General features: G+C 34.5%; 55 protein-coding genes and 5 pseudogenes (1 of these 60 running past the window's edge). 47 read left to right on the forward strand and 13 right to left on the reverse strand.

The window, feature by feature from the left end:
- Positions 1-194: the 3' portion of a hypothetical protein gene (locus ABH961_RS15495; RefSeq protein ID WP_098078074.1), read on the forward strand. Its footprint begins 88 nt before the window's first position; only the last 194 of its 282 coding nucleotides appear in the window; its start codon lies off the left edge, out of view; it ends in the stop codon at positions 192-194.
- 29 nt (positions 195-223) lie between these two features.
- On the opposite strand, the gene ABH961_RS15500 is transcribed toward ABH961_RS15495, so the two are convergent.
- Positions 224-514: a DUF3784 domain-containing protein gene (locus ABH961_RS15500; RefSeq protein WP_048543795.1), complete on the reverse strand. Its 291-nt coding sequence runs from the start codon at positions 512-514 to the stop codon at positions 224-226.
- Positions 515-625: 111 nt separating this feature from the next.
- Here ABH961_RS15500 and ABH961_RS15505 point away from each other — a divergent pair, with 111 nt between their 5' ends.
- From ABH961_RS15505 to ABH961_RS15545, 9 genes and pseudogenes are all read left to right on the forward strand, one after another.
- A complete protein-coding gene (locus ABH961_RS15505; RefSeq protein ID WP_098642908.1) occupies positions 626-907 on the forward strand; it encodes a MazG nucleotide pyrophosphohydrolase domain-containing protein in 282 nt (93 codons plus the stop codon).
- Between the two features lie 4 nt (positions 908-911).
- Positions 912-1,103 (forward strand): annotated as a pseudogene (locus ABH961_RS15510) (GH25 family lysozyme); the annotation flags it as partial.
- A gap of 137 nt (positions 1,104-1,240) precedes the next feature.
- Positions 1,241-2,014, forward strand: a complete 774-nt coding sequence (gene bla2, locus ABH961_RS15515) for a BcII family subclass B1 metallo-beta-lactamase (RefSeq protein ID WP_404519609.1) — start codon at positions 1,241-1,243, stop codon at positions 2,012-2,014.
- Between the two features lie 743 nt (positions 2,015-2,757).
- Entirely contained in the window at positions 2,758-4,044 is a 1,287-nt protein-coding gene (gene hcp / locus ABH961_RS15520) for a hydroxylamine reductase (RefSeq protein ID WP_098848102.1), read from the forward strand.
- A 271-nt stretch (positions 4,045-4,315) separates the two neighbouring features.
- Positions 4,316-4,747 (forward strand): bleomycin resistance protein, encoded by a 432-nt coding sequence (locus ABH961_RS15525; RefSeq protein ID WP_098078080.1) that lies wholly within the window; start codon positions 4,316-4,318, stop codon positions 4,745-4,747.
- A gap of 501 nt (positions 4,748-5,248) precedes the next feature.
- Positions 5,249-5,569, forward strand: coding sequence for a PadR family transcriptional regulator (locus tag ABH961_RS15530; protein WP_048543787.1), 321 nt, complete (start codon positions 5,249-5,251; stop codon positions 5,567-5,569).
- A 75-nt stretch (positions 5,570-5,644) separates the two neighbouring features.
- Positions 5,645-5,986 (forward strand): DUF1048 domain-containing protein, encoded by a 342-nt coding sequence (locus ABH961_RS15535; RefSeq protein WP_000891990.1) that lies wholly within the window; start codon positions 5,645-5,647, stop codon positions 5,984-5,986.
- Between the two features lie 155 nt (positions 5,987-6,141).
- Complete coding sequence (locus ABH961_RS15540) at positions 6,142-6,903, forward strand: ABC transporter ATP-binding protein (protein ID WP_046954684.1); 762 nt, start codon at positions 6,142-6,144, stop codon at positions 6,901-6,903.
- On the forward strand, positions 6,904-7,653 hold the full coding sequence (locus tag ABH961_RS15545) for an ABC transporter permease (RefSeq protein ID WP_098078082.1): 750 nt from the start codon (positions 6,904-6,906) through the stop codon (positions 7,651-7,653). It abuts the gene before it with no gap.
- A 150-nt stretch (positions 7,654-7,803) separates the two neighbouring features.
- Here ABH961_RS15545 and ABH961_RS15550 read toward each other — a convergent pair whose 3' ends face one another.
- Positions 7,804-8,763: a helix-turn-helix transcriptional regulator gene (locus tag ABH961_RS15550; protein WP_404519612.1), complete on the reverse strand. Its 960-nt coding sequence runs from the start codon at positions 8,761-8,763 to the stop codon at positions 7,804-7,806.
- A gap of 110 nt (positions 8,764-8,873) precedes the next feature.
- Here ABH961_RS15550 and ABH961_RS15555 point away from each other — a divergent pair, with 110 nt between their 5' ends.
- The 3 genes from ABH961_RS15555 to ABH961_RS15565 all read left to right on the forward strand — a co-directional run bounded on the left by ABH961_RS15555 (position 8,874) and on the right by ABH961_RS15565 (position 10,542).
- The gene (locus ABH961_RS15555) at positions 8,874-9,353 is read left to right on the forward strand and encodes a GyrI-like domain-containing protein (RefSeq protein ID WP_098124466.1); all 480 of its coding nucleotides are present in this window, start codon (positions 8,874-8,876) and stop codon (positions 9,351-9,353) included.
- Positions 9,354-9,499: 146 nt separating this feature from the next.
- Complete coding sequence (locus ABH961_RS15560; RefSeq protein WP_098078091.1) at positions 9,500-9,757, forward strand: DUF3963 domain-containing protein; 258 nt, start codon at positions 9,500-9,502, stop codon at positions 9,755-9,757.
- 152 nt (positions 9,758-9,909) lie between these two features.
- Positions 9,910-10,542 carry a LysE family translocator gene (locus ABH961_RS15565; RefSeq protein WP_098642176.1) on the forward strand — a complete coding sequence of 211 codons (633 nt, stop codon included), beginning with the start codon at positions 9,910-9,912 and terminating at the stop codon, positions 10,540-10,542.
- 243 nt (positions 10,543-10,785) lie between these two features.
- On the opposite strand, the gene ABH961_RS15570 is transcribed toward ABH961_RS15565, so the two are convergent.
- The gene (locus ABH961_RS15570) at positions 10,786-11,376 is read right to left on the reverse strand and encodes a TetR/AcrR family transcriptional regulator (protein WP_048543775.1); all 591 of its coding nucleotides are present in this window, start codon (positions 11,374-11,376) and stop codon (positions 10,786-10,788) included.
- A gap of 629 nt (positions 11,377-12,005) precedes the next feature.
- Between ABH961_RS15570 and ABH961_RS15575 the strand changes: the two genes are divergently transcribed.
- Positions 12,006-12,659, forward strand: coding sequence for a CPBP family intramembrane glutamic endopeptidase (locus ABH961_RS15575; protein ID WP_048543773.1), 654 nt, complete (start codon positions 12,006-12,008; stop codon positions 12,657-12,659).
- A 408-nt stretch (positions 12,660-13,067) separates the two neighbouring features.
- On the opposite strand, the gene ABH961_RS15580 is transcribed toward ABH961_RS15575, so the two are convergent.
- Positions 13,068-14,498 (reverse strand): IS4 family transposase, encoded by a 1,431-nt coding sequence (locus ABH961_RS15580; protein ID WP_098078097.1) that lies wholly within the window; start codon positions 14,496-14,498, stop codon positions 13,068-13,070.
- 128 nt (positions 14,499-14,626) lie between these two features.
- Entirely contained in the window at positions 14,627-15,799 is a 1,173-nt protein-coding gene (locus ABH961_RS15585) for an MDR family MFS transporter (protein WP_000384374.1), read from the reverse strand.
- A gap of 84 nt (positions 15,800-15,883) precedes the next feature.
- Here ABH961_RS15585 and ABH961_RS15590 point away from each other — a divergent pair, with 84 nt between their 5' ends.
- The 4 genes and pseudogenes from ABH961_RS15590 to ABH961_RS15605 form a co-directional block, all read left to right on the forward strand.
- Entirely contained in the window at positions 15,884-16,696 is an 813-nt protein-coding gene (locus tag ABH961_RS15590; protein WP_048543754.1) for a MerR family transcriptional regulator, read from the forward strand.
- 562 nt (positions 16,697-17,258) lie between these two features.
- Positions 17,259-17,789 carry an RNA polymerase sigma factor SigX gene (locus ABH961_RS15595; RefSeq protein ID WP_048543752.1) on the forward strand — a complete coding sequence of 177 codons (531 nt, stop codon included), beginning with the start codon at positions 17,259-17,261 and terminating at the stop codon, positions 17,787-17,789.
- Positions 17,790-17,792: 3 nt separating this feature from the next.
- Positions 17,793-18,770 (forward strand): DUF4179 domain-containing protein, encoded by a 978-nt coding sequence (locus tag ABH961_RS15600; protein WP_048543750.1) that lies wholly within the window; start codon positions 17,793-17,795, stop codon positions 18,768-18,770.
- 507 nt (positions 18,771-19,277) lie between these two features.
- Positions 19,278-19,493: pseudogene (locus ABH961_RS15605) on the forward strand (DDE-type integrase/transposase/recombinase); the annotation flags it as partial.
- A gap of 128 nt (positions 19,494-19,621) precedes the next feature.
- On the opposite strand, the gene ABH961_RS15610 reads toward ABH961_RS15605, so the two are convergent.
- The gene (locus tag ABH961_RS15610; protein ID WP_404519615.1) at positions 19,622-21,631 is read right to left on the reverse strand and encodes a serine hydrolase domain-containing protein; all 2,010 of its coding nucleotides are present in this window, start codon (positions 21,629-21,631) and stop codon (positions 19,622-19,624) included.
- Between the two features lie 264 nt (positions 21,632-21,895).
- Here ABH961_RS15610 and ABH961_RS15615 point away from each other — a divergent pair.
- Positions 21,896-22,213: pseudogene (locus tag ABH961_RS15615) on the forward strand (response regulator transcription factor); the annotation flags it as partial.
- Positions 22,214-22,439: 226 nt separating this feature from the next.
- Here ABH961_RS15615 and ABH961_RS15620 read toward each other — a convergent pair.
- The gene (locus ABH961_RS15620; protein ID WP_048543742.1) at positions 22,440-23,696 is read right to left on the reverse strand and encodes an ATP-binding protein; all 1,257 of its coding nucleotides are present in this window, start codon (positions 23,694-23,696) and stop codon (positions 22,440-22,442) included.
- 1,029 nt (positions 23,697-24,725) lie between these two features.
- On the opposite strand from ABH961_RS15620, the gene ABH961_RS15625 reads away from it, so the two are divergent.
- The gene (locus tag ABH961_RS15625) at positions 24,726-28,010 is read left to right on the forward strand and encodes a VaFE repeat-containing surface-anchored protein (protein ID WP_107134940.1); all 3,285 of its coding nucleotides are present in this window, start codon (positions 24,726-24,728) and stop codon (positions 28,008-28,010) included.
- A gap of 511 nt (positions 28,011-28,521) precedes the next feature.
- On the opposite strand, the gene ABH961_RS15630 is transcribed toward ABH961_RS15625, so the two are convergent.
- Positions 28,522-28,776, reverse strand: coding sequence for a SunI/YnzG family protein (locus tag ABH961_RS15630; protein ID WP_002035246.1), 255 nt, complete (start codon positions 28,774-28,776; stop codon positions 28,522-28,524).
- A 244-nt stretch (positions 28,777-29,020) separates the two neighbouring features.
- On the opposite strand from ABH961_RS15630, the gene ABH961_RS15635 reads away from it, so the two are divergent.
- Positions 29,021-29,764 (forward strand): M15 family metallopeptidase, encoded by a 744-nt coding sequence (locus ABH961_RS15635; protein ID WP_048544249.1) that lies wholly within the window; start codon positions 29,021-29,023, stop codon positions 29,762-29,764.
- 1,371 nt (positions 29,765-31,135) lie between these two features.
- Positions 31,136-31,412: pseudogene (locus tag ABH961_RS15640) on the forward strand (hypothetical protein).
- A 68-nt stretch (positions 31,413-31,480) separates the two neighbouring features.
- Here the strand turns inward: ABH961_RS15640 and ABH961_RS15645 are convergent.
- Positions 31,481-31,687: a hypothetical protein gene (locus ABH961_RS15645; protein WP_088110356.1), complete on the reverse strand. Its 207-nt coding sequence runs from the start codon at positions 31,685-31,687 to the stop codon at positions 31,481-31,483.
- A gap of 510 nt (positions 31,688-32,197) precedes the next feature.
- On the opposite strand from ABH961_RS15645, the gene sigI reads away from it, so the two are divergent.
- The 3 genes from sigI (at position 32,198) to ABH961_RS15660 (ending at position 34,701) form a co-directional block, all read left to right on the forward strand.
- A complete protein-coding gene (sigI, locus tag ABH961_RS15650; protein WP_048543735.1) occupies positions 32,198-32,920 on the forward strand; it encodes an RNA polymerase sigma factor SigI in 723 nt (240 codons plus the stop codon).
- A complete protein-coding gene (locus ABH961_RS15655) occupies positions 32,913-34,262 on the forward strand; it encodes an anti-sigma-I factor RsgI family protein (RefSeq protein ID WP_404519617.1) in 1,350 nt (449 codons plus the stop codon). Before sigI ends, ABH961_RS15655 begins: the two co-directional genes overlap by 8 nt.
- A 175-nt stretch (positions 34,263-34,437) precedes the next feature.
- Positions 34,438-34,701, forward strand: a complete 264-nt coding sequence (locus tag ABH961_RS15660; RefSeq protein WP_048546570.1) for an ArsR/SmtB family transcription factor — start codon at positions 34,438-34,440, stop codon at positions 34,699-34,701.
- A 247-nt stretch (positions 34,702-34,948) separates the two neighbouring features.
- On the opposite strand, the gene ABH961_RS15665 is transcribed toward ABH961_RS15660, so the two are convergent.
- On the reverse strand, positions 34,949-35,272 hold the full coding sequence (locus ABH961_RS15665) for a winged helix-turn-helix transcriptional regulator (protein WP_001072996.1): 324 nt from the start codon (positions 35,270-35,272) through the stop codon (positions 34,949-34,951).
- A gap of 124 nt (positions 35,273-35,396) precedes the next feature.
- On the opposite strand from ABH961_RS15665, the gene ABH961_RS15670 reads away from it, so the two are divergent.
- The 5 genes from ABH961_RS15670 (at position 35,397) to ABH961_RS15690 (ending at position 39,985) form a co-directional block, all read left to right on the forward strand.
- Positions 35,397-35,930, forward strand: coding sequence for an NAD(P)H-dependent oxidoreductase (locus tag ABH961_RS15670; protein WP_098078114.1), 534 nt, complete (start codon positions 35,397-35,399; stop codon positions 35,928-35,930).
- A gap of 133 nt (positions 35,931-36,063) precedes the next feature.
- The gene (locus ABH961_RS15675; protein WP_048546566.1) at positions 36,064-37,563 is read left to right on the forward strand and encodes a class I adenylate-forming enzyme family protein; all 1,500 of its coding nucleotides are present in this window, start codon (positions 36,064-36,066) and stop codon (positions 37,561-37,563) included.
- 145 nt (positions 37,564-37,708) lie between these two features.
- Entirely contained in the window at positions 37,709-38,272 is a 564-nt protein-coding gene (locus ABH961_RS15680) for a GNAT family N-acetyltransferase (RefSeq protein ID WP_048546564.1), read from the forward strand.
- The gene (locus ABH961_RS15685; RefSeq protein WP_404519619.1) at positions 38,269-38,973 is read left to right on the forward strand and encodes an SDR family NAD(P)-dependent oxidoreductase; all 705 of its coding nucleotides are present in this window, start codon (positions 38,269-38,271) and stop codon (positions 38,971-38,973) included. The genes ABH961_RS15680 and ABH961_RS15685 overlap by 4 nt, the downstream gene beginning before the upstream one ends.
- Before the next feature lie 112 nt (positions 38,974-39,085).
- Positions 39,086-39,985, forward strand: a complete 900-nt coding sequence (locus ABH961_RS15690; RefSeq protein ID WP_098078119.1) for a PhzF family phenazine biosynthesis isomerase — start codon at positions 39,086-39,088, stop codon at positions 39,983-39,985.
- A gap of 82 nt (positions 39,986-40,067) precedes the next feature.
- On the opposite strand, the gene ABH961_RS15695 is transcribed toward ABH961_RS15690, so the two are convergent.
- The gene (locus ABH961_RS15695) at positions 40,068-40,277 is read right to left on the reverse strand and encodes a hypothetical protein (RefSeq protein WP_044443258.1); all 210 of its coding nucleotides are present in this window, start codon (positions 40,275-40,277) and stop codon (positions 40,068-40,070) included.
- 176 nt (positions 40,278-40,453) lie between these two features.
- Here ABH961_RS15695 and ABH961_RS15700 point away from each other — a divergent pair, with 176 nt between their 5' ends.
- The 16 genes and pseudogenes from ABH961_RS15700 (at position 40,454) to ABH961_RS15775 (ending at position 55,378) form a co-directional block, all read left to right on the forward strand.
- Positions 40,454-41,293 carry a phosphotransferase family protein gene (locus ABH961_RS15700; RefSeq protein WP_048546556.1) on the forward strand — a complete coding sequence of 280 codons (840 nt, stop codon included), beginning with the start codon at positions 40,454-40,456 and terminating at the stop codon, positions 41,291-41,293.
- Positions 41,294-41,320: 27 nt separating this feature from the next.
- Positions 41,321-41,878: a DUF7010 family protein gene (locus ABH961_RS15705; RefSeq protein WP_098642788.1), complete on the forward strand. Its 558-nt coding sequence runs from the start codon at positions 41,321-41,323 to the stop codon at positions 41,876-41,878.
- Positions 41,879-42,055: 177 nt separating this feature from the next.
- Complete coding sequence (locus ABH961_RS15710; protein ID WP_048546552.1) at positions 42,056-42,880, forward strand: MBL fold metallo-hydrolase; 825 nt, start codon at positions 42,056-42,058, stop codon at positions 42,878-42,880.
- A 56-nt stretch (positions 42,881-42,936) separates the two neighbouring features.
- Positions 42,937-43,023, forward strand: a pseudogene (locus ABH961_RS15715) (esterase); the annotation flags it as partial.
- 535 nt (positions 43,024-43,558) lie between these two features.
- Positions 43,559-43,954 carry a transcriptional regulator SpxA gene (spxA, locus tag ABH961_RS15720; protein WP_048546550.1) on the forward strand — a complete coding sequence of 132 codons (396 nt, stop codon included), beginning with the start codon at positions 43,559-43,561 and terminating at the stop codon, positions 43,952-43,954.
- Positions 43,955-43,984: 30 nt separating this feature from the next.
- Positions 43,985-44,119 (forward strand): BA3454 family stress response protein, encoded by a 135-nt coding sequence (locus tag ABH961_RS15725; RefSeq protein ID WP_048546548.1) that lies wholly within the window; start codon positions 43,985-43,987, stop codon positions 44,117-44,119.
- Positions 44,120-44,311: 192 nt separating this feature from the next.
- Positions 44,312-44,725: an Rrf2-family transcriptional regulator SaiR gene (gene saiR / locus ABH961_RS15730; protein ID WP_048546546.1), complete on the forward strand. Its 414-nt coding sequence runs from the start codon at positions 44,312-44,314 to the stop codon at positions 44,723-44,725.
- 125 nt (positions 44,726-44,850) lie between these two features.
- Positions 44,851-45,186: an IDEAL domain-containing protein gene (locus ABH961_RS15735; RefSeq protein ID WP_098078123.1), complete on the forward strand. Its 336-nt coding sequence runs from the start codon at positions 44,851-44,853 to the stop codon at positions 45,184-45,186.
- 1,036 nt (positions 45,187-46,222) lie between these two features.
- The gene (locus tag ABH961_RS15740) at positions 46,223-47,542 is read left to right on the forward strand and encodes an aromatic amino acid transport family protein (protein WP_046954708.1); all 1,320 of its coding nucleotides are present in this window, start codon (positions 46,223-46,225) and stop codon (positions 47,540-47,542) included.
- Positions 47,543-47,649: 107 nt separating this feature from the next.
- The gene (locus ABH961_RS15745; protein WP_088110361.1) at positions 47,650-48,072 is read left to right on the forward strand and encodes an STAS/SEC14 domain-containing protein; all 423 of its coding nucleotides are present in this window, start codon (positions 47,650-47,652) and stop codon (positions 48,070-48,072) included.
- Between the two features lie 218 nt (positions 48,073-48,290).
- Positions 48,291-48,800: a heme-degrading domain-containing protein gene (locus tag ABH961_RS15750; protein ID WP_170968437.1), complete on the forward strand. Its 510-nt coding sequence runs from the start codon at positions 48,291-48,293 to the stop codon at positions 48,798-48,800.
- Positions 48,801-49,189: 389 nt separating this feature from the next.
- Entirely contained in the window at positions 49,190-50,674 is a 1,485-nt protein-coding gene (gene zwf, locus ABH961_RS15755) for a glucose-6-phosphate dehydrogenase (protein WP_098642180.1), read from the forward strand.
- Between the two features lie 96 nt (positions 50,675-50,770).
- A complete protein-coding gene (gene gnd / locus ABH961_RS15760) occupies positions 50,771-51,664 on the forward strand; it encodes a phosphogluconate dehydrogenase (NAD(+)-dependent, decarboxylating) (protein WP_098078129.1) in 894 nt (297 codons plus the stop codon).
- 38 nt (positions 51,665-51,702) lie between these two features.
- Complete coding sequence (fsa, locus tag ABH961_RS15765) at positions 51,703-52,371, forward strand: fructose-6-phosphate aldolase (RefSeq protein ID WP_098068241.1); 669 nt, start codon at positions 51,703-51,705, stop codon at positions 52,369-52,371.
- Between the two features lie 267 nt (positions 52,372-52,638).
- The gene (gene gntK, locus ABH961_RS15770; RefSeq protein ID WP_098642181.1) at positions 52,639-54,180 is read left to right on the forward strand and encodes a gluconokinase; all 1,542 of its coding nucleotides are present in this window, start codon (positions 52,639-52,641) and stop codon (positions 54,178-54,180) included.
- Positions 54,181-54,316: 136 nt separating this feature from the next.
- On the forward strand, positions 54,317-55,378 hold the full coding sequence (locus ABH961_RS15775; protein ID WP_404519694.1) for a lactonase family protein: 1,062 nt from the start codon (positions 54,317-54,319) through the stop codon (positions 55,376-55,378).
- Between the two features lie 42 nt (positions 55,379-55,420).
- On the opposite strand, the gene ABH961_RS15780 is transcribed toward ABH961_RS15775, so the two are convergent.
- Positions 55,421-55,597 (reverse strand): DUF1272 domain-containing protein, encoded by a 177-nt coding sequence (locus ABH961_RS15780; protein WP_001207874.1) that lies wholly within the window; start codon positions 55,595-55,597, stop codon positions 55,421-55,423.
- A 195-nt stretch (positions 55,598-55,792) separates the two neighbouring features.
- On the opposite strand from ABH961_RS15780, the gene ABH961_RS15785 reads away from it, so the two are divergent.
- Positions 55,793-56,614: a pentapeptide repeat-containing protein gene (locus ABH961_RS15785; protein WP_048546529.1), complete on the forward strand. Its 822-nt coding sequence runs from the start codon at positions 55,793-55,795 to the stop codon at positions 56,612-56,614.
- Between the two features lie 43 nt (positions 56,615-56,657).
- Here the strand turns inward: ABH961_RS15785 and ABH961_RS15790 are convergent, their stop codons facing one another.
- Positions 56,658-57,542, reverse strand: coding sequence for a DMT family transporter (locus tag ABH961_RS15790; protein WP_048546526.1), 885 nt, complete (start codon positions 57,540-57,542; stop codon positions 56,658-56,660).
- Positions 57,543-57,671 lie beyond the last annotated feature (129 nt).

Raw genomic sequence — 57,671 nt, forward strand, 5'->3', positions numbered from 1 at the left:
CACGTTTAAAGAGGATGGAAGATAGATTACAGCTAATTACGAAAGAAATGGGAATTATAGATAGAGAACCTGAAATTAATAAAGGGTTACGCCAGCTTATGGAAGAAGGAAAAACAGTTACAGCAGTTAAGAGAGTAAGAGAGGCTTTTGGGTTTTCTTTACTAGAAGCGAAGCAATATGTTGATAAATTATAAAAAAGATCATCCATTTGGGTGATCTTTTTTCAATGCACCATGCGTGTATTTACATAAGCAGCGATTATAACGTGGCCAATTATAATGATAGGAAATAAGATTTTGACATTAGGAGTAGTGAAGACACTACCAATTGTGGCAATAGCACCGGCAGTTAAATTATAAAGACCAACTATTTTTGATAACTTACCTTTATCTGGCACACGGCGTTCGTTGAATCCTGATAAGAGCCAAGTGTATTGTTTAACTCCGATGAAATAGGCTAGTGCAAATGAAATAATTGCTAGTATGAATAATGATGGGGAAGCGAAGAGGGTCATTGAAAACACCTCCGTTAAAGGGTTATAAATAAATTATAGTATGAATGTTATAATTTAACAAAATATAAGTGTAATAGAAAACAGAGTATTTATCATGAAGGGAGATTAAGTATGAATATTGTGGAATTCCAGAGATATGTATTAAATTTCAGTAAAGAAAAAGGATTTCAAGATACAACAATTGAAGAGCGTACGATGTATGCGATGGCGGAATTAGGTGAATTAGCGGAAGTTATATTAAAGCGTGATAAAATACAAGATTCGAAAAGAGAGATTGGTTTAGAAATGTTTGATGTCATTTGGAATGTATGTGACTTAGCAAATAAGTTAGAAATTGATTTAGAGAAGGCATTTGAAGAAAAAATGAGGATTAATAAAAAACGTGAATGGTAATGAGTATCCCCAATGTGATATATGGATTTGTAGTGTCTTTACAAAACCAAGTTTATCAGATGAGAGAAAATGGATGTTTTGGCAATACACGAACCGCGGGAGATTAAATGGTTATAATGGAAAAGAGAAGTATATTGATTTGAATGTATTTTATGGTAACGAGGAAGAGTTTGAGAATTATGGAATAAAAGGTTAAGTTTTAAAGCGTACAAAATTTTGTACGCTTTTTTTTGTTACTTACATAAAATATGCAAGTAAAGATGGAACAAACATATAAGATGAATTGTCTATTATAAGTAATAACTATTTCGTTTGAAAGAAAGGGTGGAGAAAATGAAAAAGAATACATTATTAAAATTAGGGGTATGTGTTAGTTTACTAGGAATAACTCAATTTGTTAGTACAGTTTCTTCTGTACAAGCGGAACAAAAGCTAGAGCAAAAAATAATAAAAAATGAGGCAGGAACTATTTCAATTTCTCAGTTAAACAAAAATGTATGGGTTCATACGGAGTTAGGTTATTTTAACGGAGAAGCAGTTCCTTCGAACGGGCTAGTTCTTACTACTTCTAAAGGATTAGTACTTGTCGATTCTTCTTGGGATGATAAGTTAACGAAGGAATTAATAGAGATGGTAGAAAAGAAATTTAAGAAGCGCGTAACAGATGTCATTATTACACATGCACACGCTGATCGTATTGGCGGAATTAAAACATTGAAAGAAAGAGGCATTAAAGCGCATAGTACGGCATTGACTGCAGAACTAGCAAAGAAAAGTGGATATGAAGAACCACTTGGAGATTTACAAACGATTACGAATTTGAAGTTTGGAAATATGAAAGTAGAAACATTTTACCCAGGGAAAGGACATACAGAAGATAATATCGTCGTATGGTTACCACAATACAACATTTTAGCTGGAGGCTGTTTAGTGAAATCTGCGGAAGCTAAAGATTTAGGGAACGTTGCTGATGCCTATGTAAATGAATGGTCCGCATCGATTGAGAATGTGCTGAAGCGATATGGAAACATCAATTCAGTAGTGCCTGGTCATGGGGAAGTAGGGGACAAAGGATTGCTTTTACATACATTGGATTTGTTGAAATAAGAAACTGTGGAAATATAAAAGCGAGGAGAAACAATTTTCTCCTCGCTTTCTTCTAGCTATATTTAAATGCGAAGCCATCAATTATGCCTGCATACGTTACTGAGATTTTAATTCCAAGTATACAAATACCAGTACCGTCATAATTGCTATAACAACATAAGTAATATCGAGCATTATAAGTGTTTTTAAAGTTTCAGTCATCCTCATTCACCCCTGGTATGAAAATATAACATAATCTCTTATCAATCAGATCAGAGATTATAAAGATAACAATGTACATGAAATTTCTTAAGTAGTGTCTATATAAATATATCATATAAATAATGTAAGTAATGTTAAGATAGTGTAAATGTATTGTAAATAAAGTGATTTTTCATAAAATATTTAATCAAAAAATTGATAGTTCTTCAAAATGAAAAGAAGCTATTCTTTCTGTTGCATAATAAAAAGAAAGAATAGCGTTTTTATATGTCTATTTCTGTTTGCTTAAGAGATTTATAGTACGAAATTGTTCTTTCGTACTATGAACTAGAAAGTTAAATATGTGATTCAGCAATAGTCTAGCTATTTGAAAACTTGAACAACAGGGGTATGTAATGTTTTTTTTGTCAATAAAAATATTATGTAAACAATATAAGTTGTCACAAATTTATACATATTATTGTGATTGATATCACATCCCTTTTTCTCAATGGGTATTATGCTTAGGTTGTAAGAAATGATTGGGAGAGGGTGGGATGATCATGTTTTGTTATCAATGTGAACAAACGCAAACAGGTGGATGTAAAGTGATGGGTGTTTGCGGTAAAAATGAAACAATTGCAAGTTTACAAGATACGATTGTGTTTGGGCTAAAAGGAATTGCAGCTTATCGTACGCATGCTGCTCAGCTAGGGTATACTGATACATTTGTAGATGCTACGACGCAAGAAGCACTGTATATGACATTAACAAATTCTAACTTTAATGAACAAGAACATATTGATATGGCTATGAAAGTAGGGAAATCGGCTTTACGAGTAATGGGGTTGTTAGATGAGGCACATACGAATCGCTTCGGTGTTCCAGAACCTGTTCAAATTACGCAAAACCATGTGGAAGGTAAGGCAATTGTAGTTACTGGTCATAATTTATTTGCGTTAGAAGAATTATTAAAACAAACAGAAGGAAAAGAAATTAATATTTATACACACTCTGAAATGTTACCAGCACACGGTTATCCGCAGCTGAAAAAATATAAACATTTAAAAGGAAACATCGGTAAGGCATGGTATGATCAACGACGTCTTTTTGAAAAATTTACAGGTGCTATATTAGCGACAACGAACTGTGTTATGCCAATTAAAGGGTCGTACTCTAATCGATTCTTTTCATATGATATTGCAGGTTTAGAGGGTGTACAAAAAATTGAAAATGATGATTTTGCACCATTGATTCAAAAAGCGCTAGAACTTCCAGAAGTACATATGGAGTCGGATGAACAGTTAGTAACAGGGTTCCATCATAATACAGTATTATCATTAGCTCCTGAAATTATTGAGGCAGTAAAAGAAGGAAAGATTAAGCGTTTCTTTGTCATCGAAGGTTGTGATGCACCAGGAAAAGGCGGAGAATATTATCGTGAATTAGCAACGTCACTTCCACCAGAAACAGTTATTTTAACGACTTCTTGCGGGAAATTCCGCTTTAATGATGTGGATTACGGTGTTGTACCTGGTACAAAGATTCCGCGTTACATTGACTTAGGGCAATGCAATAATTCAATTTCAACAGTGAAAATAGCAGCCGCTTTAGCAGATGCTTTTCAATGCGAAGTGAACGAACTGCCAGTTAGTATTGTCCTATCATGGTTTGAACAAAAAGCGGTTGCCATTTTACTTGGACTATTTAGTCTCGGTATTCAAGATATCCGCATCGGTCCAAAGGCGCCTGAATTTATTTCACCTGGCGTGCTTGATGTATTACAAGAAACATTCGGTTTAAAACTAATTACAACTGCAGCGGAAGATATGGATATAATGTTATCGTAACAAAAGGATGATCTGTCTTATTAAGAAGAAGAGCTAACCTATAGCGCTCCAAAACAAAAATGTAGAATATTTGTTTTGGGGTATTTTCTTTTCTTGGCGGGATAGGTATGTGGCGAAATTTCTTCAAAAAGAAAATTGGCTGTCTCTAATGTGTAGAGATAATAAAGTTGTTTACTTCTTATAGGACTAATGAAGTAGTTTAATGGAAGAAGTATTTATAGTAAGTGTTATAATATAATAATCAATAACTTAAGCAAAGGGGGAAGCTTTTTTGCACAAACTCAATGCATTAATACCAGAGCTATCAGTCTCAGATATGGAGCAAAGTTTAAATTTCTATTCGGAAATTCTCCTGTTTAAAATTGAATATCAAAGACCAGAGGATAAGTTTGCTTTACTGTCTTTAAATGAATGCCAGATTATGATTGAAGAAGTAAATGGTCATTGGAGTACTGGAGAGTTATCTTATCCCTACGGAAGAGGGATTAATTTTCAAATTATTATAAATGATATTGATCCACTATATGATAGTTTGAAAAAGAACGAGTATCCAATTAAATTTGATATTCAAGAGAATTGGTATAGAGCTGATACTAAATTAAAGGGACAAAAAGAATTTTTAATTATGGACCCTGATGGTTATCTATTAAGATTTGTTCAAAATTTAGGTGAAAAAGATGTTGAGGCAGATTCAGCTATGTAAGACAGGATGAAAATTTAGTGAATGGAGCAAGCTGCTTTTTTCAATAAGGGGCATTAGATGAAGAAGAATTGACCAATTTTATGATTTTTATAAATTACAGGCTACAACAATTAAATTTAGTAGGTGGTTATTACATTTTTTAGACTAAAATTAACCAACTTTATTGTCACTGAACATCTAATAGGTAATAGTTGATTTTAGAAAAATATAAAAATCGAGTTGACATTTACAACTACTTAGTCATACAATGTAGTTGTAATAGGTGATACAGAGTAGTGTTGTTTCTCGAAATATTTTTAGTAAACAATAGGTAATAGCGGATTTTAGAAAAATTTTGAAAATCAGTTGACATTCATCACTACTCAGTCATACAATGTAGTTGTAATAAGTAATACTGAATAGTATGTTTTTACTCAAAAGCTATTCAGTAAAAATTCACCTTAGTACTCTGTGATACTGAATATAAGTCAGACAGAATAGAGGGTAAAGGAGGATCAGGACATGGAAAATTTAACTGAAATGCTGAAAGGTTCACTGGAAGGGTGTGTGCTGGAAATCATTAGTCGCCGTGAAACGTATGGCTATGAGATTACCCGCCACCTGAATGATCTTGGGTTTACCGAAGTCGTAGAAGGGACGGTTTATACTATCCTCGTACGATTAGAAAAGAAAAAGCTTGTGAATATTGAAAAGAAACCATCAGATATGGGACCGCCTCGTAAGTTTTATTCATTAAATGAGGAGGGCCGTCAGGAGCTTGAATTGTTTTGGAAAAAATGGGATTTTGTATCTTCAAAAATTAACGTCTTGAAGTCAAACTAGCCTCATAATATAAAATGTTCCGGCTCATATTTGGAGAGTTTCTTGTTCTGCTTTATAAAAAAGGAGGAAAATAAGATGTTGGAAATGTTTAAAAAATTAATTGGTGATAAAAAAGAGTACAAAATGATGATGGCACGTGTTGGAGCACTGCCAGAAGACTATCAGTTTGTGTTTAAGAAAATTCAAAACTACATGTGGAATTTCTCGGCGGGTAATGGAATGGATATGCTGCACATACAGTATGAATTAATCGATTTGTTTGAAGCAGGTGCAGCGGAAGGGAGACAAGTGCTTGACATTACTGGGGAGGACGTGGCATCCTTTGCTGACGAACTAGTGGCAAACGCTAAAACGTATGTCTCCAAGTATCGTGAAGATTTGAATGAAAGTATTATGAAGAAATTGAGAAAAAAATAAATGCAATTAGTAATACCGACTGATTAGCTGGTTACAAATGTGAATTGCCGCCATCGCTATTCAGTTATATTTTTAAACCGGTACTAAGTAATACAGATTATCAGTGATACTAAATAGAGGGTGTATGTAATCTAATTTTATAAGGGGGAAAAAGTATGAGCAATGCAGCGATTTCTATAAAAGGGTTAAAAAAATCTTTTAAAGATAAAGAAGTCTTAAAGGGAGTGGATTTTGAGGTGCAGCGTGGTGAAATTTTCGCGCTGCTAGGCTCAAATGGAGCTGGAAAGACGACAACGGTCAATATTCTTTCGACGCTAATGAAACAAGATGATGGTGAAGTAAGTATTTGCGGTTTTGACGTCCAGCGACAACCAGATCATGTTCGTCAAAGCATCAGTTTGACAGGACAGTTCGCAGCTTTAGACGGCATGCTTACTGGAAGGGAAAACTTGATAATGATCGCTAAGTTACGTGGTGTTTCCAATCCGGCACAAGTTGCTGATAATCTACTTGCAAGATTTAGCCTGACTGATGCGGCCAACCAGAGGGCAGACCAGTATTCAGGCGGGATGAAGCGCCGACTTGATATCGCGATGAGTTTGATTGGGGCGCCAGCAGTTATTTTTCTAGACGAACCAACGACTGGACTTGATCCGGAAGCACGGATCGAAGTGTGGGATACAGTCAAGGAACTTGCCGGCAGCGGCACAACGATTTTGCTCACGACTCAGTACTTGGAGGAAGCAGAACAACTGGCGGACCGTATCGCTATTTTGCATGGCGGAAAAATTATTACGACAGGTACTCTTACTGAACTGAAAGAGATGTTCCCGCCAGCAAAAGTAGAGTATATCGAGAAGCAGCCGACGTTGGAAGAAATTTTCCTTGCGATTATCGGTAAAAAGGAGGAGATGTAAATGAAAAGCAAAACAGGGGTATTACTAGGGCGCTTAATGCGTAATATTATGCGTAGTCCGGATACAATTATTACAGTAGCGATTACACCGATTATGATGATGCTATTATTTGTTTACGTATTTGGCGGGGCTATAAAGACAGGAACGGATAACTACGTTAATTATTTATTGCCGGGAATTTTGTTAATGGCTATCGCATCCGGTGTAGCTTATACTTCTGTACGATTATTTACGGATGTAAAGAGTGGGCTGATGGCACGTTTCATTACGATGCCTATTAAGCGCTCATCAATATTGTGGGCTCACGTTTTAACTTCTCTTGTTGCTAATGTACTTACTATCGTGGTGGTTATTCTTGTTGCGCTCTTAATGGGTTTTCATTCTAGTGCAAATATGCTAGATTGGCTTGCGGTAGCGGGAATACTGGGTATGTTTACGTTAGCGCTAACATGGCTAGCTATCATTCCAGGGCTGAAAGCGAAGTCTATGGAAGGAGCGACAGCTTACTCGTACCCACTAATTTTTCTTCCATTTATTAGTTCGGCCTTTGTACCTACTGAAACGATGCCTAAAATTGTTCGTGCGTTTGCTGAGAATCAGCCTGTAACTTCAATCGTGAATGCGATTCGCGCCCTATTATATGAAGGGACTGTTGGCAACGATATTTGGACTGCACTTGCTTGGTGCGTGGGTATCATGATCATCTCTTACTTTTTCGCAAGTAAAGCATTTAAACGTCAGTTAGGGTAAGTGAATTAAGTCATCCGAAATTATATATATTTTTGAAAAAGCACGGGAAGGTTTTCCGTGCTTTTATTATGTATTGTGCTCTCATGGTAAAAAATATGGGCAACTGGTAACGAATTAAACTCAATATTTTTGGGTTTAAGCGATCACTGCTTATGGAGAATATAAACATAACCGCTCTTGTAAATCGTTTAATATTTCTTCAGGCATTCCCTTGATTGTAATATCTTTCCCTAGGAAAAGTAACCAATTTGTTATCTCTGTCACTTCATCGGAATTGTGAACATCGATAAATGTTTTTAAAATGGCTGTGGATTGGTAAGGATTTGTATAAGAAATAGAAACTTTGAAAGGATGGTATTTTTTGTACTGGGCAATCGCTTTTGGACCAAGTTCAAGTACAAGGTTAATTGTTTCGTCCTTCCTACTGAGTTTTTCTAAAATCTGTTTCTTATTTAACCTCTTTTTCGTCGTGTACGGCTCGATATTGACGAGGTCATCGACAGGGAACAGTAGTTTCTTTTCTTCTTTTAAGTCAAACCCTTCAATGATCCAATGGCTTTTTTCTTGATAAAGGTGTAATAGGTAAATTGGATAAGACTTGATTTTTTCTTCCTTGACAGTAATCAATAAATGTCTATCCAAAAGAAGGATTTGAATGAGTTTTTCTAACATCGGATGGGGGAGGTCAGAAAGCTCAAGTAGATCGGGATTATGAGGGTTAGTCCCTTCAAAAAGCAAGATTTGATTTAAAAGAACGAGGTCATCTTGCTGAGTTTCTGAGATGAGTCCTAATAGTTTTTCAGCTAAAGATTGCCGACTTTTTAAATAGGGAAGTTGCTGATTTCTCGTAGCCATAAAGGCAATAAAAAGGGCTTTCACTTCATTATCAGTAAAGCGAACAACGGGCAGGATAGAATTATGCATAACAAAATATCCCCCAGTTCTCCCAACTTCAGCAACAAGTGGCATGCCCATAGCTTCAATGTCTCTAATGTCTCTAATAGCTGTCGATCGTGATATGTTAAATTCTCGTATGATTTCAGAAATTGTAAAGTGGGAGCGGTTGTTGATATACCTCATAATTGTATTAATCCGTTCAACTTTTTTCATTGGAGTCTCCTAAACAGTATCATTTTTTGACATGATTTAAAGATATTATAAACTTATCAGATGAAAAGATAAATCATTTGATTCATTTTAAAAAAAGGAAGGTTTTGAATATGAAAAATTATACGATTGAAGAAAAAGATAGCTTTATTGTGCTAGGAATTGGAACTGAAATTAAGAGTGACTATACAAACTTTGCTGGAATAAATAAAGAAAAGGAAGATTTTTGGTCTGCTGTTAAAGAAGATGGAAGGCTGGATACTTTAAAAGCTCTAGCTACAAACGAATACATTTTTTCTGTGAGCGAAGCAGTGAATAACAAGATGATGTATTATGCTGGTGTCTTGACAGAGGCACAAATAGAAGAAGAATCTAGAGTGATCCAGTTTCCGAGGGGAGAATACTTAGTAGTGAAAGGGGAAGACAAAACGGCTGAAGAGCTAAGTAATAAGCTGACTGGCATCGCCTTCGGTCAAGCTTTACCAGATGCGAAAGATTTTGCTTATGTTGGTGGGCCAAATACAACAGTTGAGATGGGGCAAAGAGACGGCTTAGTATTTGGTGAAATGTGGATCCCGGTTGTTAGGAAGTAAAGTGATAAAAGGTACGAATATGGAAAGTAGAGGCTAACAATCTTGAATTGTTAGCCTTTTTGACATGAATATAATATTCATATACTGCTACACATTATGTTCTGCTAAAATAGAATAAAAGGGAATTATTGTAAGGTGGTGGCGGGGTGAATAAAAAAAGGATATTTGAGCTATTCATGGTAGCGTTTGTTTTTCTATTCCTTCATGTAAGCACATATACCAATGAAAAATTTAACGATAAATTGGGTTCCTTTACTTTCATTGTTCTACTTCTTATGGTTTATATTTACGCTTTATTTATAGAGCGGTATTTTGAGGATATACAAAAGTGGGTTCGAAATATCACAATTTGTTTTGCTTTATTAGTAGTTGCTGTAGTATCACTATGGATAGGTTATTTTTAAAGCTCTCTTTAAGAGCAGGAGAAGTATATGATTACCATACATTCGATCCGATCATATTCTTTAGCTGCAGCGGCTTATATTAATCTTTTCTCTCCTTAATCATGATAAAATGTACAATAGGAAATTTTTTGTAACATAAAGGGGGAAGGGTTATGGTCAGCTTTAGTACTTTGTTAGCTTTTGCAATTGTTTCACTTAGCATGGTTTGTTCGCCTGGGCCTAATATGATGTATCTCATTTCTCGTTCCATTACGCAAGGGCGCATGGCAGGATTTATTTCTCTCTTAGGCATTATGCTCGGATTTGTAATTTATATAATCGCAACAATGTTCGGACTTACAGTTCTATTCCTTGCAGTACCCGCTGTCTACGAAGCAGTCAAATGGGCAGGTGCTGCTTACTTGCTTTGGCTCGCCTGGAATTCGATAAAACCGGGTGCTACTTCTAGTATGGAACCTCGTACTATTTCTAATGAGCCACCACGGAAATTATTTATAATGGGACTTATGACAAATCTTCTAAATCCAAAGATTGCTATTTTGTATGTGTCACTGTTACCTCAATTTGAAGATCCTGAGAAGGGATCGTTGCTTATACAAGGTGCAGTTTTAGGCTTTACGCAAATCACTGTTAGCTTTATAATCAACCTTCTAATTGTGTTTACAGCAAGTAAAATTGCTACATGGTTTGGCACACGTCCAACGTGGCTACGAGTGCAGCGTTGGCTTATGGCAAGTGTATTAACGGGGCTTGCTGTACGTCTTGCTTTTGAACGTCGACAGTAGGGGTATCTAAAAATTTGAAGGTCTTTTTTTAAAAGACAGGAATGCTGTTTTTTTATTTTAGGGGTAGGATAAAAAGGCGAGGTATGTGAAAAACAGGTTGGTTGTATGCCTAATATACAACGTCTAAAAAGCTCCCTTTGCTAAAAATTATTCACCCCTCACATAAATAGAAGATACTTTTTATGTGAGGGGTTTATTCAGTTTAAGCTATAAAAATTGAATGGAAGAAATACAAGTTCTCACTTATTTAGAATAAGAGAAAAGATGATGTTTTATTTGTTCAATAAAATACTGGTGGTGTATATTATCGTTAGATACTCGACTTGCCATAATAGCGCCCTCCATTGAAGATGTAAGAAAAGAAGCGAGCGATATAATGTCCATATCTTCTTTAAGTTCTTGTTTCTCTATTCCTTCTTTTATGAGAGAAGCCATTAACATTACTGTATCATCATAACCCTTTGCTGCTGCTTTTTGTAATTCTGGAAATACTCCTGTACTTTCAATTGCGCTATTAAGCAATGGACAGCCTCCAGCAATAGGGGGATTATTAGCTGCATCTTGATATATAAGGAAAATGGCAAGGATTTTATCGATTGCTGTCTTTTTATTTTCCATTGCTTTATGAAAATGCCCCCACATAATCTCACCACTTTTGTCGTAGGCAGCAAGGACAATTTCTTCTTTATTTTTGAATCTACGATAAATAGCTCCTTTAGATAGTTCAGTAGCTGTCATTATATCCTGGATGGATGTGTAAGTTATCCCATTAGTGTTAAATAAATATAAAGATGTTTCAATAATCTTTTCTTTTACCTTATCGACTTTAGTCATGCTTTGTGGCCCTCCTAATAAAACGAACTTAATATTTAAGATGATTTTTCTTGAATTTTTATTGTAAGTATAAATAAGCTTGAAGTAAAAACATTTTATTAATCCCTAACTTATAGGAACCTAAAACAATACAGTGTGAGGTTAATTAAAATATATTAGCTACATCATTCGTTTGAATTTTCTGTCAATTATAATGTGACCAATTGATTAATTCAGTCATATTATACAACTAATTTCACCTAAAATCATAGACGAAGTAAAAAATATCGTTAATTTTAATGTATAAACATATAACTATTATATCTAATTTTTATTAATAGGATTAGCTAAAGGGGGCGGGCTACTCCCACTTTCACTCCATTCCATAAACGATTAATCATTAACAATTATTGGAATTTGATTGTAAATAAGCAACTGAGAAAAAAATATATTTAGTTTTTAACATATTTTTTTGTTAATACTTTGTAAAAAGGGTTCAAAAAACTAGAAACATATAGTATTATTGAACACTGGAACAGAACGAACCGAACGGTTCGGTTCGTTAACTTGTATGAATATATTTGGAAGGAGAACTTTATGCAGAAAGAAAAATCAAAGATTGTAGCTAATTTAATTAGGGGAATAATAAAGTGAACTTTATAAACAAGAATAAAAAAGAACTTATTATGCTAGTAATTTTAACACTGTTCTTACCATTTCAAATTGGTTTGTTCATATTATTTGGCATATCACTTTTAACTAACTACAATTTAGTTGAATCAGAATTTGCCCTTGGTGCCATCGGTTTTACTGTACCTGCTATTGTTGGAATAATTTTATTTAAGAACGAAATTATTGAGAGTTTTGCATATTTTAAAGAGAAGACAATTTTGAAAGTAGTAAGTGTTCCTCTGTTGGTTCTACTTATGGTAATTATAGAACAGGCTGTTATGCGTTTTCTAGCAACTGATCAGCCAGAGAACCAAGACCAGCTCCTTGAAGCAGGTGCGGGGGCACCTCTTATATTCACATTGCTTGTATTTGGTATTCTGGGTCCAATACTTGAAGAAATTGTGTTTCGTCATATTTTAATAAATCGCTTTTCGCATTATATTGGTACTACTATTGCATCTATCATTTCAATTATAATTTTTACACTTCTTCATACGAACCAGCTTTCGGATATTGCTATCTATTTACCAGGATCGGTAATACTTACTATTGCTTATCTGATTTCTAAAAGATCCCTTGCATATGTTATGGCGATACATGTGTTAAACAATTGCCTTGGTTTCATTCTGTAAGAAATTAAACTTAGCTCTGTTACGAAGTTGAAAACTAGATACAGATATTGATAAATGAGGAGTACAATTTAGACAGTGATTTATGATTCATGTAATTCCTTGTACTTCAAAAAACCACAGTTTTGGTGTGAACTGTGGTTTTTTTATATAAGGGCCCAACATATCGCCATCAAGCTTAAAGAACGATTTATCCCCAAACAATAAATACGAACAACATGCATAAAATTTTCGTTCAGGAGGTGGTATGAGATTTTGATTTGATGGAGATTTGACGCTACCCCATCGCTATCAAGCTAAGCTTATGCAAAGTCAATTTTAGGCGAGATTGTTTCTTTTTCTAAAGGGCAAGTGTAGGTGATTGAAAGATTTGCATACGAAATAAACCCTAACGGGTTTCACTTTTTTGAATTAAGCGGCTTGATTATCAGACATGGTACAATTGTAAACGACACCTAATATATCAAAGACCGTTTTTTTCTCATATCGATGAGATTTCCGCCCGTTTTGCTGTAGGAGATTGAACAGGCGGAGTAACACCTTTGATAGCTCTTGGGTGTTTTTTTGTATAGTTTGGAATAGAAGAAGAAAATAGTCTTTAATCATATATATGGCTTTATACTCACTAAGCTCTCGTTTTTTCTTCATGAGGAGCAATTGGCGCATTTGAAACATGATAGAAGAACAGAGTAGAATGGCAATCAATTGGCCATATAAATGGCACTCCAATCGTTCTGATTTTATCTTTTTACAATGATGGATTTGAAAGAATGACTTCCACGTTTTAAATAAAATTTCGATTTGCCAACGCAAAGAATACCAGTCATGTACCTGTCCCATCGGGACAATATCTGTAGAAGTGTTTGTCATATATACATTGATACCACTGAGTCGTTTACTACGAGGAGAATACTTCATTCCTTTCTTTTTTTCTCTTACAGCTTGATCTTGTAATCGTTTTTGTTGCTGTTGTTTTGTTAATCGATGGACAATTACACGAGCTGACACTTTATCAATCATTCCTACATAAGCATTAGCTATTTCCCATGTTTGTCCTGGCTGAAGGGAGTTCATTACCGTCTCCATATCTAACTGTATATACTCTGTACCTTTCTTAATTCTTCCATCTTGAAAATAATCAGGGTTAGGATTTTTTTGATAAATACGTGTATTCGACTTGATACGAGAAATATAGTAGGCCTCTTGATCTTGTATATATTGAAGGTCTTTTAAATGAAAATAACCTAAATGTCGGATACATAAATCATTCGCTGCCACAGTTGGGGCACACAGAGAGCCGTAAGTGCGATCATGTTGTTTACCTGGACCTGTATGAATATGTAGGAACTGTCCGCTTAACAAATCATACTCAAGCTGAATTTTTATCCCAGCTGTATGGCTGCATCCTCCTGCACCTGGATAAACCGATGAAAATACATCCGGGAGTTGAAATGCAGTTGAATCTAAGATACGAATACGCTTGAAAATAGAAGTATATGGAGAAGAAATTAGCTTAGCTGAAGATAACTTTTGGTTTAGAAGTTTGGCTAAAACTTGTTGTAGAAACTGGACGGCTGCGGCGTTAAATCTTTGATTTAGTCCTTCAGGACTGATGAGTACTTCTGTTGATACTTCTAAACAACTACATAACTGGGTTAAGGAAGTTTTTGCTACACTTTGGCTTAGCCATACGCATAAAGCTACTAACTCTTGTGCTTGATACTTACTTGTTCGCTGTACAAATCCAACATCTCTAGCTAGATTCTGTAAGGTATTTGGGGATAAAAGACTCTTTATCTCCTGTGCAAATAATTGTAAGTCGTCAGATACAGAATTAGACATACAAAAAACGCCATCCTTTCCTATAATTCTACAGTAAGAATAACGTCTTTTTTGCTTAATGAATAGTGTGAAACCTTAGCTTTATGGTAATGTGACCGTACCTCATGTAGTCACAGTTTTTATTTGTATTAAGACATTCGAAATGATTTGCCACGTAAAGCTGCTATGTAGCAAATAATAACTACTAAGCATAGGCTAACCATCACCAAATACAATTGTGGTGCAAAATGGATAATCAACCAGCCACCAAGCACTGGGCCTAAGAAGCCACCTAAGTTTTGAAATTGCATAAAACCAAGATATGTTGCTTTTTGATGCGCGGGTGCAATCATTTCGACTATAGCACTCGTCATTGGGAAAACAAAAATTTCACCAAGTGAGAACACAACCATACCGACAATAAAAAGTGTCCAATTATCAGCGAAGTGGAAGATTAACATACCAAGTGCTAATAGTCCGCCCCCGAAAATAAGACTTGTTTTGATTGCTACTTTTTCGCTTAAAATGCCGAGTGGCAATTGAAGAATTACGATTGTTGCAGCATTAATCACAATTAGAACTGAATATAATGCTACTCCGTCTGCCATAGTTAAATTAAGCAATTGTGGCATTGTTGCCTCTGTTTGCATATATACGAAATTGCAAATAACACTCGCAATAATGAGCAACATAAGTGTGCTATCTTGTAAAAGAACACGCATCAAGTCGCCAATATCTTGCGTAACATTGACCGTATTCTGCTCCTCTATACGTCGTAAAGTGATGACTAAGAAAATCGCATACAATAAGTACATCGTTGCAGTAATAAGGAATGGAAAACTTATTGATGATGCTTTTGAAATGACAATACCGAGCAAAAGGCCGATCACAGCTGATAAATTGATGGCAGTATATCGAATTGAAAATAGGCGACGACGCCTATCTTCGTCAGTATAGTCAATCATCAAAGCTTGTGAAGCTGGTTCAAAAAATGCACGACAGATACCGTTGAGAGCATTGCATAGAACGAATATCCAAACAGAGTTTGCGAATGCAAAGCCATAAAAGACTATACTCCAACAGAACATCGATATGATGATAATTTTTTTTCGGCCAAACCGGTCAGTAAAGAAACCACCGAAGAAGCCACCAAATGTCGCAGTCAATTGTGAAATACCGACTGCTAAACCAATCATAATTGGTGAGGCATGTAAATCATTTTGTAAATAAAGTGCTAAAAATGGTATCGTCATAAAGCTAGCTGTGCGGGCGAAGGTCGTACCACCGAGCAGCTGCCAGACGAGGGGGTGAAAATAATCCATAATAAAAACCTCCTGTATTAACATGCGTTTGCTTATGCTAGTATGAAGTGTGGAGTTAGTCTATAGTCAAGAGGAGTTTTTAACTTGGAGAGAAAAAACCTTAAAACCTTAAGTACAGGAGAATTTGCTAGTTATTTTGGGGTGAAAAAAGACACCTTGTTTTATTATGATAGAATCAATCTTTTTAAACCTGCCGGTAAACTTCCCAATGGTTATCGATATTATACCTACGATCAAATTAATACATTCTCAACACTCCAATCTCTTCGGAAAGTGGGAGTTTCGATTGAGGAACTAAAAGAATATCTTAATTCTCCCAACACTTACAAACTTGTTGAAATGGCAAAACAGCAGACAGTTCTGGTGGAAGAAGAAATTGAGAAATTAATTCAAATTCGTCGTTTCTTTAAGGGTATTATTTCAATGGAAGAAGAAAGAAAAAACGTTGAAGTTGGGAAGGTTTATATCCAAAAGACACAGAAAAAATCTATTTTCTTAAGCGATGTAAATTCGAAAAATAGCATGACCGATTTCGATTGGGTAAAACATTTTAGCAAGCAAATAGGCTTGTTTGTTCCTGCTCCTATTGGATCTGTGATAACAAGAGAGAGCCTGATTCAAGAAAGATATGAGGAGGTAGATCACTTATTTTGTTATAGTGATTTAGAAACAGGTCAATCAAAACCAGGAGGAATTTATGTCATATATTATCACCAAGGATCTTATAAAGATATTGAATCCGCATACCACAATATCACGAAATTTATCAAATCAGAGGGCTATGTTATTGAAGGAAATGCCTATGAAGATTACTTCTACAATCCATTAAGAACTAATAATAAGGAGGAATATCTTACTAAAATTAGTATACAGGTAACAAAGTGTTTAAAGAGTTAAAGCTATAATGTTATCTTTGTTTAGTAAAAATTAAAAATAGGAAAAACAATTGCAGCGAGTACTTTTAAAAAAAGTGATAAAAAGAGAATCGAACTTTATGTTTAGTAGGGCATACCCCATCATCAAGTTGAAATTTTAAAATACCCCCAAAACGAGAAAATTGTACGTTTTAATCTGGAGACGTCAATTTTCTCATTTTCGGGTATTTGCTTTTCTTAGCTTGATGGTGATGGGGTACCGCCACATGTCCATCAACTTAAGAATTCCGAATTACCCCAAAATAAAAAAATGAGCTTTTTTGCTACAAGTTAGCACAAAATTTCGTTCTGGGGGTATTTACTTTTCTTAGCTTGATAGCGATGTGGCGGTACCCCATTAATAGAAAACTACTGCAAGAGTTATAGTTTTATGTTTTCATTTCCCTTTTGGCATTTATCTTTTAATCAGATGAATGCTTTTTTTAGTACATAATAAAAAAATAACCAGAAAAACTGTCACAAAATCCGTTTTTCTGGTTTCTCTATAATACAGGCATCAAATTGAAAGTGAGGTTTAAACTAACATGTTAACCATAAAAAATGAAGAAAGTCATGCTTCTGATATGCCTTTTGAAGATTTATTTAAGCAGTACTATGCTTATGCTGTGAAACAGATTATATGGATTGTTAAAGATCAATCTATCGCTGAAGAGTTAGCACAAGAAGTATTTTTACAATTATATCGTAGCGACTGGAAAGTAATTGAAAACATACCTGGATGGTTGATTAAATCTTCTACTTATGTAGCTTATAACCATTTGCGATCTGAAAAAAGGCAACAAGCGAAGATTGATAAAGAAATACAATACCATGAAGTACAAAATGTTTCATCATTAGACGATGATTGGATAAGAAAAGAGGAAATTACAAAGGTACAAACGATACTAAATAAAATGAATGATCGAGAACGAACCCTTTTACTAATGAAATTCTCTGGTTTTCAATATAAAGAAATTGCAGAAATACTTCAAATTGAAATATCTTCTATTGGAACATTATTGGTCCGAGCCAAAATGAAATTTCGCAAGATTTATAAACAAATGGAGGAGGCATAACAAATGAAATGTTATGATATCGGATTTATTCAAACATATATTGATGGAGAACTTTCTCATGATATAAGAAAGGAATTCACAAAGCACCTAGATACATGTGAAGCATGCCAAGATTTATTAGTAGAAATCAGTAAATTAAATCAATGGGAAAACATAATGCTAGATGAAGAATCTGCAAATTCACCACAAGAAATCAAAATTGATATAGAACAAGCATGGAAAACATTTGAAAGTCGTTCCAAGCTAGACAATGTTTCTAATATAAATCACAAAAAACAACAGAAGAAGGGACTCTTTACAAACATGAGTAAAAAATCAAAACGTTTCATGTATACAGCAGTAGCTGCAGCAGCACTTTTCACAACAGCAATGATTCCACAAGTACAAGTAGCGGCTACAAATGTTGCCTCATATTTTTCTGATGCAATTACAAATGATAAAGTTGTAAATGAAGGAATACAAGATGAAAATGGTGTCACACAAGATATGATGAAGAATGGTAAATATATTCCTATTGATGAAAAAATTACAGATCAAGGTATTACTGTACATTTCAAAGAATTATATATCGCAGATTCACGTATATCAGTTCATTATAGAATGGAAAAAGCTGACGGAAGTTTAGTACCATTTGAATTTGATACATCAGGATTAGAGCTCGAAAGTGATGGTAAAATTAATGGGCAACAAGAGGAAAACCCTGAGATTAAACATGAAGGGAGACTATCATTTATCCATGATTCAGATGACCGTCTTCCTTTTGAACTTATGGCAGCAGGTAAAAAATTAAATGATGTAGGCATTCGTGATAATGATAAACCCGAAGGTGTTGCTACATTTGTTATAGTTACTGGAGGAAAAGACGATTTTAAACAGCCCCTTACTTTAGATGTAAATATAAATAGAATTGGAAAAGTAATTGGGTCTTGGAAAGGTGAAATTCAAATTGATACTTCACATCTGAAAAATAATACTAATTAAAATGAAAAAAAGAATAGAACAATATGTATCTAATGCTCAGTTTATATGTTTTCTTGTTTTCGTTACATTTATTTCTTATATAGTTTTTACTCTATCTTTTATTTATGATTTAAGTTTATAACCTTAAATCAATCATTTAAGACCATTACGAGAAAAACCTCCCTAAAAAAGTAGGAAAATAAATAACCGGTCCCTTAACGTATAAGGAATCGGTTATTTTGTATCTAAAATGTGTCTAAACTTACAATTTTCTTTTTTGATATGGTGCCCCTATAGAGAAAGAATTTTTTCGTTTAGGGGGTACTTCAAAATCTTAACTTGATGGCGATGGGGTCCCGCCAACATAACGCGAATTTCGTACGCTAAGGAACTTTTTATTTAAAAACTTGGTTTTCCGTACATTAAGAGTGTTCCATAAACGGTATTTGATGTTTGATATAAAACTTTGTTTTTGGTCATGAGTTTTTGAACTGAATTTTAAACATATTTCAGTCAGTTTTGATAGACATAAAATACCTTAATAACATTGTAGAGCAAGATCATCGTTTTATTAAAAAGAGAGTTCGTTCAATGTTGGGATTGAAATCTTTTTGTACAGCTAAATCTATTCTTTCAGGAATAGAAGCTATGCATATCATTAAAAAAGGCCAACTTATTTTACGGGACAAGTCTGTCCAAAATGAAATGAAGTTTATTCATCAACTATTCGGAATGGCTACATAAGAATAGATTCCATTAGGAATCTATATACCTCTTTCAAATAGATGCAATCTTTGCACCAGAACCCTTTATCTTTATGCTGATGGGATACCCCCCTAAACATTTGCCATGATTCATGTTTGGGTGAATGCTTATTTCTGTTTAATAGGCAGTGCATAATAGCCAAAAGCCAAATCGAGCAAGGCGCTCGCTTCTTGACGCAGTAACAAATCCTTCGGACGGAAGGTAAAAGATCCGTCAGTATTGATGGTAGTACCAGGGTCTATGATGCCTTGTGAGGCAAGGGATTGAATGGACTGGACCGCCCAGGCATCCGCAGTTTCGAGCAATTTCACATGATTGGTTTGGTCAGGTTGAATCTGCTTCAAGTTTTGAATCATGGTTGCTGCAACTTGTCTGCTAATCGGAGTCGCGCGGTCATATTCTGGTATACCTGCTATACATTGCTTCTTAATCCCTTCGGCTTGACCCGGGAAAATGTTCCATCCATGTGCCAACAACAAGGCATCCGTAAATTCTCCTTGTGTCATCGTACCCATCGGATCGAATAGATTATCCGCTTTAGCATCCATGATGTTTAAAGCATGAAGATTGTCGATATGGCTTCTATAATTACTCTTTTGCGGGACGTCTGCAAAAGGTGGTTTGATATTGATTTTCTGAGATTGAGCAACAATGCCTAGGCCTTTAGGACTGGTGTAATAAAAATATGCGATTTCTCCGGCCGCATTTTTTTGGAAAGCAATCTTATTTCCTTCTGGATCCTCAAACAACAAAGGGTGAATCATTTTCAGGACTTGTTTGCCAGCTGTTTCATCTTCCATGACCAACGTTCCATTCTCATAGGTAAAGTGGGTACGGATCGCAAACGCACGTGTGTTTTGGTACATGCCCAAGTATTTTTGGGATTCTTTTTCCTCTAACGAGAAATATACTGTTTTATCCGCTTTGGGAGCAGGGAAATAATGATCCATGAACGCTTCATACACTTCTCGACTCATCATAGAATCATTATTGTAAGACATGAAGAATGCGGTTTTTTGTTCAGGTATCAAAACCATCAATGAAGAATGTCCTGGCATATTCCCGCCCTTTAATACGACATGTTGACCGTTGGCAAGGTCATTGAAATATGTTTCAAATCCAACTGTCGCAATAGGAATCGTCTTATCTGCGAAAACTTGGTAGGTATGCATCATATCCATGCTTTTTTTACTTGCGATTTCTTTACCTTCAAACTTTCCATTCTGTAGCTGCATAATCATGTACTTTGACATGTCTTCCCCGGTGGACAAAATGCTTCCTTGTGGTCCATCAGTTGGAGCGTGCCCATTTATTGGATGAGGATCGCCAGTGGGACCGTAATGTGTAGCCATTCTTTTGAGAAGGTCAGGTGTAAAGCGCACACTTGTAGACTTCATGCCTAATGGTTTGAAAATATTCTTTTCCATATATCGTGAGAAAGATGTGCCTGTAACATTCTCCACTGCAAATCCTGCGAGTAAAAATGCAAAGTTGTCATACGTATAAGCTTCACCGGGCGGCCGTACCACTGTCGGCATATGTTTAGGTAGAAATTCCCTAATAGATATATTTTGATTTACATATTCAGGCCCGATTAGCGTGGTGATATCGGGCAGGTCTACGCCGCTGGTATAGGTCAACATATCAAACAGGGTGAGGGGTTTTCCTGTTTTATTGGGAATTTTTAATCCACCGAGATATTGTTGTACATCTTGATCTAGTTTAAGCTTTCCTTTATCAACTTGTTGCATCACGGCCAAGGTGGTAAAAGTTTTCGAGACTGAAGCGATTTGAAAGACCGTGTCCTTATTGACGGGAATCTTCTTTTCTTTATCTGCATAACCATACCCTTTATTGATGACGATCTTTCCATCATGAACGACGACAAAACTTGAACCGTTCACATTGTACTTCTTCATTTTTTCTTCGAATAACGGATCAGCAAAAGATTCTACTTCTTTTTTGTTATTAGGTGCCTTCGTCATTTTGATATTGGTTGCAAGTGTCGATGACTTTGATTTTCCAACTTCTAATGATTCTTGTGAACATGCAGAAATCATGCTTGTAGAAGTGAGCAGAATTGTGACGAGCCCCAGTTTATTGATTACTTTTTTCATTTTTGTACACTCCTTTATGAGATTGAAGATTTCTTGTTTGCACAACGAGTTGTCAGCTCGTTAGTGTATGAGCCGAGTGTAGCAAGTAGCAAGTCATAGTAACTAGTGACCTTTCGTCATATTCATGCATGACATAAAAAATAGAGCGGAGTACGGCTAGTTTTATACACACGACCTACAAGTTATGACATTTTGACACTACTGTGTGTGACAGATGAAAAGTTAGAATCGAAGAGCGACTCATAGGGTATTAGCAAAGAAAAGAAAGCTGAATCGATTCGCCTCATCTATCGGGGAGGCACGATGATTGACCAAGATTTGTTCCATAAGATGTGGGATGGAAATGATGAGGAAGAGTCAGTCGAATTGAAGTCAGATGGAAAAGAGTATGGCTTAACGAAACGCGAGTTAGAGGTTTTGAATCTTTTGTCTCAAGGAATCCGTTATAAAACAATTGCTTCGAAACTTTACTTATCAAATGGCACAGTTAGAAATTATGCCTCTACTCTTTATGACAAGCTAGAAGTCAAAAATCGGGAAGAAGCCGTGCAAAAAGCAAGAGATACAGGATTACTCTCGTAAGAGGGAGTGCTCTCGTTTGCTAGGGGTACGTGAATAATTCGGGGTTTCGGGGACCACACCTCAAAAAATGTAATTTGATAGAAATGAAAAGGAAATTGCTACTCTATGTTTCTAACTAACATTTTTGCACCAGGACCATACAAAAAGAGGACGAATAGTTACGTCCTCTTTTTATATGGGTATATTAGCCACAAAATAATATCATTTAAATAAATCTTCTATTATATTAGCAGGGGATAGTGATAGAAAAGTGTGTTCCTTTTCCTAGTTCACTTTCTATCTCTATATCTCCGTTTAATTCTTTAATAATACTGTACGCAATCATAGTACCAAGCCCAGTACCTTTTTCTGTTGTTGAATAAAATGGCAAGGCAATACGTTTTATTTGTTGGGAAGACATTCCTATTCCTGTATCAATGATATCAATTACAATATTATCTTTTATTTTTTGTATATTTATTTGTAATACACCACCATTTTTCATAGCCTCAATTCCATTTTGTATGATGTTGGTTAGACATATTTTTAATTTTTCAGGATTAGCATTTATGTAAAGGGAATCTGTTGTAATATGCTGTTTTATTTCAACATTATATGAAAGCGCGAGTGGTGAAATATTATCTTTCACTTGATTTAATATGTAATTAATATCTAGTTCCTCTTTTATAATATTTTGTGGTTTGGTTAAAGATAAATAGTTATTAATAGTAGATTGTATTTGCTGCATTTCAAGTAACATAATTTCTAAGTACTTATCTTGAGACATCTTAGCACTCACATCTTCATTTAGTAATTGAGTGAATCCACGTACCGTGGTCAGTGGATTATGAATTTCATGCGCGATCGATGCAGCTAGTTCGCTAGCTATATAAAATTTTTCTGCTCTTTGCATTCTTTCTTTTATTTTATATTTCTTGATCATTCCTTCTATTAAATAAACTGATAATAATACTGTGAAAATATTTATGATTATATAATTGAATAAAAATTCAATGAGAGTAGAGTCAATTTTACCACCTGTATCTATTTGCGTTACAATACCGCAGATAGAAAGGGAAGTTGTACATATCAAAATAAGTAGAATACTTAATAATATCTTCTTTTCCTTGAAATAAGTAGGTGACAAGTAACGAAACATGATTGTAATAACAGAAATAATAGTAAAGATAATAAATGATGGGAAGACTCCGCTTCCACCTAAGTAAAATCTATAAGAAAGATATAAAACTCCAATACAAATAATGCTCTTTGTATTTCCATATAGAAAAACTAATATAATGGGAATAAAACGTAAATCATAAATGAACCCAGCGTGTAAATGAAAAGGAAAAGTCATACAAAAAATAATTGCAATGGAGGAAAGTACAGAAATTAATATATTATTACATGCCATTTTTTCTTTATGTTCTAGCCAAAATACTTGGTAACTAAGGATACAAATAATAATAATAAATGTATTTAATAATAGTGTAGGAATTCCCATAGTTTATACCTCTCTGAGAGTTTGTAAGTAGGATTATGTCTGTGTTTAATCTAGGTGTTTGATTTTATTAGATTTTCTATCTTTAAAAAAGAAAAGGAAGGGCACTTGAAAAAGTGCTTTTTTACCATTTATATTAAAATCGATGAGGAAGATAGAATAAAAAGTTACTTTTACTTATGAACAAAAAAATTGAAAGTAGCCCTTGTATAGGTAAAAGATGAAGCAAATTACTGAAATAGTTACGTTTCTCTGGAGTGAATATTCCGAAAAAACATTGTGTATGGCGAAATCCATTTTATAACCTTCGCCATATTAACATGCAACTTATTAAATTACAAAGAAAAAATTAAAAATTATTATTTTTTTGTTATTTTAATTTATTTAAAAACGTAAAAGTATTCAAGAGGTTACCATTGAGATGCTAGGGTACTTAGACCAATATTCGAACTTTGTAATAACGTTGTTACTTTTTTTGCTAATATTCTTAATACTAATTTTAGTATAATTAATTAATCGAAAGTTCTGATAATTATTTACATACCCTTTTTTTATATCATTTTATATTAAATACAATGATATTTATTGTCACATAATAATGCAAATTTCCAGTAAACTAATAGAAAAAATCCTATAAAAACATAATTTACAACCTTTTATATAAACATTGCAGGTGTAAATGCAATAAAATTTCATTATTAATACATATATTCAATCTGAAAATATCTGTTTACATATTAAAATATCTTTGTAGTGGTCCTTCATGCCAAGAATCGTTTCCGTACTCCAACTACCGTTATTCTAGCATTTTACCAAGTTTCTTATTTTGTTAAGGTATCCTAATATCGTTACTTTTTAAAATTATAATATTTAAATATTATAATTTTTAGTGGATGTTGAGAAAATAAATAATTTGTAAAAATAATATAATATTTGTAACTTTATGTCTTATAATATGAAATATCTTCGTTGTGATTATTTTAAATATTTAAATAATACATCAGATTCATTTTATCTAGGGAGGTTTTAAAATTGGGGAGAAGAGTTGTTAAAAGAGTTTTTGCATTATTATCAGTACTAGCATTATTCTTTAATGTGTTTCTACCGAAGGCAAATGCGGAGGTTATGACGCATGAAAAGTATTCAATGAACTGGAGTTATAGCAACAGTTTAGGAAAGGATATCCGAACTGAAATTATTAAAAATTCAAGCGGTCAAATTGCTTATTGTTTAACTCTTGGCTTAAAATCACCAAATGGTGAAGATCTTCCTGAAATGGGAAAAACAGATAATGTAGTATATAGGGTTCTATTAAATGGTTTCCCACAAAAAAGTATAGAACAACTGGGAGTAGCTAATAAGAATGAAGCACATTATGCAACTCAGCTTGCGGTTTGGAATGCATTAGGTCAACTTGATGTAAATGAATTAAAGCATGAAAATAAAAATGTTGAAAAAGCGGCTAAGACAATTATTAATGCTGCAAATACAAGTGAAGATACTCAAGATATTTTTATGAATGTGATTCCTACTGAAAAGCAAAAGGCAGAATTAAAGGGTGAGTTTTTTGAAACAAACCTATACACAGTACAAACAAATGCTAAGAGTGGTTCTTATAAAGTAGTAGCGAAAAATGCACCTAATGGAGTTAAAATTGTTAGTGAAAATGGAGAAGTGAAAGATCAGCTTTCACTTGGGGAAAAATTCCGTATCCAAATTCCTAAAGATATAAAAACAGGTGAATTTAATCTAAGTGTTGCTGCAAATTTAACTAAAGTTCAAGCAATTGCTTATCGCGGTACTGATACTGTTCAGAATGCTACAGTGCTACTAGAAAGAAATGAGGAAAAGCTTAGTAGTGACCTTGCAGTAAATTGGGAAGCTGCTGGTTCTTTAAAAATTAAAAAGGTTGGGGAAAATGGAGAAATATTAGCTGGTGCAGTATTTGAAGTCTTTAATGCAAATAATGAATCAGTTGGAAAAATAACGACGGGTGCTGATGGTACTGCAGAATTAAATAACCTACCAATTGGTACCTACACAGTAAAAGAAATTAAAGCACCAACAGGTTATGTTTCAGGTGATAAACCACAAACTATTGAAGTTAAGACAGGGGAAATAGGAGCTGTTCAAGTAGTAAACAACAAAGTAAAAGGTAACATCGAAATAAAAAAACGTAGTGATTCAGGTAAGATGTTGCCTAATGTTGAATTCACGGTCTTTACTGAAGATGGAAAAGAAGCGAAAAAAGTAGTAACAAAAGAAAATGGAATTGCAAATGTTGATGGTCTTACGTATGGTAAATATTATTTCTTAGAGACGAAAACACCTAATGGATATATTGGAAATAAAACAAAGTATCCTTTTGAAATTAAAGAGCACAATAAAACACTTACTTTTACAGTGGAAAATACAGAAGTGAAAGGTAGTGTGAAATTACTAAAAGTAGATAATGAAGATATCAGTAAAAAATTAGAAGGTGCAGTATTCGAGCTAAAAGATGCAAGCGGGAAAGTAATTGGGGAATATAAGACAGATAAAAATGGTGAAGTTAATGTCAAAGATTTAGCGTATGGTAAATATTCATTTGTAGAAAAGGCTTCTCCAAATGGTTACGTTCTTATTACAGAACCAATTGTGTTCGAAATAAAGGAACACGGAAAAATTATTGAGCTATTAGCAGTTAATCATCGTATCAAAGGTGATCTAGAAATTACAAAAGTTGATGTAGCTGATGGAAACAATAAGCTTCCGAATGCAGAGTTTACTATTTATAATGAAGCAGGAAAAGAAGTAGTTAAAGGGAAAACAGACGATAAAGGTATCGCGAAGTTTGAAAAGTTACCATTTGGAAAATACACATATAAAGAAACTGTTGCACCAAAAGGTTATGTATTGAATGAAGAAATATTCTCTTTTGAGATCAAAGAGAATGGTCACATCATTAAACATATTGTCAAAGATGAAAAGATTCCATCAGTAAAAACAACAGCTACTGATAAAACCGATGGTACAAAAGAAATGCACACTTCTAAGTCTGTAACAATCCAAGATAAAGTGGAATACAAAGACCTACAAGTAGGTAAAGAGTACACTTTAAAAGGTAAATTAATGGATAAAAAGACTAATAAACCATTTGTTGTAAATGGTAAAGAAGTAACTGCTGAAACTAAGTTTACACCAAAAGAAGCAGCTGGTTCTATTACACTAGATTTCACTTTTGATGCAACTGGTTTAGAAGAAAAAGAAGTAGTAGTATTCGAAGAGTTACTGAAAGACGGAAAAGTTGTTACTACACATGCTGATATCAATGATAAAGGTCAAACAGTTAAGTTCGTTAAGCCATCAGTAAAAACAACTGCTACAAACAAAGCTGATGGTGGAAAAGAGATTCATTCAAAGGATTCTATCACAATTCAGGATAAAGTGGAGTACACTAACTTAGTTGTTGGTAAAGAGTACACTGTAAAAGGAAAATTAATGAACAAAGCTATTAACGAACCATTATTAATTGATGGTAAAGAAGTAACAGCTGAGACTAAATTTATTGCAAAAGAAAAGAATGGTTTTGTAACATTAGACTTTACTTTCGTTGGTGCTGAACAGCAAGGAAGAGAAGTAGTTGTGTTTGAAGACGTATTGCATGAAGGTAAAGTAATTGCAACTCACGCTGATATTAACGATGTAGGTCAAACAGTTCGATTTGTAGAGCCTTCTATTAAAACGACAGCTACAAATAAAGCTGATGGTTCTAAAGAGTTAGACGCTTCTAAAACTGTAACAATCCAAGATAAAGTGGAATACAAAGACTTAATCGTGGGTAAAGAGTACGTAGTAAAAGGAAAACTAATGGATAAAGCAACAAAAAAACCATTATTAGTTGATGGTAAAGAAGTAACAGTAGAATCTAAGTTTACTGCAAAAGAGAAAAATGGCTCTATCACACTCGATTTCACATTCAATGCTTCTGCATTACAAGGTAAAGAAGTGGTAGTGTTTGAAGAATTGTATCAAGATAATGTCTTGGTAGCTATTCACGTTGACATCGAAGATAAGGGGCAAACGGTGAAATTTAAAGAAGTAAAACCGGAGCAACCAAAACCGGAACAACCAAAACCAGAACAGCCGCATCAAGATAAAAATACTCCAACTTCAGAACAACCAAAAGAACAACCACAACCTAAGAAAGAAGTTCAATCTAAAATTGGATGGTTACCGCAAACAGGTGCTGACCTTACAAGTTGGATCTCTATGGCTGCAGGAGCATTACTGCTAATTGTTGGTGGAGTAATTTTCTTAAAACGTAAAAATGCATAGAAATTAAAAAATAAGCACATCTGTTTTTACAGGATGTGCTTATTTTTATGTTAGTAATTTAGTTCTATTTACAGTATTTTAATCTATTTGATTATTTTTGAGTTGTTGTAATAATTCCCTGTTTTCTTTTCCTTAGCTTCCAAAGTGTCAGCTTCTAAATTCACTGTGAGACAAAATCCCTTAGCTATTTCAAAAGGTCTCATAGAGAACTGGGGGATATAATGCTCTTTTTTTACAAACTGTGTTTTTTCTGCCGTGATAAAGCAACAAATCCTTTCCTGCTATCATTATAGAGATAATTTTATCAAAAAAAGAGAGCGTTATCTCTTCAATTTAGATAAATGGGACACAAAGTAGAATGGTGTGACAGAAGTGGCTTTGGCCTTACTGAAATGTTAAAGGGAATTTTCATTCATATAGATTGTTTTAAAAAAGGTGCGAAGTCAATTCTATGACTTTGCACCTTCATATTTCACTTGAACTTTGTTTAAGCGCGTTTATCTACTCATTGTTACGCGTGAATTGCGTTTAAAATCGACACTTTGTTTGTAGTAAATAATACATAATTTTGTTTTACAGTTCTAATTAATATACGATCAGTTGTCCCATATGCTGTTCCGATACGGATTGCACTTGGTTCTTCAACACCCGCATAGGTAGCATCTTCGGTAACCTCGATTACATCACGTAATGGAATCGTGACCTCCGCAAATTGCCATGAAATAATTAACTCTTCTTTTGTTTTTTTGACATCAATACCTAGCATTATACCAAGACCTTTCTATAATAGAATGCTACACTTCTTATCCCATTATACAAATTTTTAGATTATTTTTCTACATGTATGAATAGAGCTGATATTTTAAGGGTGTCAAAAGAAAGGGAAGATATACTATCAATCTATTAAGGAATACGTTATGAAGAAAAGTTCACAGGGAATTAATATGGATTTGATATGGTTGAAGTATGATGAATGAGTAACAGTAGGAGTTGCAGGAAGGAAATGAATGATGAGACTTAAATTAGTAGGAACCTTAACTTGTATAGTAGTAATGTTAGGTATCTTTATTATTTACACCAATATATCTATTGGTAAAGAACCATATAAGACAAACCATGAAACTAGTGAAAACTCCATAAATAAAGAAAAAAATAGTAAGCAAAATAGGACTTCAAATAAGATAGCAAGTTCTTTTGCTAGTGTACAGGCTGTAGTTAATAAGGAATATGGTTTACCCGAAGACTATATGCCAGAGGATTTAGTTGTACCAAATGTACCGTTCTCATTTAGTGGAACGGTAGAAAAGAGTCATCTTCGTAAAGAAGCAGCGGAAGCATTAGAAAAACTATTCCTTTTAGCTAAGCAAGATGGGATCCAGTTGAATGCTGTTTCAGGATTTCGTTCCTATGAGTATCAAAAAGGTCTGTATGCCAACAATGTTAAAAAGAAAGGGCAAGAGCATACGGATCGCTTCTCTGCAAAGCCAGGGCATAGCGAACATCAAACAGGGTTAACGATGGATGTTTCTTCTAAAAGTGCGAACAATGAACTAGAGCTATCCTTTGCGAATACGAAGGAAGGAAAATGGCTGAAAGAAAACGCGCATCGTGCAGGGTTTATCATTCGTTATCCTAAGGGGAAGGAAAGTATTACGGGTTATGCATATGAACCTTGGCATATTCGCTATGTAGGAGATATTGCTGAAAATATATATAAGGAAAAACTGACTTTAGAAGAATATATGAATCTGTGAAAATAGAATTGAAGAGTTAAACTGTATTCATTGTTTATGAATGCTACTTTTTCTATTAAAAAGCCTAATTTCTCAATGTTTTGTAGAGAAATTAGGTTTTTTTCATCACTTCATTAGAGTTTTTTAGGCTTTGTTCGTTGTTATACTTCACACAATATTATAAAGGAAATAGAACTTACTGAAGATAACATATGAATGTTTTATAAATGTATCAAAAAAGTGAACAAAATCGTTATTTTGCACAACAAGGTAGTCAGCTTAATGAAATAACTGCTTGTAAAAAAAGAAGCCCTACAGAAAATATTACAGGGCTTCACCAAGTTGAGTTATGTCGTATTCACAAGGGATTTTAACATGATATTTGTGTTGAATAAACTGGTAAATGTGTCCAAGTAATTTGGAGCTATTTTATAAAAAAAGAGAAGCGCTTAATCAGGACGCTCCTCTTAATGCCAATACACAATAACTATCCCATTATACTGTATAAGCGTAAAATATTTAACAACTACCTTCATGGTAAATATTTCATTTTTGTCTTAGTACCTTTAAATCACGAAAAAAGGTTCCGCTGTTTCCAACAGAACCTTTCCTAAAATGGCAAAGAGTAACTCTTACCTTACTCTTTGTTCATATACTACAGGAGTTTTAATGAAAATCCAAGGCTCCTTATATTGAGAAATAAAGAAGAATCATTATAAAAAAATTATCTTTTTTCATAAATAAAAGAGCAGCTAGCAAAAACTAACTGCTCAATACAAGGAGATACAGAGAAAACTAAATGGATTTTGGCATACAGCCTATTAACATTATGGACATAATATTGATTTTTATTCGAAGGAATTCATGTTTTACAAATCAGATTATGATAGTCGATATTCTCCATATTGACCAGAAAAGAACCAAGAATTCTAGTGAAATTCCAAGTGTTCTTTTCCTAGTTTTTTGAAATTCTTTTACTAAATAGCCAATAGCGCTAATTGCTAGAAGAATGAAAAGAATAAGTTCTAGTGTAACTGGCATTTGATCTACTCCTAATCTATTATTTTAATTTATTATATAACGATTATAAGATATTTTTATGGTTAGTGGTGAGAAATTAAACAAAACCATCTCTTTACGAAAAAAGGTCCTGTTGTTTCCAACAGAACCTTTCCTAAAATGGCAAAGAGTAACTCTTACCTTACTCTTTGTTCATATACTACAGGAGTTTTAATAAAAATCCAAGGCTCCTTATATTGAGAAATAAAGAAGAATCATTTAAATTATTTTTGAGTAGAAATGAAAATAGGGGTTTGCCTTAAACATTTATTATTAATCAAGAATATGAGTATAGAAACAGGTCTAAATTCTGTAATGGTGGATGGGATTGTTATGGACATAACTCAAAGTGTGGTAAGAATAGTGGTTAATGAGAAAGACCTTCCGTTCACTTCAGTTCAAACCTCTGCATGGAATCATGGACCTGTAAATGATTTAATCGTTTCGACGAATCAGAGAATGAATGAGCTTTATCAATTCATGTGGTCACAAGTACCAGTTACGATCTCGGTGTATTTTCTTCTAGGGGCGGACTTAATGAGATTCGCTAGGGTCGCTGGAATTAATGAACGTGTAACGGGAGAATATATATCATTTCATTTGGGGATAAGAAGAATTCAAAGTAGCTTAACAGCTGCTTTTTTATTTTGCATAGAAAAAGGAACCATAATAGGCTCCTTAATTTGATTCAGAAGTTGTGTAGTTTTTCTTGATGATATCTTTTATGTTGATAATTAAGGATATAAGGAATTCAGCAGCTAGGATACCGTTTACCCAGTAATATGTATTCCCGGATGTAAATTTATTATAAAAGGAATCGATATTATAATACACTAAGCCTGCTGAAATGACGGTAGAGATTACTAACGTACCAAAACTTTTCATGACACCGTCATACAATTCTGTAATTTTAGGCTTTTAATACAATTATACATTTAAATAAAAAGGTTTACAAAGGAATTACCATAAGGAGGAGTTATAACGATTTTCTTCCAATTGATGGTTTTTATTTTTGAAAAAATAACTATTTTATAAAAAAAAAAAAATTTGACCCCCATAAAATTATTTGTTCCTTCGAATATATGTAAAGTAGAAGAAAATAAATGAAAGAAAAAGCTAAAATTACCAAAAATATAGCGAAGAGTTATTCAAAGATTGCGGCTAAAATAGAAAAGAGCAAGTGGTATTGTAAAAGAAAACAAGAAAGCAGTACAAAATACAGACTTCACTTTAGTACAAGTGGAAAAAATAGTCATATAAAAAATCGGCCTCGAAAAATATGAGTAATAGCAAGTAGACAAGCCCAAAGAAAAGTACTAAGAAAATGTGGTTAAATGGTCACTTGTTTAGTGATCATTTTGCTATTTGAAGCAGAAGGAGGCTGGAAGATTACTAGTGTTGAGTTTAGTAATGAAGATCCTAAGAAAACCGAAAATAGAAGATATCGTATATAACATACAAAACAATGGAGGAGATAAGGAAGCATTTATCGTACAGTATCAGCCTTTTATTAGAAAATCCATATCGTCTGTCTGTCGCCGATATATTACAGAACAGGATGATGAATATAGTATTGGACTGTTTGCGTTTAACGAAGCAATTGAACAGTATTCATATAAAAGAGGGAAATCTTTTCTAGCGTTTGCTGATCTTCTTATAAAAAGAGATGTAATTGACTATATACGCAAGGAGTCTAAGCATAACTTTGTCTTTTTAAAAGAAGATGAGCAAGAGGAAATGTTAGAAATGCAAGTATCGCTTACGGAGTATATGAAAGAAATCGAAAATAGTAACCGTAAGGAGGAAATTCTTCATTTTCAAAGTGTGTTAGCTGAGTTTAAAATTACATTTTCAGAGCTTGCTAAAGAATCTCCTAAGCATCGTGATACGCGTGAGCACCTAATAGAAATTGTGAAGATTATTATAAAAGAAGAGGAAATGATGGAAGAGCTGTTCCGTAAGAAAAGATTACCCCTAAAACATATTGAACCACTTGTTAGGGTAAGTCGTAAAACGTTGGAACGACATAGAAAATACATTATTGCGATGAGTATTATTTTTGCAAACAACTATACATACATTCTTGATTATATAAGAGGGGAAAAGCATGATGAATAAAGGAATTGTGATGGATATAAAAAAGCATAACGTAGTTGTTTTGACTCCAAATGGAGAGTTTATTACATTTAAAAGAAAAGCGCACCCATACATGATAGGAGAGGAAATCTCGTTTAACAAACAAGAACAAAGAGCGTCGCGTTTTTCCATACTACCTTTCTTAAAGCCTACAACAGTAATTGTTGCTGGTTTTCTATGCGTATTGCTGTTTTTTTACAATCAACCAGAAGAAAAAGTATTTGCTTATGTCTCAGTTGATATAAATCCAAGTATAGAGGCGAGCGTAACGGAGGATCTTCGTGTTATAGATTTGCGGGCTTGTAATGATGATGGAAGGCGTATTTTACAAGAAATGAACAGGTGGGAAAATAAACATCTGCAAGACGTGATACGTATTATTATAAAGCAGAGTCAAGAGGATAAGTACTTAACCAATGATAAGCAAGTTATGCTAACGGCTATTGCAAAGGACAAGTCGCTAGAACCACAGTTGGAAAAGGCTATGCAGGAATTAAAGAAAGAATATGAGATAAAACATGTTACAGTCGAATATCAAAGCAGTACGATGCAAATGCGGGAAGATGCTGAGAAAGCAGGAGTTGGAACGGGCGTTTATATAAAACAAGAGAATGAGAAGAAAAAATCGCTTGCTCCACCTGCACCGTCATCTAATCAAGAACAACAAAAGTTATCTTCTGATGCATCATCGGACACACCTCCTGTAAAAGAAGAAAGCAACGAGAAGAAAGAGTATATAGAACAAGAGCAATCTAAGGAACAACAGCGGAAGCAAATAAAGGGAAATAATAGGAATCAGCAGGAGAACAACGGCAGAGGGTCTCAAGGGATTAATGGAAATCAGCAAGGAAACAACGGAAGAGAATCGCAAGGGAATAATGGGCACCAACAAGAGAATAACGGAAGAGAATCGCAAAGAAATAATGGAAATCAGCAAGGAAACAACGGAAGAGGATCACAAGGGAATAATGGGCACCAGCAAGAGAACAAGGTTAGAGGGTCTCAAGGGAATAATGGGCACCAGCAAGAAAACAACGGAAGAGAATCGCAAGGGAATAATGGGCACCAGCAAGAGAACAACGGCAGAGGGTCTCAAGGGAATAATGGAAATCAGCAAGGAAACAACGGAAGAGAATCGCAAGGGAATAATGGAAATGGGCAAGGGAACAATGGAAGAGGATCGCAAGGGAATAACGGGAATCAGCAAGAGAACAACGGAAGAGGATCGCAAGGGAATAATGGAAATCAGCAAGGAAACAACGGAAGAGGATCGCAAGGGAATAATGGGCACCAGCAAGAGAACAACGGTAGAGGGTCTCAGTAAGGAAAGCTTCTATCAAATAATATAGAGTGAAAGAGAAATCTATAGAATTGGGAGGATTCCCTCTATCTGAAGAGATTTTTTAATATTTTTTTAAAATGACGGACATAAAATCATATATCCTTTCGAATTATATATATGGATATCATTAATAGTTATATAAAAGGAGAGAAAAAATATGAAAATGTATGAAGAAATCACTGAAGTATTAAAGGTATTAGCACATCCTGTCCGTTTATCATTAGTAAAAATAATGCTTGCAAAAGGTCCTATTAACGTAACGACAATGTATGAAACATTACAAATGCCTCAAAGTACAATTAGTCAACATTTATCTAAACTAAAAGCTACAAAGGTTGTTACAGGTACTCGGAAAGGGTTAGAAATTTATTATGAAGTAACGGATAATCGTACAAAAGCGATATTATTAAGCTTGGCTTAAAGGGTGACTGTTTAGATTTCAAAATGAAGTAAGCCATTCAGAGACTATAATTTTCTTATTAACATTAGTTGTATCTGTTGTTGTTTTTAATTTGCTTCATAGACTTCTTTATTTGGGTCTTGCCGTATCACTATCAAGCTAAATTTTAAAGAGACTATAAAATTGAAAGTTTTCTTATTAGGGTCTCTTTGTTAGCTTGATAGTGATGTGCCGTTCCCACTAGTATGTAAAGAATTTGGTGATTTTTTTAGTCATGTAATCTTTTGATTTGATGATCTTTTCCCCATTCGCATAGTTCATCCATAATTTGCATTAAAGATTTCCCGTATTCGCTTATTGTGTACTCAACCTTTGGTGGTACTTCTTGATATACAGTACGATGGATAATTCCATCAGCTTCAAGTTGCCGAAGTTGTTGTGTAAGAACTTTTTGCGTAATGTTTGGGATTTCTCGTCGGATTTCATTTGTTCGCATTTTTCCATCCATCAAAACACATAAAATATGAACTTTCCATTTTCCGCCGATTACATCGAGTGTCGTTGCAATTGGGCAGTCTTCATTTTGATTCATATAACACCTCCACAGGTACTTTAAGGTTCCTATAGCACTTTAAAGTACGTACTTTTCAATTATATGTGACTCATTCATACTAATACGTAAAGGATTGATTAATTTATAAAGGGGATGGAAACGGATGAAAACACTTGTAATTGTAGCACATCCTGATATTGAAAAATCAAAAATCAATAAAAGATGGATTGAAGAACTTGAGAAATATTCAGATGAAATTACGGTGCATGAATTATATAAAGCGGCACCGAATTGGGAGTTTAATATTGAAGAAGAGCAAAAGCTATTAGTAGAACATGACAGATATATATTTCAATTTCCGCTTTATTGGTACAGTTCACCACCATTATTAAAAAAATGGTTTGACGATGTATTAACATATGGATTTGCGTACGGATCAAAAGGAGACAAAGTGAAAGGGAAAGAATTTGGTCTAGCTATTTCTATAGGTGGATTAGAAAAAGACTATGAAAATAGCGGAATTACAATGGATGAGTTAACAAAACCATTTCAAGCTACTTGCTTATATACAGATATGAAATTTATACCTCCATTTTATTTATATGGTGCCGAATATAAATTAAGTGATGAAGAGATTGATAAAAGTGCACCGGAGTATGTGCGCTATGTGATGAATAAGGAGTATTCTAATATATAAGAGGAAATAGCCATTTACTTGCTAAGTAGATGGCTATTTTTAGTGGATTTACATTCACTAAGTGTAATCTTTAGTAAATTAATAGTTAATCTGGTAAAATAAAAAACCTAATATATATAAAGGGGAGTTTTACTTGAGAACGATGCAAAAATTATTACAAAAAAGAGCAATGCAATCACCAAATTTGGAAGCGCTTGTAGGGGGAGAGAAAAGGTATTCGTTTCAGCAGTATAATGAACGAGTAAATCAGCTTGCACACTATTTGCTACATAACGGTGTACAAAGAGGAGATCGTATTGGAATACTATGCAAAAATAATCATCCGTTTCCAAGCGTTATGATGGCAAGTTTAAAAATTGGAGCTGTATGTATTCCGTTAAATCATCAGCTTACTGCTTATGAGTTAGAAACGATTGTAAAAGAAGCAAAATTAAAAGTGTTAGTTATTGATGAAGAGTTCCATGAAGCTTTAAAAATTGATGCTGTTAAAGAAATTCCTTATGTAATTAAAACGACTGAAGAAGGATTTGGTTCATTTGAATTAACATTACAAGAACAGCCAATTACAGAACCGAACGTAGAAGTTCATGAAGATGATGATGCGATTTACTTATTTACTTCAGGAACGACTGGACAGGCAAAAGCATGTGTAATTGGACATAAAAACTTACATCATTATTTTTCTGAGATTGCGGGCCAAAGAGAATTTCCACCAGGTGAACGCTTTTTATCCGTGCATCCATTATTTCATATGAGTGGAGTGCTTTCTATTTTAAATTGTATTTATCATGGTGTTACGATGATCTTTTTAGCTGATTCGAATCCTGCTCTTATTTGGGATAAGATTGAAGAAGAGAAAATTACTACGATGCTTGCGTTCCCAGCTGTTTATAGCTACATGCTTGAGGAGCTAAATAAAAAAGAACGTAACATTTCAACTTTTAAAGTAGCACAAAGTGGTGGTACAAAAGTGCCAGAAACACTTATTCAAAAATATATGGAAAAAGGAATATATATGGTGCAAGGATATGGGAGTACAGAAGGTTGGGTTGTAACTTCATGGCATCCAATGATGGGAAAAGAAAAGATGTCTTCTGTAGGGAAAACTTTGAAACATGTAGAGTTAAAAATTGTTCATCCAGAAACAGGTGATGAACTAACAACAAATGAAGTTGGTGAGATTCATGTAAGAAGTCCATACATGTTTAAAGGGTATTGGAATAATGAAAAGGCGACAAAAAAGGTAGTAAAAGATAATTGGTTTAACATGGGCGATGCGGGCATGATAGATGATGACGGATTCCTGCATATTATGGGAAGATATAAAGACGTTATTATACGCGGTGGTGACAACGTATATCCAGATCAAGTAGAAGATGTTATTCATGAAATACATGGTGTTTTAGAAGTTGCAGTAGTTGGAGTTCCAGATGACTTTTGGGGAGAGATTCCGACAGCGTATATTGTAAAAGATATGCAAACGTCTTTAACGGAAGAAGAAATTATACGGCATTGTAAAGAGAAACTAGCAAGTTATAAAATACCAGAAGTTGTATTTATGAAAGAATTACCGAAAAATGCTTTAGGGAAAGTGTTGAAGAGGGAATTAAGAGAAGTTGTACTTGTAAAATAAAAAGCGATTAGATGATGAGGAATCCAGTTATGTACAAAGCATAACTGGATTTTTGTTTGTAAAGAACATAATAATTTACTAGATTTTGTATTTTGTGTAAGATAATAAAGAATATTCAATCATTAATAAAAAGGAAGAGATATAAATGAATCTACCGTTATTACAAGTAGAGACAGGGAGGCTCATAATCCGTCCGTTCCAAAATGATGATTATGAAAGTTGGTTAGATGGATTTCATAAGAGGCTACCATCGCAGTATAAATATGACGATGGCCACCAAGTTATGGCATCATCAACAAAAGAATGGTTCACGGAATGGATAAGAGGTTTTGATGAAGCAGCACATCGAGATGAGATGTATGTATTAGGTATTTTTCGTAAAGAAGATGGGGCTAATATTGGGAAGCTAGAGCTTATAAAAATCTTACGTATGGACTATCAATGGGCGATGATGGGGTATTCCATACATAATCAATACTGGAAAAATGGATATGGTATTGAAAGTGTAAAAGCTGCGTTATCGTTATTTTTTAATAGTCTTCATTTCCATAGAATTGAATTACATATACATGTTGATAATGAGCCATCCGTTCGTCTTGCGGAAAGAACAGGTTTTTCACTTGAATGCAAGAGAGAGGCGTTTTCTTTAGAGAATGGTAAATGGATGGACTTTCTTATTTATTTTAAAAATAAGGAGATGGATATATGAGAGTTCTAATTACAGGGGGAAATCGCGGGTTAGGGTTACAGTTGGTAAAAGTATTTCATGAAAATGGGCATATCGTTTATCCGTTAGTTAGAACTGAGGTTATGGTAACGCAATTGAAGCAAATGTTTAGTTGTAGATGTTTTCCTATATTGGCAGACTTATCACTTGATGAGAGTACGAAGCAGATTAAGAACCAGCTCGAGGGATATACAGAGTATATGGATCTAGTTATAAATAACGCTGGAATTACTGGAAAGGAGACTGAGATTTTACATACAAATTCAGAAGAGTTAACGGACTTATTTAATATTCACTGCTTAGGCGTAATTCGAGCTGTAAAAGGTACATATGTGGCTTTAGCTAAATCGGATCAGCCGAGAATAATAAATGTGTCCTCTCGGTTAGGATCACTACATAAAATGGCGAACAAAGAGTTTCCGCAAGGACAGTTCTCATATTCCTATCGAATTGCTAAAGCTGCACAAAATATGTTAACACTTTGTTTACAACAAGAGTTTGAGAATAAAGGAATTCGTGTAACGGCAATTCACCCAGGAAAATTAAAGACTGATATCGGTGCCTTTGATGCGAATATGACTCCGGCTGAAGGAGCACAAAATATATATGATTGGGTAATTGATTCAAATGAGGATGTTTCAGGGAAGTTTATTGAGCCAGGTGTGGGGGAATTGAAGTGGTGAAGTACGATTTTATAAGTATTGAATGACTATTTGGGTTTTCATGGAGAATATGAAATGGTTTGCTACACATAATTACAATTGGAAAATTAGAAGAAGATTAGGAGAAAAGAAAATGAAGACTATAAAGGTATTTCATTACGATGCATTTACGAATAAACCAAATATGGGGAATCCAGCAGGTGTTGTATTAGAGGCGGATGGATTAACAGCAGGGGAAATGCAGCGTATTGCTGAAAAAGTTGGATTTAACGAAACGTCTTTCGTTCTTTCTTCAAAAGTAGCAGATTTAAAGGTTCGCTATTTTACCCCTCGTTTTGAAATAGATTTATGTGGTCATGGGACAGTTGGAACAATATTTGCCTTGTGTGAAAGAGGTTTATTAGAAGAGAAAACAAGTTTTACGATTGAAACGAAGGCAGGGGTTTTAGCAATACAAACAGATGTAAATGAAAAGGGAGAAACCTTTATTAAAATGAGGCAGGCTACACCTCAGTTTAAAGAATTTGCAGGTTCAAAAGAAGAATTAGCTCATAGCATTGGTTTGGACGTAAATGATTTAGATGTAAGTTTACCGATTGTATATGGAAGTACAGGAAACTGGACTGTAATTGTACCGGTTAAAAATCTAGATGTATGTGAGAGAATGAAGCCTAACAATGAGATGTTTCCATCGGTATTAAAAGAAATACCTAACGCTTCTATTCATCCAGTTTGCTTAGAAACTTATGATGAACAGGCACAAATGCATGGGCGTCATTTCTCATCGGCTTATGCTGGAACGATTGAAGATCCAGTGACAGGAACAGCTTCAGGTGTAATGGGAGCGTACTATGCGATGTATTTGGAGAAAGGTTTTGACCATAAAATGGAATTAATCGTTGAACAAGGACAGGAAATGAATAAAGATGGCCGTGTAACGGTATATGTAACGAAAGATGTAGAAAATGAGAAATTACAAATAGATATTGCTGGAACAGCGGTGTATGTGAAAGAGTTTAAAGTTTCAATATAAAGTGAAACTTTAATCAGTGGGGGTCTTACTGCCCGTTAATGTGGGATAAAAAAAGAAAGCCCGGAATACATCCAGACTTTCATTATCTGTTCAACACTTCAATATACGAAGCATCTCCAGTTGTTCTTAAAGCAGAGCGGAAATTGTTGTTTTCTAACGTTTTAGCGACTTGTTGTAATTGCTGTGCATCATCATGATGGATAAGTAAGCTGTCAGCACCGCTTTCTTCTATATGAATGTGTTCGACACTTCCAATGGCATCATGTACTGCTTTTAAAAATTCAGGTTTCATATTGTCCTCCTAATATGTATGTAACGTTGTTGTTAGTATTTCCTTATTTTTGAAATATAAAAGTAAATGAATTTTTGTTATATTAAGATTTTGGAAGGGGTTTCCTATTCGTTTGTCAAATAATAGTAAAGTTGTCTTTTGAATTGAGGGGATCTTCGAAATTAAAGGGTGAGAGAATGGACATTTCAATAATTGCTGCACAACTAGTTAAGGAGAAAGTTATTTCACATGCTCCAAATAGCGTAAAAGCGTTGAACGGAGGAACGACAAGTACTGTATATTTGTTGGACGAAAAATATGTAGTAAAGCTGAATGAAGCGGAAGTAATACGTGAAGAAGCTAATTTTCTTTCTTTTTATGAGGGGAATACTTTATTTTCAAAGCTTTTGTATAAGGAACCTTTACATACATATTTCGTGTATTCTTTCCTGGAAGGTAATACTTCGTGTAAACAAGGATATAAACGAAGTACGCTTCGTACACTTGTAAAAGAAGTTATCAATAAGTATAAAATGGTTCCAGAGGCAGAAGGCTGGGGGTGGAAAGAAAGTCCGGTTCAATCTTGGAATGAATTTTTAACTGCAAATGTGATGGAAGCTTATGAAAATGTAAGATGTTACATAAGTGAAGAAGAATATAGAACGGTTCTTAAACTAGCAAATAGGGAAGCCGGAGTAAATCAACCCTTTTTATTACATGGTGATTTCGGATTTCATAATTTTATATTCCGGCAGAATAAGTTACATGGAGTAATTGATCCGTTACCAGTCCTTGGAGATCCTTTATATGATTTAATTTATGCGTTCTGTTCAACTCCTGAAGATGTTACGAAAGAAGCAATTGATTTTGCGATGAAACAATGTGTATTTCATAAAAAAGAACGAGATTTATACGAAGAAATAGTCATAGGATTATATTTGCGTATAGATACATGTTTGAGACACCACCCGAAAGATTTAGAAGATTACTTAGTAGCTTGGCGTTATTGGATGGACGAAATTGAGCCGGCTTTATAGTACAAATAGTTTGGGGGAGATAGTGAAATGAACATTCTAGAAGCAAAAAGAGATTTAGCACAAAGAACGAAAAGAGGATTTCCAGTTATAATAGCTGGTATTTTATTTTGGATTGTAGCAAGTGTAACGGGTATTCTTCTTTCAGAAAAACAAGTTGTGTGGGTGTATTTAATTGGTATGGGTTGTGTATTTCCTTTTGGCTTAATGATAGCTGCTATATTGAAAATTGACATGTTTGCGAAAGGAAATCCGCTAGGGACTTTAGCTGGATTAATTGGCGGGATAAATGTATTAAATATTCCGTTTGTATTACTTGCCTATTTTCAATTTCCAGAGTGGCTACCTTTTGTAGTAGCGATGTTAATAGGGGTTCATTTTATACCGTACGTATGGATTTATGAAAGTAAAAGTTATGGTGTATTGTCAGTAGGGACTGTACTCGTAACGTCAGTTTGCGGGATTCTTTTTGCAGACAATGGATTTACTGTCATTCCATTGGCAGTTTCAGTTGTCTACTTACTGACTCTAATCGGTTTATTAATTGAAAATAAAAAAGTAGATCATTATCAACAAAAATCAGCTTAATAAAGTGAAACTTTAATCAGTGGGGGGCTTCATCCCCCACTGATTATTAGTTGAACCAATCGGGCTTTTATGGGCAGTTGATTCCCCACCTAACTTCTTTGCTTTCGCTGAATTTTGAGGTGAAGATCTTACTGCCCATTAATGCGGGATAAAAATATAGGGGTAGGGGGAAATATTATGAAAAATTTCGTTTGTACAACGTGCGGCGTACAGTATGCAGCGAGTGTGGAAGAACCGGTAAGTTGTGTTATTTGTGATGAGGAGAGACAATATGTGAATCCGAAAGGACAGTCTTGGACGACTTTAGAAAACTTGCAATCGAGTGGTACATATAAAAATGAAATGATAGAAGAAGAAAATGGGCTTTATAGTATTACGACAAAACCGGAATTTGCGATTGGTCAAACGGGATATGTAGTAAAAACGGAAGCGTATCGTTTACTATGGGATTGTATTACTTATTTAGATGAAACGACAATTGAGAAAATAAAGGAGTGGGGCGGGTTAGATGCGATAGCACTATCTCATCCTCATTATTATTCAACGCAAGTAGAATGGGCAGAAACGTTTAATGTACCAATTTATATACATGAAGACGATAAAGAGTGGGTAGTACGCCCGAGTAGCCGTATTATTTATTGGTCTGGCGAGTCTTTACAATTAGCGGACGGAATTACTATTCATCGTCTCGGAGGACATTTTAGCGGCGGTTCTGTATTACATTGGGAAGAAGGAAATGATGGGAAAGGTATTTTATTAACAGGTGATATTATTCAAGTTGTAGCGGATCAGCAATGGGTGAGTTTCATGTACAGCTATCCGAACTTAATTCCATTACCAGCGAGAAAAGTGGAGGAAATGGCGAATCGAGTGAAGCCATTACAGTTTAATCGTTTATATAATGCTTTTCACCGAGTAGTGAAAGAGAATGCCAATGAGGCAGTGGAACGTTCTGCTGAAAGATATATTAAGGCGGTAGAAGGAAAGTTATTTCATACGTAAAAGGAGATTTAGTTTTTATGAATACGTTAGTATGCTTTGGTGATAGTATTACAGCTGATGAAAAAGACGGTTTACATTTTGGCCGACAAGGTTATGAATATGTAGCGGAGTTAATTGGTAAAAAGTTAAAAGGGATTTTGTAAGAAGCAAAGTGCGCGCGCTTTGCTTTTTTTGTCCGCGTATTTCTTCCTACAATGCTGCTGTGTTCAATGCAGTTGCTTTTATTATGCTAAATATATTTCATAGTAGTACATGTAGGAAAGAAATGAATAAAGTGAAATATAATTAGACCTTACCAATCGGGTTATTAAGGGGAGCCTGACTTCGACCTAACTTTGTTGCTCTTGCCAAATTTTGAGGCGGTGCACTCAAATAGCGGGATAAAATTTACTTTAAAGAAGTGGTTAGCCGTAACACTATAGGACATTCGTACAGAAGAAAATGATTTGTTCGGCTAATGGAATGCATCCAAGACTTAACAGTTGATTAATAGAACTGTAAAGTTTAAAATTACAGTATAGTTTTTAGAAGTGAGTTGCTATTGTTTGTAAAAAACAGATAAATTAAATATTCTCGAATAAATAATATAACGTGTATTTCATTCTAAACTGTAATTTTTTTTAATACATTTCAATAATCTATATAATAATTTAAAAAGTAAAGGAGTGTGTGTAAAATATGGTGATTTTATATACGACAGCAAGCTGTAGTTCATGCCGAAAAGCAAAAGCATGGCTTGAAGAACATCAAATTGATTATACCGAAAAAAATATCGTATCAAATTCTCTTACAGTCGATGAGCTTAAATCCATTCTCCGTTTAACTGAAGAGGGTGCTAATGAAATTATTTCAACTAGATCTAAAACTTTTCAGGAATTAAATATAAATATTGAGGCGCTTTCGCTTAATGAGTTTTATAAATTAATAATTGAGTATCCTCAAATGTTACGTCGTCCAATTATGCTGGATGAAAAAAGATTACAGGTTGGTTTTAACGAGGAAGAAATCCGCAAATTTTTACCGCGTAGCGTTCGAACATTTTTGAATATTGAATTGCAAAAAATGGCTAATTAATAAGTAATATTTTGAAAGGAGGAAACAGAAGTGATTGAAGTACGTGTTACAGTTAATTATAAAGATAGAAATTATCATACAAATGTTATTGTGAGTAAAGATACGATTTGGACACAAATTAAACAATTGGCAGAAGAACAAGTTAAGAAACAGTGGACTGTTTAAATTGATTTGTAACTTAAAAAGTTAATTGAAGTTAGGAGATATAGGGGAGTTCTGATAGAATATAAAGAGATTTATTTTTTCATGCTAAGCATGCTTCTTATATTTTTACGTTTGACTAACCTATCTGTAATATTTATGGCTACAGTATGTTACTAAGCGAGAAATCATATTTTTTATCGTAGGAGGACAACAATGAACAGCGACTTTACCTTGGCCATTCACAGTTTAACTTATTTAGCTTTACAGCCAGATCGGATGTCAACAAGTAATGCTATTTCAGAAAGTGCAGGTGTTCATCCCGTACGCATTCGAAAAGTGCTAAGTTTGTTAAAAAAACATAAGTTTATACAATCAAAGGAGGGAACTGGTGGAGGTTTTATTTTTGCCCGAGATTTAAGTGAAATTAATCTTTGGAATATTTATCAAATAACCTCTGAAGGTACATTGCAGCCGAAGTGTCCAGAATCAAATGATCAGTGTATTGTAGGTTCGAATATGCGGAAAGTTCTTTTTGCTATTTTCTTAGGTGTGGAAGAACATCTAGGTGAATATTTAAAGAATTATACAATGAAAGAAGTTGTTGACCTTATTAATCAAGAACGTTAAGCGGCTTAATTATTATGTAGCCGTGAGTTCTTAAAAAAAAACTGTAATTAAAAATAATACAGTTTAAGCTGTTTTTTATATCTTTTTTATCGGTACAAAAAATATTTATAAGAAGGTGAAAAAGTATGATGTCAAATAATAATCATGTTTTAAAAGAGGGAGATTGGGTTCGTGGAATATCAAATGAGGGTGAATTCATAGTTGGTTACATTGTATCACTTGATGAAGTGGAAGATGTAGTTACAGTTAGCATTGTGAAACGTGACGACAAGTACACAATGAACGAAGCGATTTTACTCTTTAGTAAACACGTTAACAAACTCCCTGAATCAAAGGTAATAAATAAGGAGCAAATCCTTTATCTTATAGACCTTGCATTATTAACAGGGGATGAAGAATGGTTTATTGAGCTTTCTGCAAAATTAAACTCGATAAAAGAGCTAGTTAATGAGGGATTTTAAAGATTATATTATTCGCTTTTCATAGGTTGGATCGTGCAATAAGCAATAATATCATCTCTTTTGTTGCATTTTAATAAAAGTGGTGATTGAATGATGTAAATAAGCTGTCCGTATACGGGCAGCTTATTTTATGTTTTCGTTTAGAAAAATGTTAGCGGTTCCCTCGTTACCATCAAGTTAAAATGTATATGAATGCAATATCTATAATTTATATCCTAAAAATTGGTTTGTGCATTTAAAAAGACAATTCTTTTAAACCACATTAATTATTTATTAGAATATCTTTTTTAAATTAAAATAAAATTTTCGATAAAGAAATATATATAAATTTTTAAAATGAGTAGCTTAAATAAACAATATTTTACTGTATTTTATGCTGATTAATTCCATTTTAAGCGATAGGAACAAGGGTTGCATGCTAACTGTAAATTATTATCCATGTAAAATTATAGTCATTAAATATTTCTGAAAATATAAAAATATTAATTTTATAAATATACACGTTATAATGAGTGCGTCGAGAGAAATTTTATGATCTCTGGAGAAAATATAAAAAATGCGATTATTAGTAAGAAAGGTGTGTGGTTAGAGGCGAAATGTATGTAAAGTGCTTCAGTGGCTTGTGTAATCAATACCATAAATGCTGCCGAAGCTATTAAAGTGATGTATAGAATTGAGAAAGAAATGCCTCATAAATGAAGAGAGGCCGGTTTAACTGAAATTACTGTTACAAGTAATTTAGAGAAACCATAAAAGTAATACACTGTTATTAGAAATGTTGCAACGTATTTATGAAGTCTATTCAATATTGTTCTCTTAAGCGGTCTTTATATAAAGAGCGGATAGTACGAGTAAACTTTTTTGTGAACGCTAACATTTATGTTAGGACGCTAACTAGCGAATGTTTCAATTTGGATTCATTATGATGAAGGACTTGCAATGTGGGGCAACTTGTAAGGAATTCATTTTCCGAAAAAAGGAATATTTGTTAGCTATAAAGAGAGACGCAAGAATAGATACAAGGGGGAGTTATTATATGAACGGGAATACTGCAAAGAAAATAGAAGTTCAAGCTGAAAATATCGCACTAGAAAATGAGCAATATGCAGATCCGAAAAAGTGGCATAAGCAGGATACTACATGGGCATTGAGCCTATTTGGAACTGCAATTGGAGCAGGGGTGCTCTTTTTACCGATTAATGCAGGTTCAGGTGGTTTATTATCATTACTACTAATTACATTGCTTGCATATCCAGTTATGTATTACTCACATAGGGCACTTGCTAAAATGATATACGCTTCTAATTCTGCTGATGAGGGGATCACAGGTACAATTAGAGAGTATTTCGGAAATAAAGCAAGTATCATTTTTAACATCGTATATTTCGGTTCAATTTATACAATCGTGCTAATGTATTCGGTTGCGCTTACAAATACTGCAAGTAGCTTTATCGTGCATCAATTGCACATGCCAGAGCCTCCAAGGGCTATTTTATCACTTGTATTAGTTCTTGGTCTTATCGCTATACTGAATTTTGGTCAAGATATTACTGTAAAGATCATGAGTATGCTAGTGTATCCTTTCATAGCTTCTCTACTTTTTATCGCAATATCTTTAATTCCACAGTGGAATACGTCAATGCTTAGCTTTTCAGCTGTTTCTACTGCTTCAACAGGAACAGGATATTTTGGAACGATACTGTTGATTCTACCAATCATCGTATTCTCATTTAATCATTCACCTATGATTTCATCATTTGTTGTAAAACAGAGAGCTACGTATGGAATAGAAGCTACTGATGCTAAATGTGCGCAAATACAAAAAGTTTGTTATATCATGACATTCGCTGTAGTTATGTTCTTCGTTTGGAGTAGTACATTAAGCTTGACTCCAGAGGATTTAAAAATGGCAAAAGAGCAAAACTTATCAATCCTTTCATATCTTGCTAATGAGCTTAATTCACCTGTAATCACGATTGCAGCTCCAATCATTGCTTTTGTGGCTATTACAAAATCTTTCCTTGGCCATTATATCGGAGCATTTGAAGTAATGCGTGACATGATAATTAAGTTCGGTAAATCACGTGGAAAAGTTATTGAAGAAAAAACAATTAAGACAATCGTCCTTACTTTTGTTGTATTATCATGCTGGTTTGTTGCTTATACAAATCCAAGTATTCTTGGACTTATTGATTCTCTAAGCGGTCCATTAGTTGCTGCTATTTTATGTCTATTACCGATGTATGCGATTCAAAAAGTACCAGTACTAGCTAAATACAAAGGGAAAATGAGTAACGTATTTGTTATTATTGTAGGTGTACTTACTGTTTTAGCAAGTATTAAATCATTATTCTAATTCACGATTGTTAGTTCTAATGCAAAATAGAACGATTTTGGGACAGACTTCTCCGTTTGGAGAGTCTGTCCCTTTTTAATGCGTTACAGTTTGATCTTATTGATTTTATGAGGGATTCACGCATAATTGTAACTAAGGGAGATGATTTCAGATTGAGTAAACTGAATATTAGTACAACGGTTTCCGGAGATATAATTGTTACTCGTCTTATAGGCAAGATTAAAACAGATGATGTTTATGAATGGTTTAATCGCTTCGAGCAGGTTTGTCAGCAATTCATTTCCGAGGGACGTAAATACAAATTGCTGGTAGATAGAAAAGGGTACACGCCAGATCATTTTTCTGTTCAAAAAGTATGGAAAGATAAGTTTTTCAATGAAACGATTTTGAATCACAGTAAGGCAATTGCTTTTCTCCTTGAAGAAGGGGAGATACTGAATTATTTACAACAATCTAATACAAAAAAATCTGTAAAATTTTTCGATGATTATGAACAAGCATTCCTTTGGTTGAATGAATATTCTAGATAAAACTTTTAGTGAACCAGTTGCTTAAGCAACTGGTTTTTTTATGCTTGTAAGTAGTAGCTGGAAGAAAACTTCTATACGAAATGTTTAGCGCTAGAGGACATACATTTTTAGTGCGTTAAATATAATTCATAATAGCACCAAGAAGAAAAGAATACGCTTTACGTTATTAGTTATATGAAAAGTCCGTACGGTAGGGTCGCATAATTTTAAAAATAGCAATGTGGCATAAAGTGAGTAAGGGGGATAAACATATGAGTACTTCAAATTTGAATGAAATAAGTAAACAAATTTTAATAGAGGAGGAAACACTTCAATTTTCCTCTTTTACAAATGAAGATGCACTGCAAATAGGTTTATTTATCGTTGAAACAGCGAAAAAGGAAGGGAAATTGATTGCTGTTGATATAGCGAAAAATGGTGTGCAATTATTTCATTTTAAGATGACGGGGACAACTGAGGAAAATACGAAGTGGATTGAGCGTAAAAAACGAGTTGTTTCTTTGCACAATCATAGCTCGTATTATATGCAAATACAAAGTGAAATAACGGGTGTTCCATATAATGAAAAGTATCTTTTAGATAGGTCGGATTATGCTGCGTTTGGTGGTTGCGTTCCTGTGCAAATAAAAGATGTAGGAGTTATTGGAATGATAACAGTTTCAGGGTTACCACCAGAAGAAGATCATGAATTAGTTATAAGGGCAGTTAAAAATCATTTAAAGCAATAATAAAAAGGAAAAACCGAACAAGAATATGTTCGGTTTTTCCTTTTTATTATTCAGTTCATGAACATATTTCTAATAAGATGTTACAAAATGAAAAATCTTTAATTCAAGACACTTTCCTTGACGATAATAATCTATGTAGTTAATATGATAGACATAAAATAACTTAATTACTTTTTATAATTTAGTTATTTTATGTAAGTATAACTGAGTAAGTAGGATGTGGGGAAAATGCTTTGAATTGCCACTATTAATATTGGGGACAATTAGAAAGCGACAAATATAAAAAATTAGAAGTTAAGAAGTAAGATTGGATCAACAATAGTAGTAGCTTCTGTACAATGCATTCTTACTATATTGGCAATGACTATACATCACGAGGAGGACTGAAATTGGAATCGATGACCTTTGTTTTATTTGGAGCGACAGGGGATTTAGCGAAAAGGAAAATTTACCCCGCGCTATATAACTTATATAGAGATCAAAAGCTTCCAAAGCCAATATCCGTTATCGGGCTTGGAAGACGTGAAGTATCTCATTTAGATTTTCAAAAAAGAGTAAAAGAATCCATAGAAACTTTTTCTCGTCGCAGAGAAGAAGGTACTCCGAAAATAGAAGATTTTTTAGAGTATTTTCGTTATTGTCCGTTAGATGTGAATAAGCCAGAAGATTATAAAAGGTTATTACAAGTAGTTCATGAAAGGGAAGAAGAACAAAATATACAAGGGAATAGAATGTTCTACCTTTCAGTTACTCCTGACTTCTTTGAGACCATTGCTTTAAACATTAAAGAAAGTGGACTTGATAAAACAGATGGATGGAAGCGCCTAATGATTGAGAAACCGTTTGGTCATGATCTTACATCTGCCCGAGAGCTGAATGATAAGCTTAGTCGAACGTTTGAAGAAGACGAAATATACCGTATTGATCATTATTTAGGTAAACCGATGGTTCAAAATATTGAAGCACTTGAATTTGCAAATCCTGTTCTTCAATCGATTTGGAATAAAGAACATATAGCGAATGTACAAATAACAGCTAGTGAAACTGTTGGGGTAGAAGAAAGGGCAGAATATTATGATCATGCAGGAGCCATTCGCGATATGGTTCAAAATCATATGCTGCAAATATTAATGATGACTGCTATGAATCTGCCGGAAAAGATTAATGCATGTGAAATTCGTGAGGAAAAACGAAAAGTGATGGAGACTCTTCGTAAAGTGAAAAAAGAAGACGTTCAGAACCATATCATTCGCGGACAATATGCTTCAGGGGAGATAAAAGGACAACAAGTTGTGGCGTATAGAGAGGAGCCAGGAGTAAATCCTTCTTCTCCAACAGATACATTTGTTGCGGCTCGCTTATGGATTGATAACCCATTTTGGACTGATGTTCCTTTTTACATACGAACAGGAAAAAGAATGAAAGAAAAGTCTACTCGTATTGTAATTGAGTTTAAAAATACATTAAAACAGCAGTATCAAGATAGTAATCCAAATGCAGCGCCTAATTTGTTAATCATTGAAATTAGTCCAAATGAAAATGTTTCACTCCAATTAAATAGTAAAAATCCATTGAACAATGGAGAGCTTGAACCGATCCGTATTCATTTCACTTGTGAGCAAACAGGAGTGGGAATACCTGAAGCTTACGAAAGGCTTATCTATGATGCTATATGCGGAGATTCTACATTCTTTGCACACTGGAGAGAAGTTGAATTGTCATGGGAATGGGTGCAGCCAATCCTTGAAGCATTCGAAGAAAACTTGTTACCTCTTCATGAATATGAGTCTGGCTCGTATGGTCCGGATGCTGCTCATGCTCTATTACAAGAAAGTGAATTTAAATGGTGGTTAGATGAGGAATTGAAAAAATAAGTACATCCTTATAAGTAAAGCAATATGACAAAAAGATATTCATCATTTTATTAACATGTATTTATGATGAAAGGTAATTCAAGGAGGAATTATATTATGAGAGTAGGATTAATTGGTTTAGGTAAAATGGGATTAAATTTAGGGAAGAATTTAATGGATCATAAACATGAAGTAGTAGCATTTGATTTAAATACGAGTGCAGTGGAAGAAATGAAAGAGTATGGTGCTACAGGTGTATCTAGCTTAAGTGAACTCGTTCAATCATTACAATCACCAAGAATTCTTTGGGTTATGGTACCACACGCTGTCGTTGATTCTGTTATTGATGAAGTTACACCATTGCTATCAAAAGGAGATATTTTAATTGAAGCTGGTAATTCACATTATAAAGAGTCAATTCGCCGATATGAGCAACTAAAGAAAGATGGCATTCACTTTATGGATGCAGGAACTTCTGGCGGAATGGAAGGCGCGCGTAATGGAGCTTGTTACATGATCGGAGGAGATCAAGAAGCTTGGGACATCGTTGAACCTATCTTCCGTGATACAGCTGTAGAAAATGGATTCTTATATGCAGGAAAAGCTGGTAGCGGTCACTTCTTAAAAATGGTTCATAACGGAATTGAATACGGTATGATGGCTGCTATTGGTGAAGGATTTGAAATTCTAGAGAAAAGTGAATTTGACTACGATTATGAAAAAGTATCAAGAGTATGGAACAACGGTTCAGTTATTCGCTCTTGGTTAATGGAATTAACTGAAAATGCATTTTCTAAAGATGCCAAACTGGATGAGATTAAGGGTGTTATGCATTCTTCTGGTGAAGGAAAATGGACAGTAGAAACAGCTTTAGATCTTCAAACAGCAACTCCTGTTATCGCAATGTCTCTATTAATGCGCTACCGCTCATTAGACAATGATACGTTTACAGGAAAAGTTGTAGCAGCACTGCGCAATGAATTTGGTGGACATGCGGTAGAAAAGAAATAATACAACTCGTTAACGTTAAAAAATGGAGGGAATAAATCATGAAGTTTTTTATTGATACTGCAAATCTTGAGGACATAAAAAAGGCATATAAACTAGGTGTTTTAGCTGGCGTTACAACGAATCCTTCTTTAGTAGCGAAAGAGGGCATTAAGTTTGAAGACCGTATTGCAGAAATTTGTCAGGCAGTGCCTAAAGTTGAATCTGTTTCGGCAGAAGTAACTCCAGATGTTGTTGCAGCTGAAGAAATGATCGCACAAGCAGAACAACTGATTAAAATTAACGGTGGCGATAAAAACATCACGATAAAACTTCCAATGACGCTAGCAGGATTAGAAGCTTGTCGTTACCTTACTGAAAAAGGTGTGAAAACGAACGTTACCCTTATTTTCACTGTGAACCAAGCCCTTTTAGCTGCTAGAGCAGGTGCAACGTATGTTTCACCATTTTTAGGTCGCCTAGATGATATTTCTGAAGATGGGGTGCTATTAGTTGCTAAAATAGCTGAATTGTTCGATATTCATCAATTAGATACACAAATTATTGCGGCTTCTGTTAGACATCCAGACCATGTCACTCGTGTAGCAATGGCAGGTGCTCACATTGCAACAATTCCTTATAAAGTAATTGAACAACTTGCTATGCACCCATTAACAGATCAAGGTATTGAAAAATTTGCTGCGGATTGGGCGAAGGCGCCTAAGTTATAAGGAAGTAAAGTTTGCGCAAATTGCTTTTTTACGAGAGGACCAATCTCTATGTAACTTCATCCTTTAAAATAAATCTCGAGTTTGGCACCTTATTACGTAAAAGCAGCGATATGAAAAGACACCTTGCATTTTCAAAACAGCACAATGGTTATAAAAAGGATCCCCTTATGAGAGTGAAGTTTATGAAAACGTAGCTCTCATAAGGGAGCGTCTTTTTGTAGACACCATGGTGCTCTTTTGTTATAGGAATGATTTGAAAGGGGTTACATAGTGAGCTCGAAATATATGATTGGTGTAGATATTGGGACAACTAGTACAAAAGCAGTTTTGTTTTCGATCGATGGATCTGTTATTGCAAGCCATGGGATTGAATATCCTTTATATTCTCCCGCACCAGAAACAGCGGAACAAGATCCAGAAGAGATTTTTCAAGCGGTCATACATACGATTAAGGAGACTATACAATCAAGTAATGTACAGCCAGTTGATATTCTTTGTGTTTCTTTTAGTTCGGCAATGCATAGTGTCATTGCTGTAGACGAAGCAGGAAAGCCGTTAACGAGATGTATTACTTGGGCAGATAATAGAAGTGCAAGCTGGGCAGAAAAAATAAAGAATGATATGAATGGTCATGAAATTTACCTTCGTACTGGAACACCAACCCATCCTATGTCACCACTTTCGAAATTAGTTTGGCTTAAAAATGAACATGCTGATTTATTTGCAAATAGTTATAAATTCATTTCTATTAAAGAATATGTTTTCTATAAGTTATTTAAGGAATATGTAATTGATTATTCTATAGCATCAGCAACAGGAATGTTCAATTTGAAATCTTTAAAATGGGATGAAGAAGCTCTTCGTGTTGCAGGAATTTCGGAGGGAAAGCTTTCTAAACTCGTTCCAACTACGCACACCTTAATAGGATTAGATGAAGAATTTGCAAGAGAGATGAATGTACTTGTTACTACTCCTTTTATAGTCGGTGCGAGTGATGGGGTACTATCGAATTTAGGTGTGAATGCAATAGAACCTGGAGTAGTTGCTATTACAATTGGTACGAGCGGTGCAGTGCGAGTTGTCACAGATCATCCTGTAACGGATCCGAAGGGTAGGACTTTTTGTTATGCGTTAACTGAGGACCTTTGGGTAATTGGTGGACCGGTGAATAATGGTGGTATGATTTTTAGGTGGGTTCGTGACCAATTATGTGCGTTAGAAGTTGAGCATGGGAAGCGCTTAGGAAAAGATCCTTATGAATTGCTTACTGAAATAGCAGCAAAAGTTAATCCTGGATCTGATGGTTTATTATTTCATCCGTATTTAGCAGGAGAAAGAGCTCCTTTATGGAATGCGAATGCGCGGGGGTCTTTCTTTGGGCTTGGACTACATCATAAGAAAGAGCATCTTATCCGTGCTGTTTTAGAGGGAATCATTTATAACTTGTATACAGTTCTTCTTGCTTTAAAAGAGCTAATTGGCGAACCGAAAAAAATTCAAGCGACAGGTGGCTTTGCAAGATCGGAACTTTGGAGACAGATGATGGCAGATATTTTTCATCAAGACGTATACGTTCCGGAAAGTTTCGAAAGCTCTTGTCTAGGAGCAGCTATCCTCGGTTTATATAGTTTAGGTGAAATAAATACATTACATGTAGTTTCTAATATGGTAGGTGCCAATTTTTATCATGAGCCAAACATGGAAAGTGTGGAGAAATATAAAGAATTAATACCGATCTATATTCGTTTGGCCCGTCACTTGGAAGAAGAATATGAAAGTATAGCAGCTTTTCAGAAAAAATGGGTTTAGAGGCTATTTGGCAGAAAAATATGGTAACTTATAAAGAGGTACTCCGATTTTTTAGGATATTCTTTCAATCAAAAATAGTTTTATGAACTTGGTAAGAAGTATGATGAACAAAAACTATAGGGAGAGGGTTATGAAAATGACGGATAACAAAGAGTTTATTGGATATGTTGGAACGTACACGAAAGAAAATAGTGAAGGGATATATACTTTTACTTTAAATACGGAAGCACAAAAAGTTAGTAATGTAACACTTGCGGCTAAGCTGGATAACCCTACATATGTAACGATTAGCAAAAATAATCAATATCTCTATTCCGTTGTTAAAGACGGCGAATCTGGTGGTGTAGCTGCTTATTTGATTAACCGTTATACAGGAGAGCTAACGGAACAAAACAGACAAGTAGTAGAAGGGGCTTCTCCTTGTCATATTAGTGTGGATAGTGAAAACGGTACGGTAGTTACAGCAAATTACCATAAAGGAACAATTGAGTCTTTTGTAGTAAATGAAGAAGCTGGAACTGTAAACGCTGCCACATCTATTATGGCACATGAAGGTTCAGGCCCAAATAAAGAAAGACAAGAAAAACCACATGCACATTACGCGGGATATACTTCTGATGAAAAATATGTGGTTGGTGTTGATTTAGGGATTGATAAAATCATTACGTATGAAATAAAAGATAGTAAGTTAAAAGAAGTAAATAGCTTGTCTGTAAACCCAGGAAGTGGTCCGAGACATATTGCTTTTCACCCGAACGGAAAGCATGCTTATGTCATGACTGAACTTAGCTCGGAAGTTATTGCATTATCATATAATCCGGAAGAAGGGTCCTTTACAGAGTTGCAGTATATTTCTACCGTTCCAAAAGAATTTGATGACAATAGTCAAGGAAGTGCTATTCATATTTCTTCTGACGGCCGTTTTGTGTATGCGGCGAATCGCGGTCATAATAGTATTGCTGTTTTCAGTGTGGATCAAAATTCAGGTCAGCTTACATTTGTTGCACATACATCTACAGAAGGAAATTGGCCGAGGGACTTTGTATTAGATCCGACTGAAAAGTTTCTTGTTGTTACAAATGAAAAGTCACATAATCTTGTGCTATTTTCAAGAAATGAAACGACAGGTGAGTTAACATTGTTACAATCTGATGTTGTTGTACCAGAGCCTGTTTGTGTGAAGTTTTTAAATATATAATTTCAGATACCTAAACAAAAGCAAAGCGATATCGCTTTGCTTTTATTGTTTCTTTTTCGGTCTACGTACTAACTCGCCGCCACAGTTTGGGCAAACGTTGTGTCTTTCTTCTGTACATGGTGCACAAAATGTACATTCATATACGCAAATGTATGCTTCAGAATCTTGTTCCAGCGATTGATCGCAAATTTGACAGTTTGTTTTCATTTGTAGTGCCATAGTAAGTCTCCTTTTAATTTGAATATTTGTAATTTAATTATAATTCATTAGATAGAAACTGTCTTTTTCAATTGAAAGGAAATTGCATGATAAATTTATGATTTGAAATGAAAGATGCCCTTTTATATTAAAATTGATTATTTCATGCAGTTGGAATATTATGAAATAGTTAAAAGACAACAGGGGGTATATATTTTGACTAATCATAACGATCATTTAAAAGCAAACTGCGAAAAATGCTTCGGTTTATGTTGCGTGGCGTTACCGTTCGCAGCATCGGTAGATTTTGCGGTGAATAAAGATGGTGGGAAGCCATGTTCTAACTTACAATCAGACTTTAAATGTAGCATACATAAAAACCTTAGAGGAAAAGGTTATAAAGGTTGTACAGTATTTGAGTGTTTCGGTGCTGGGCAGAAGATTTCGCAAGTTACATTTAACGGGATTGATTGGCGGAAAGATGCTAAGCATGCGAGAAAAATGTACGATGCTTTTCCAGTTATGCATCAGCTTCATGAAATACTGTGGTATTTGAATGAGGCGATGCTTTTACAGGCGACACAATCGATTCATAAAGAACTAAGTAAAGCAATTGAAGAGACGGAGCGCCTTTCGAATTTAAATGCGGACGAGTTAATGAAAGTAAATATTCCATTACACCGTGCGGAAGTAAATGTGTTACTTTTAGAAACGAGTGAGCTAGTTTGGAAGGAAATGAATGCCGCGCGTAAGAAACGAATTAGTCACCGCGGAGCAGACCTTATGGGAGCAAATTTGAAGAAGAAAGATTTACAAGGAGCAAATTTAAGAGGAGCTTATTTAATTGCGGCTAACTTAAATGGAGCAGATTTAAGAGGAGCAGATCTTATCGGAGCAGATTTGCGAGATGCAGATATTCGCGGGGCGGATTTCACAAATAGTATTTTTCTGACGCAAGTTCAAATTAATGCAGCGAGAGGGGATAAACATACGAAATTACCGAAAGTGTTGTCCCGTCCATCGCATTGGAGTGCGTAAAGAATGTGGAACAGGCAGAGATTAAGAATCTCTGCCTGTTTTTTCATTTCTTTTCAAAAGTAGTAATGAAAACACTACATATAATAAGAATACCACCAATAAAAAAGTTACTATTTAATGTCTCATTTAAGAGTAACCAACCAAGCAATGATCCGACGATAGGTTGGAAGAAGAAAAATAAGGAACCGATGCTTGCGTCCATTAATTCTAACCCTTTATTCCAAAGGAAAAAGGCACCTGCCGTTGAGACGACTCCTAAATATACTACGCCTAATATTACGTACGTATTTATTGTTTCGATAGAGGTTGATTGTAGTTCCCATATCATAAAAGGTGTAATGAAAAAGAGTGAAAAGAATATGGCGTACGTTGTAATAACTAAGGATGAAAATCGAGCTGAAGCAATCTTCACATAAATGGATAGTAAAGCCCACGTAATAGCGGCCCCGACTAATATAATTGTACCGATAAAATAGGAGCCAATTTCAATATCCCATCCGATTACGATAATGACACCGATTGTCGCTATTATAGTAGATAGCAGTCTACGAGCGGTTAGTTTTTCTTTTAAAATGATCGCTGCAAATATAACCATAAATGCAGGTGTAGCTGATGTTACTAAAGAGCCTGTATGAGCGTCAGATAATTTTGTTCCGATAAATTGACAAGTAATCGAAATGAAATATCCGATAAATCCAATCCAGGCGAAGAGTAGCCAATCTTTTTTGTGAATGGTTACTTTTTTCTTTTGCTTTTTCTCAGCTATTTTCAAAATGAAATATAAAACAACGAAAGCGATAATAAAGCGTAGCCAAACGAGTGTCAGTGGTGGGATAAAGTCGAGTACGTATTTACTAACAACATACATACCGCCCCATATACTAGCTGCTAATGATAAACATATAGCTCCTAAAATTGTTTGTTTCATGTAAAGTACCTCCGTCTATTTTTAGGGTATTATGAGTTCCCTAAGACGAGGCATAGTGCACGTGTTATATGAATGCCCGCCTTAGTTTATAGACGGCCTACAGGTTGATCGTTTTCGAATGAAGTGTTG

Origin of the sequence: Bacillus sp. RC251 (assembly GCF_044908765.1) — a bacterium.
Lineage (GTDB): Bacteria > Bacillota > Bacilli > Bacillales > Bacillaceae_G > Bacillus_A > Bacillus_A wiedmannii.

Excerpts from the sequence above, each read along its gene's own strand:
- ABH961_RS15655 (WP_404519617.1), top strand. The coding sequence starts at position 32,913 with ATGAATAAAGGAATTGTGATGGATATAAAAAAGCATAACGTAGTTGTT.
- ABH961_RS15635 (WP_048544249.1), top strand. The coding sequence starts at position 29,021 with ATGAGACTTAAATTAGTAGGAACCTTAACTTGTATAGTAGTAATGTTA.
- spxA (WP_048546550.1), top strand. The coding sequence starts at position 43,559 with ATGGTGATTTTATATACGACAGCAAGCTGTAGTTCATGCCGAAAAGCA.
- ABH961_RS15585 (WP_000384374.1), bottom strand. The coding sequence starts at position 15,799 with ATGGATTATTTTCACCCCCTCGTCTGGCAGCTGCTCGGTGGTACGACC.
- ABH961_RS15690 (WP_098078119.1), top strand. The coding sequence starts at position 39,086 with ATGAAGACTATAAAGGTATTTCATTACGATGCATTTACGAATAAACCA.
- ABH961_RS15660 (WP_048546570.1), top strand. The coding sequence starts at position 34,438 with ATGAAAATGTATGAAGAAATCACTGAAGTATTAAAGGTATTAGCACAT.
- ABH961_RS15665 (WP_001072996.1), bottom strand. The coding sequence starts at position 35,272 with ATGAATCAAAATGAAGACTGCCCAATTGCAACGACACTCGATGTAATC.
- ABH961_RS15745 (WP_088110361.1), top strand. The coding sequence starts at position 47,650 with ATGAGGGATTCACGCATAATTGTAACTAAGGGAGATGATTTCAGATTG.
- gnd (WP_098078129.1), top strand. The coding sequence starts at position 50,771 with ATGAGAGTAGGATTAATTGGTTTAGGTAAAATGGGATTAAATTTAGGG.
- ABH961_RS15645 (WP_088110356.1), bottom strand. The coding sequence starts at position 31,687 with ATGAAAAGTTTTGGTACGTTAGTAATCTCTACCGTCATTTCAGCAGGC.
- ABH961_RS15500 (WP_048543795.1), bottom strand. The coding sequence starts at position 514 with ATGACCCTCTTCGCTTCCCCATCATTATTCATACTAGCAATTATTTCA.
- ABH961_RS15550 (WP_404519612.1), bottom strand. The coding sequence starts at position 8,763 with ATGAAAAAAGTTGAACGGATTAATACAATTATGAGGTATATCAACAAC.
- ABH961_RS15780 (WP_001207874.1), bottom strand. The coding sequence starts at position 55,597 with ATGGCACTACAAATGAAAACAAACTGTCAAATTTGCGATCAATCGCTG.
- ABH961_RS15680 (WP_048546564.1), top strand. The coding sequence starts at position 37,709 with ATGAATCTACCGTTATTACAAGTAGAGACAGGGAGGCTCATAATCCGT.
- ABH961_RS15705 (WP_098642788.1), top strand. The coding sequence starts at position 41,321 with ATGAACATTCTAGAAGCAAAAAGAGATTTAGCACAAAGAACGAAAAGA.
- ABH961_RS15620 (WP_048543742.1), bottom strand. The coding sequence starts at position 23,696 with ATGGGAATTCCTACACTATTATTAAATACATTTATTATTATTATTTGT.
- ABH961_RS15530 (WP_048543787.1), top strand. The coding sequence starts at position 5,249 with ATGGAAAATTTAACTGAAATGCTGAAAGGTTCACTGGAAGGGTGTGTG.
- fsa (WP_098068241.1), top strand. The coding sequence starts at position 51,703 with ATGAAGTTTTTTATTGATACTGCAAATCTTGAGGACATAAAAAAGGCA.
- ABH961_RS15595 (WP_048543752.1), top strand. The coding sequence starts at position 17,259 with ATGTTAACCATAAAAAATGAAGAAAGTCATGCTTCTGATATGCCTTTT.
- ABH961_RS15505 (WP_098642908.1), top strand. The coding sequence starts at position 626 with ATGAATATTGTGGAATTCCAGAGATATGTATTAAATTTCAGTAAAGAA.
- ABH961_RS15685 (WP_404519619.1), top strand. The coding sequence starts at position 38,269 with ATGAGAGTTCTAATTACAGGGGGAAATCGCGGGTTAGGGTTACAGTTG.
- ABH961_RS15740 (WP_046954708.1), top strand. The coding sequence starts at position 46,223 with ATGAACGGGAATACTGCAAAGAAAATAGAAGTTCAAGCTGAAAATATC.
- hcp (WP_098848102.1), top strand. The coding sequence starts at position 2,758 with ATGTTTTGTTATCAATGTGAACAAACGCAAACAGGTGGATGTAAAGTG.
- ABH961_RS15535 (WP_000891990.1), top strand. The coding sequence starts at position 5,645 with ATGTTGGAAATGTTTAAAAAATTAATTGGTGATAAAAAAGAGTACAAA.
- bla2 (WP_404519609.1), top strand. The coding sequence starts at position 1,241 with ATGAAAAAGAATACATTATTAAAATTAGGGGTATGTGTTAGTTTACTA.
- ABH961_RS15670 (WP_098078114.1), top strand. The coding sequence starts at position 35,397 with ATGAAAACACTTGTAATTGTAGCACATCCTGATATTGAAAAATCAAAA.
- ABH961_RS15630 (WP_002035246.1), bottom strand. The coding sequence starts at position 28,776 with ATGCTAGGTATTGATGTCAAAAAAACAAAAGAAGAGTTAATTATTTCA.
- ABH961_RS15545 (WP_098078082.1), top strand. The coding sequence starts at position 6,904 with ATGAAAAGCAAAACAGGGGTATTACTAGGGCGCTTAATGCGTAATATT.
- ABH961_RS15790 (WP_048546526.1), bottom strand. The coding sequence starts at position 57,542 with ATGAAACAAACAATTTTAGGAGCTATATGTTTATCATTAGCAGCTAGT.
- ABH961_RS15775 (WP_404519694.1), top strand. The coding sequence starts at position 54,317 with ATGACGGATAACAAAGAGTTTATTGGATATGTTGGAACGTACACGAAA.
- ABH961_RS15710 (WP_048546552.1), top strand. The coding sequence starts at position 42,056 with ATGAAAAATTTCGTTTGTACAACGTGCGGCGTACAGTATGCAGCGAGT.
- ABH961_RS15700 (WP_048546556.1), top strand. The coding sequence starts at position 40,454 with ATGGACATTTCAATAATTGCTGCACAACTAGTTAAGGAGAAAGTTATT.
- ABH961_RS15735 (WP_098078123.1), top strand. The coding sequence starts at position 44,851 with ATGATGTCAAATAATAATCATGTTTTAAAAGAGGGAGATTGGGTTCGT.
- saiR (WP_048546546.1), top strand. The coding sequence starts at position 44,312 with ATGAACAGCGACTTTACCTTGGCCATTCACAGTTTAACTTATTTAGCT.
- ABH961_RS15565 (WP_098642176.1), top strand. The coding sequence starts at position 9,910 with ATGGTCAGCTTTAGTACTTTGTTAGCTTTTGCAATTGTTTCACTTAGC.
- ABH961_RS15695 (WP_044443258.1), bottom strand. The coding sequence starts at position 40,277 with ATGAAACCTGAATTTTTAAAAGCAGTACATGATGCCATTGGAAGTGTC.
- ABH961_RS15570 (WP_048543775.1), bottom strand. The coding sequence starts at position 11,376 with ATGACTAAAGTCGATAAGGTAAAAGAAAAGATTATTGAAACATCTTTA.
- ABH961_RS15600 (WP_048543750.1), top strand. The coding sequence starts at position 17,793 with ATGAAATGTTATGATATCGGATTTATTCAAACATATATTGATGGAGAA.
- ABH961_RS15555 (WP_098124466.1), top strand. The coding sequence starts at position 8,874 with ATGAAAAATTATACGATTGAAGAAAAAGATAGCTTTATTGTGCTAGGA.
- ABH961_RS15610 (WP_404519615.1), bottom strand. The coding sequence starts at position 21,631 with ATGAAAAAAGTAATCAATAAACTGGGGCTCGTCACAATTCTGCTCACT.
- ABH961_RS15540 (WP_046954684.1), top strand. The coding sequence starts at position 6,142 with ATGAGCAATGCAGCGATTTCTATAAAAGGGTTAAAAAAATCTTTTAAA.
- ABH961_RS15580 (WP_098078097.1), bottom strand. The coding sequence starts at position 14,498 with ATGTCTAATTCTGTATCTGACGACTTACAATTATTTGCACAGGAGATA.
- ABH961_RS15750 (WP_170968437.1), top strand. The coding sequence starts at position 48,291 with ATGTGGCATAAAGTGAGTAAGGGGGATAAACATATGAGTACTTCAAAT.